The 57671-nt window shown below is 38.9% G+C and carries 48 protein-coding genes (1 of these 48 running past the window's edge); 23 read left to right on the top strand and 25 right to left on the bottom strand.

Features of this window, described 5'->3' with window-relative positions:
- Nucleotides 1-53 precede the first annotated feature (53 nt).
- Entirely contained in the window at nt 54-1121 is a 1068-nt protein-coding gene (locus GARC_RS01295; RefSeq protein ID WP_161603921.1) for a TIR domain-containing protein, read from the top strand.
- A gap of 120 nt (nt 1122-1241) precedes the next feature.
- On the opposite strand, the gene GARC_RS26155 is transcribed toward GARC_RS01295, so the two are convergent.
- The gene (locus GARC_RS26155; protein ID WP_322786535.1) at nt 1242-1472 is read right to left on the bottom strand and encodes a type I restriction enzyme endonuclease domain-containing protein; all 231 of its coding nucleotides are present in this window, start codon (nt 1470-1472) and stop codon (nt 1242-1244) included.
- Nucleotides 1473-1599: 127 nt separating this feature from the next.
- On the opposite strand from GARC_RS26155, the gene GARC_RS26160 reads away from it, so the two are divergent.
- Nucleotides 1600-1836, top strand: a complete 237-nt coding sequence (locus GARC_RS26160; protein ID WP_007615913.1) for an Hsp20/alpha crystallin family protein — start codon at nt 1600-1602, stop codon at nt 1834-1836.
- A 704-nt stretch (nt 1837-2540) separates the two neighbouring features.
- Entirely contained in the window at nt 2541-3773 is a 1233-nt protein-coding gene (locus GARC_RS01305; RefSeq protein ID WP_007615915.1) for a patatin-like phospholipase family protein, read from the top strand.
- A 188-nt stretch (nt 3774-3961) separates the two neighbouring features.
- Here GARC_RS01305 and GARC_RS01310 read toward each other — a convergent pair whose 3' ends face one another.
- From GARC_RS01310 to GARC_RS01350, 9 genes are all read right to left on the bottom strand, one after another.
- On the bottom strand, nt 3962-5086 hold the full coding sequence (locus GARC_RS01310) for an ABC transporter permease (protein WP_007615917.1): 1125 nt from the start codon (nt 5084-5086) through the stop codon (nt 3962-3964).
- 3 nt (nt 5087-5089) lie between these two features.
- Complete coding sequence (rbbA, locus tag GARC_RS01315; protein WP_007615919.1) at nt 5090-7849, bottom strand: ribosome-associated ATPase/putative transporter RbbA; 2760 nt, start codon at nt 7847-7849, stop codon at nt 5090-5092.
- A 50-nt stretch (nt 7850-7899) separates the two neighbouring features.
- On the bottom strand, nt 7900-8904 hold the full coding sequence (locus GARC_RS01320) for an HlyD family secretion protein (RefSeq protein WP_007615921.1): 1005 nt from the start codon (nt 8902-8904) through the stop codon (nt 7900-7902).
- Nucleotides 8905-8953: 49 nt separating this feature from the next.
- Nucleotides 8954-10462 carry an efflux transporter outer membrane subunit gene (locus GARC_RS01325; protein ID WP_007615923.1) on the bottom strand — a complete coding sequence of 503 codons (1509 nt, stop codon included), beginning with the start codon at nt 10460-10462 and terminating at the stop codon, nt 8954-8956.
- Between the two features lie 374 nt (nt 10463-10836).
- Nucleotides 10837-11289: an acyloxyacyl hydrolase gene (locus tag GARC_RS01330; protein WP_226989039.1), complete on the bottom strand. Its 453-nt coding sequence runs from the start codon at nt 11287-11289 to the stop codon at nt 10837-10839.
- A 74-nt stretch (nt 11290-11363) separates the two neighbouring features.
- Nucleotides 11364-12671 carry a glucose-1-phosphate adenylyltransferase gene (gene glgC / locus GARC_RS01335; RefSeq protein ID WP_007615927.1) on the bottom strand — a complete coding sequence of 436 codons (1308 nt, stop codon included), beginning with the start codon at nt 12669-12671 and terminating at the stop codon, nt 11364-11366.
- A 676-nt stretch (nt 12672-13347) separates the two neighbouring features.
- Nucleotides 13348-13962 carry a response regulator transcription factor gene (locus tag GARC_RS01340; RefSeq protein ID WP_007615929.1) on the bottom strand — a complete coding sequence of 205 codons (615 nt, stop codon included), beginning with the start codon at nt 13960-13962 and terminating at the stop codon, nt 13348-13350.
- On the bottom strand, nt 13955-16357 hold the full coding sequence (locus GARC_RS01345; RefSeq protein ID WP_007615937.1) for a PAS domain S-box protein: 2403 nt from the start codon (nt 16355-16357) through the stop codon (nt 13955-13957). Before GARC_RS01345 ends, GARC_RS01340 begins: the two co-directional genes overlap by 8 nt.
- 408 nt (nt 16358-16765) lie before the next feature.
- The gene (locus tag GARC_RS01350) at nt 16766-17731 is read right to left on the bottom strand and encodes a calcium/sodium antiporter (protein WP_007615944.1); all 966 of its coding nucleotides are present in this window, start codon (nt 17729-17731) and stop codon (nt 16766-16768) included.
- Nucleotides 17732-17897: 166 nt separating this feature from the next.
- On the opposite strand from GARC_RS01350, the gene GARC_RS01355 reads away from it, so the two are divergent.
- Both GARC_RS01355 and GARC_RS01360 read left to right on the top strand, forming a co-directional pair.
- Nucleotides 17898-18977, top strand: coding sequence for a mechanosensitive ion channel family protein (locus tag GARC_RS01355; RefSeq protein WP_007615953.1), 1080 nt, complete (start codon nt 17898-17900; stop codon nt 18975-18977).
- Between the two features lie 184 nt (nt 18978-19161).
- A complete protein-coding gene (locus tag GARC_RS01360; RefSeq protein ID WP_039988398.1) occupies nt 19162-20244 on the top strand; it encodes a zinc-binding metallopeptidase family protein in 1083 nt (360 codons plus the stop codon).
- Nucleotides 20245-20290: 46 nt separating this feature from the next.
- Here GARC_RS01360 and GARC_RS01365 read toward each other — a convergent pair whose 3' ends face one another.
- Together GARC_RS01365 and GARC_RS01370 are read right to left on the bottom strand one after the other, a co-directional pair.
- The gene (locus GARC_RS01365; protein ID WP_007615967.1) at nt 20291-21211 is read right to left on the bottom strand and encodes an alpha-E domain-containing protein; all 921 of its coding nucleotides are present in this window, start codon (nt 21209-21211) and stop codon (nt 20291-20293) included.
- A gap of 2 nt (nt 21212-21213) precedes the next feature.
- Nucleotides 21214-22668 (bottom strand): circularly permuted type 2 ATP-grasp protein, encoded by a 1455-nt coding sequence (locus GARC_RS01370; RefSeq protein ID WP_007615968.1) that lies wholly within the window; start codon nt 22666-22668, stop codon nt 21214-21216.
- A 280-nt stretch (nt 22669-22948) separates the two neighbouring features.
- On the opposite strand from GARC_RS01370, the gene GARC_RS01375 reads away from it, so the two are divergent.
- Nucleotides 22949-23791, top strand: coding sequence for a transglutaminase family protein (locus GARC_RS01375; protein WP_039988373.1), 843 nt, complete (start codon nt 22949-22951; stop codon nt 23789-23791).
- A 12-nt stretch (nt 23792-23803) separates the two neighbouring features.
- Here the strand turns inward: GARC_RS01375 and nhaD are convergent, their stop codons facing one another.
- The 9 genes from nhaD to GARC_RS01420 form a co-directional block, all read right to left on the bottom strand.
- Nucleotides 23804-25195, bottom strand: a complete 1392-nt coding sequence (gene nhaD / locus GARC_RS01380) for a sodium:proton antiporter NhaD (protein ID WP_007615970.1) — start codon at nt 25193-25195, stop codon at nt 23804-23806.
- Between the two features lie 93 nt (nt 25196-25288).
- Nucleotides 25289-25975: a hypothetical protein gene (locus tag GARC_RS26910; RefSeq protein WP_007615971.1), complete on the bottom strand. Its 687-nt coding sequence runs from the start codon at nt 25973-25975 to the stop codon at nt 25289-25291.
- Between the two features lie 46 nt (nt 25976-26021).
- Nucleotides 26022-26612 carry a sigma-70 family RNA polymerase sigma factor gene (locus GARC_RS01390; RefSeq protein ID WP_007615973.1) on the bottom strand — a complete coding sequence of 197 codons (591 nt, stop codon included), beginning with the start codon at nt 26610-26612 and terminating at the stop codon, nt 26022-26024.
- A 12-nt stretch (nt 26613-26624) separates the two neighbouring features.
- Entirely contained in the window at nt 26625-27476 is an 852-nt protein-coding gene (locus GARC_RS01395; RefSeq protein ID WP_007615975.1) for a mechanosensitive ion channel family protein, read from the bottom strand.
- Between the two features lie 42 nt (nt 27477-27518).
- Nucleotides 27519-27755 (bottom strand): hypothetical protein, encoded by a 237-nt coding sequence (locus GARC_RS01400; protein WP_007615980.1) that lies wholly within the window; start codon nt 27753-27755, stop codon nt 27519-27521.
- A gap of 457 nt (nt 27756-28212) precedes the next feature.
- Nucleotides 28213-29040, bottom strand: coding sequence for a mechanosensitive ion channel domain-containing protein (locus GARC_RS01405; RefSeq protein WP_039988376.1), 828 nt, complete (start codon nt 29038-29040; stop codon nt 28213-28215).
- A gap of 78 nt (nt 29041-29118) precedes the next feature.
- Nucleotides 29119-30444, bottom strand: a complete 1326-nt coding sequence (locus GARC_RS01410) for a magnesium transporter (RefSeq protein ID WP_007615984.1) — start codon at nt 30442-30444, stop codon at nt 29119-29121.
- 26 nt (nt 30445-30470) lie between these two features.
- Nucleotides 30471-31295 (bottom strand): magnesium transporter MgtE N-terminal domain-containing protein, encoded by an 825-nt coding sequence (locus GARC_RS01415; protein ID WP_007615987.1) that lies wholly within the window; start codon nt 31293-31295, stop codon nt 30471-30473.
- 11 nt (nt 31296-31306) lie between these two features.
- Nucleotides 31307-32188 carry a mechanosensitive ion channel family protein gene (locus GARC_RS01420; RefSeq protein WP_007615998.1) on the bottom strand — a complete coding sequence of 294 codons (882 nt, stop codon included), beginning with the start codon at nt 32186-32188 and terminating at the stop codon, nt 31307-31309.
- A gap of 254 nt (nt 32189-32442) precedes the next feature.
- Here GARC_RS01420 and GARC_RS01425 point away from each other — a divergent pair, with 254 nt between their 5' ends.
- The 3 genes from GARC_RS01425 to rimK all read left to right on the top strand — a co-directional run bounded on the left by GARC_RS01425 (nt 32443) and on the right by rimK (nt 36402).
- Nucleotides 32443-33483, top strand: a complete 1041-nt coding sequence (locus tag GARC_RS01425) for a DUF21 domain-containing protein (RefSeq protein ID WP_007616000.1) — start codon at nt 32443-32445, stop codon at nt 33481-33483.
- Between the two features lie 92 nt (nt 33484-33575).
- A complete protein-coding gene (locus GARC_RS01430; protein WP_007616002.1) occupies nt 33576-35291 on the top strand; it encodes a SulP family inorganic anion transporter in 1716 nt (571 codons plus the stop codon).
- Nucleotides 35292-35496: 205 nt separating this feature from the next.
- Nucleotides 35497-36402: a 30S ribosomal protein S6--L-glutamate ligase gene (gene rimK / locus GARC_RS01435; protein ID WP_007616004.1), complete on the top strand. Its 906-nt coding sequence runs from the start codon at nt 35497-35499 to the stop codon at nt 36400-36402.
- Between the two features lie 158 nt (nt 36403-36560).
- Here the strand turns inward: rimK and GARC_RS01440 are convergent, their stop codons facing one another.
- The 3 genes from GARC_RS01440 to GARC_RS01450 form a co-directional block, all read right to left on the bottom strand.
- Nucleotides 36561-36833, bottom strand: coding sequence for a hypothetical protein (locus tag GARC_RS01440; RefSeq protein ID WP_007616006.1), 273 nt, complete (start codon nt 36831-36833; stop codon nt 36561-36563).
- 26 nt (nt 36834-36859) lie between these two features.
- The gene (locus GARC_RS01445) at nt 36860-37384 is read right to left on the bottom strand and encodes a GNAT family N-acetyltransferase (protein WP_007616007.1); all 525 of its coding nucleotides are present in this window, start codon (nt 37382-37384) and stop codon (nt 36860-36862) included.
- A gap of 146 nt (nt 37385-37530) precedes the next feature.
- On the bottom strand, nt 37531-38934 hold the full coding sequence (locus GARC_RS01450; RefSeq protein ID WP_007616008.1) for an MBL fold metallo-hydrolase RNA specificity domain-containing protein: 1404 nt from the start codon (nt 38932-38934) through the stop codon (nt 37531-37533).
- Nucleotides 38935-39189: 255 nt separating this feature from the next.
- Between GARC_RS01450 and GARC_RS01455 the strand changes: the two genes are divergently transcribed.
- Both GARC_RS01455 and GARC_RS01460 read left to right on the top strand, forming a co-directional pair.
- On the top strand, nt 39190-40293 hold the full coding sequence (locus GARC_RS01455) for a 6-phosphofructokinase (RefSeq protein WP_007616009.1): 1104 nt from the start codon (nt 39190-39192) through the stop codon (nt 40291-40293).
- Nucleotides 40294-40463: 170 nt separating this feature from the next.
- Nucleotides 40464-41843, top strand: coding sequence for a CorA family divalent cation transporter (locus tag GARC_RS01460; RefSeq protein ID WP_226989044.1), 1380 nt, complete (start codon nt 40464-40466; stop codon nt 41841-41843).
- A 123-nt stretch (nt 41844-41966) separates the two neighbouring features.
- On the opposite strand, the gene nhaA is transcribed toward GARC_RS01460, so the two are convergent.
- Nucleotides 41967-43355, bottom strand: a complete 1389-nt coding sequence (gene nhaA, locus GARC_RS01465) for a Na+/H+ antiporter NhaA (protein WP_007616011.1) — start codon at nt 43353-43355, stop codon at nt 41967-41969.
- Nucleotides 43356-43739: 384 nt separating this feature from the next.
- Here nhaA and GARC_RS01470 point away from each other — a divergent pair, with 384 nt between their 5' ends.
- The 12 genes from GARC_RS01470 to GARC_RS01525 form a co-directional block, all read left to right on the top strand.
- Entirely contained in the window at nt 43740-44489 is a 750-nt protein-coding gene (locus GARC_RS01470) for a PRC-barrel domain-containing protein (protein ID WP_007616014.1), read from the top strand.
- A 129-nt stretch (nt 44490-44618) separates the two neighbouring features.
- Entirely contained in the window at nt 44619-46013 is a 1395-nt protein-coding gene (locus GARC_RS01475; RefSeq protein ID WP_007616018.1) for a class II fumarate hydratase, read from the top strand.
- Between the two features lies 1 nt (nt 46014).
- Complete coding sequence (locus GARC_RS01480; RefSeq protein ID WP_007616026.1) at nt 46015-46218, top strand: hypothetical protein; 204 nt, start codon at nt 46015-46017, stop codon at nt 46216-46218.
- 96 nt (nt 46219-46314) lie between these two features.
- A complete protein-coding gene (locus GARC_RS01485; RefSeq protein WP_226989045.1) occupies nt 46315-47301 on the top strand; it encodes a sodium:calcium antiporter in 987 nt (328 codons plus the stop codon).
- A gap of 182 nt (nt 47302-47483) precedes the next feature.
- Nucleotides 47484-48158, top strand: coding sequence for a response regulator transcription factor (locus tag GARC_RS01490; protein WP_007616029.1), 675 nt, complete (start codon nt 47484-47486; stop codon nt 48156-48158).
- On the top strand, nt 48158-49579 hold the full coding sequence (locus GARC_RS01495; RefSeq protein ID WP_007616030.1) for a sensor histidine kinase: 1422 nt from the start codon (nt 48158-48160) through the stop codon (nt 49577-49579). The genes GARC_RS01490 and GARC_RS01495 overlap by 1 nt, the downstream gene beginning before the upstream one ends.
- Nucleotides 49576-51795: a DUF5916 domain-containing protein gene (locus tag GARC_RS01500; protein ID WP_226989040.1), complete on the top strand. Its 2220-nt coding sequence runs from the start codon at nt 49576-49578 to the stop codon at nt 51793-51795. The genes GARC_RS01495 and GARC_RS01500 overlap by 4 nt, the downstream gene beginning before the upstream one ends.
- A 141-nt stretch (nt 51796-51936) precedes the next feature.
- Complete coding sequence (locus tag GARC_RS01505; RefSeq protein ID WP_007616032.1) at nt 51937-53547, top strand: ShlB/FhaC/HecB family protein; 1611 nt, start codon at nt 51937-51939, stop codon at nt 53545-53547.
- Nucleotides 53548-53558: 11 nt separating this feature from the next.
- Entirely contained in the window at nt 53559-55247 is a 1689-nt protein-coding gene (locus GARC_RS01510; RefSeq protein WP_007616033.1) for a phosphoethanolamine transferase, read from the top strand.
- On the top strand, nt 55247-55612 hold the full coding sequence (locus GARC_RS01515; RefSeq protein WP_007616035.1) for a diacylglycerol kinase: 366 nt from the start codon (nt 55247-55249) through the stop codon (nt 55610-55612). Before GARC_RS01510 ends, GARC_RS01515 begins: the two co-directional genes overlap by 1 nt.
- A 57-nt stretch (nt 55613-55669) precedes the next feature.
- Nucleotides 55670-56428: a COG4705 family protein gene (locus GARC_RS01520; RefSeq protein WP_007616037.1), complete on the top strand. Its 759-nt coding sequence runs from the start codon at nt 55670-55672 to the stop codon at nt 56426-56428.
- A 186-nt stretch (nt 56429-56614) separates the two neighbouring features.
- Nucleotides 56615-57671 carry the 5' portion of an LTA synthase family protein gene (locus GARC_RS01525; RefSeq protein WP_007616039.1) on the top strand. 908 nt of this gene lie beyond the right edge of the window, so 1057 of the gene's 1965 nt are visible here — the first part of the coding sequence; it begins with the start codon at nt 56615-56617; its stop codon lies beyond the right edge, outside the window.

The raw sequence follows: 57671 nt of genomic DNA on the forward strand, positions 1-57671 counted from the left end.
TTTTGATTTCTACTTAATTAATTTACTTTTTTTGTAAAATTTACATGGGATTGTTGACTAATGACAAAAAGAAAGCGTTTGTACTTATGCCATTTTCTAATGAATTGACTGACGTCTATAAGCACTTGATTTGTGAAGGTTTGAATGATTATTATGAAGTCTCTAGAGCTGACGATATAAAGAGTCAGAACAACATTCTAAAAGATATTGTAGTTGCGATATCCACCAGTGATTTAATAGTTGCAGATCTAACGGATTCTAATCCTAATGTTTATTATGAGTTAGGAATCGCTCATGCATTGCAAAAAGACGTTGTCTTACTTATTCAAGATATTGAAGAATTGCCTTTTGATTTACGCTCATATCGAGTTATTCCATATTCTTTACATTTTGCAAAAATGAATAATGCAAAAAAAGAATTATTAGAAATTGCAAAAGGAGCTTTCAAAGATTCCATACCATTTGGGAATCCAGTAAAAGATTTCTCGTTTCAGGTTTCGAAATCTACTACCGTTTCAATTAGTGAGGCTTTAAATATTGATTCTGACATTGAATCATATGGTCTATGGGATCATCAAATTGAAATGGAAGAAAAGTTTAAAACCCTAATGGAAATATTGGATAACGTTTCTGAAATATTATTAGGAGAGGTTGTACCAGAGATTTCAGAAACTACCAAATTGATCTTAAGCAGCGCTGATTTACCAACTAAAGATAGAAGAAACTTTATAGTTAAATTGGCAAAATGCTTAGATAAATTTTCTTTTGAGCTTTCAAAAGATAATGAGCGTTATAGAACTGTAATAAATGACTTAGGCACTAACATTGAGTTCGTGCTTGTTAATGGTACTTCAAGAACTTTAGAACCAAAAAAAGAAATAACTAAATTTATTTCTGAAATTGATGCTGTAGAGAAAGGTGCTAGCGAAGGGAGAAAGGGTTTTTCATCATTTTTACAATCAATAAAAGATGTTCCCAATATGACTAGTGCCTTGACTAGTGCAAATCGTAATATGCAAAAAGAGGTTGAAAGTTTTATTGATAATATCGACCAAACTATATCAATGTCTGTTAGAGCTAGAACAATAGGCCGAGATCTTCTTTCTAAAATTACTGCTTAAAATCTAGTAAAATAATACTTATTTAATCAATTATTGGCACCCACCATGTTTTTTTCTTCCCTAACATACATTGTAGGAATTCCATGATGTGTTCGATTATATGGGGAATCTGGTGTGTGATTATCCAAGTCTTGGACTGGAACGATCCAGTTCAATCGCGCTACAGGTCTTTGGCCATAAATCATCGTCATATGATTCAGGCAAGCCATCTGGGACTTCTTCTATCATATTTTTAACTCTGGCTTTGGTACGTTGCTTTTTACGCCAATCTAAAACCAGTATTTCCTGCATTTTTTCAGTTACCTCTTTGGCTATTTCTTTAACTTGATTTCGTTCTTTTATTTGATAAATTTACTCATGGCTGGCCTTTTTACAGCCAAGTTTTGGCAGTATTGAGTCAACTGAATTCCCCCTAAATCCTAAAGTCGATATTACGGAAGACGACAAGTCATACAATATATCTGCTGAACTACCGGGCTTGGATCTTGAAAATATTAGCTTAGATTTATCTGATGGTGTTTTGACGCTAAGCGGTGAGAAAAAAACTGAAAAAGAAGAGGATAAAGAAGAGGATAAAGAAGGTAATTATCATCTAAAAGAGCGCAGTTATGGCTTTTTAAAACGCTGTTTTTCACTGCCTCCTAGCGTCGAAGAAGACAAAATTAAGGCTTATTTTAAAAAAAGGGGTATTGAGTGTTTCTATGCCAAAATCTGAGGAAGCTCAGAAACTTCAACGGAAAATATCAATAAGAGAGTAACAGATATTATGCAGTTTACTTTGTTGCGAAAAACTAAAAGCGCCCATACCAATGGCGCTTTTTTTGGCTGTATACCCCTGCCCCTATAGCTGCTTTAAACCATCAGTTCTTAAAGAAATACAATATTGTGAATCTCCACAACTATCTAAGTGTAATTACCAATATCGGATAATTATCAGGTCTTTTATAATTTAGTAATTATGGACCCAACTGAAGGCATGTTTGACTCAGTCACATGTGTTACTTGTTAATCTTAAAGTTAAATTCAAAGTAAAATTTGTGGCGTACCTCGGAGCAACGTATAAATATTAAAGCAATTGGTGTTAATACAAAATCTATGGAGATCAGTAGGTAAACGAAAAAAATAGAGTTGATACACACTATAATTGCGCAGAAGGAAATTTTGATTGTTTTGCTAAGGCTTACGATTACCAAAGTGATCAAATAGACGGCCTTTGGCGCAGTGATTTCCTGAGTCAAAGTAATAAAAGGATCCATTAAACGCTCCAAAATCCAACTAGCTCCAAATATTCGCACTTTAGTTTCGCTAGCATTTTATGAGCATAAGCGCCCTAACCTGCTATTGGCTGACCAGCAACGCTTTATGACATTACTATTAGTAGCTAACACATCCTCAAGACAAAATAGGCAATTAGAATAAATGACGAATTTACCCTTAAAAACATATGGTTACCTTGTTTTGTTGTTGGTTTTACTGTGTTCTTGCGCATCGCCTATACGAAATATGAGTCATCAAGAACTGTTAGATAGTAAAGATGATTTTGTCGCTCGGTATCAAGACGATTTGGTGCTTATTTCTACAAAAAGTGCAGCGCGGCTTCGCCAAGAATATGTCAATTCCACTGCTGATAAAGAACAAAGTTACGATATTTTGGTTTTATCTGGTGGCGGTGAAATGGGCGCTTTTGGTGCTGGTTTTTTACATGGTTGGGGAAAAGTAGAACAAGGGGAATACCAGCGCCCCGATTTTGATAGTGTTACAGGGATCAGTACCGGTGCGCTTATTGCGCCATTTGCGTTTGTGGGATCTAAAAAGGCATACAACGACATTGTCGATATATATCAACAACCTAACAAAAATATGGTGATTAAACGCATGTTTTTAGCGTTTTTGGCTGGAAATGATCCCTATTACGATGCAACAAAATTACACCAAACTATTCGCGATAGTATTACTGCAAATTATGTAAAAGAAATCGCCGAAAACGCCAAACAGAATAAGCTACTCATAGTTGGCGCAACCAATTTAGATTTTGGTGTAATGCGTGCTTGGGATCTTGGCTCACTCGCAATCAACTACTCTGAAAATAAAGCGAAAGATGCAATTACAACTCGACTCATAGCATCGTCTGCTATACCAGGTGCTTTCCCGCCAGTTAATATTAATAAATATCTCTATGTTGATGGTGCGGCATCAATGCAGATGCTTAGCGGGATTGATGATATTTCGTGGTTATATAATGAGGATACTCCTTTTCCTTACATACAAGGCAACAAACCGGTAAAAATCAGGATATGGGTCATTATTAACAATAAACTTGTTATGGATCCTGAGATCACAAAACTTACTTGGTCTGAAATTACAAAAAGAAGTATTGTTTCACTGATGCACAGCTCAATTTTACAAACCATTCAAGGTGTTGATTTATTTGCACGTATGGCAAACACCCGCAAAGATTTAGATGTCCAAATGCACTTTGTGGCCATACCTCAAAATTTTAACATACCGATTACTGAAAATTTATTTGATCCCGATACCATGCACAGTTTAATTGAATTAGGCAAAAAGATGGGCGCAAACCCCAACAGTTGGCAGAAAAAAACGCCTCGTCCGGGCGCTTCTATCATTGATGTAAAAAATGCTCTTGATTAGTAACATCGGCCTTTTATAACGTTGAAGATACTTGGTCATTAGCCAAAAAATAAAGTTTTCAAGTACTCTGTTAATCAGGTATTTATCGACTCTTAGTGATCGTACTAACTGCTAAAATATATATCCATTTCCTTATAAATTAGAATTTTTCACGTTTCATAGGTCCTCTATTTAATAAGTGAAAAAATCTATTTTTCAGTCGCTATGCTTTTACGAAACAACGCCAAACTGGCAATAAAGAAAACCGATCCTAGACCCGTGATAGCCAGAAGTTGTGGCCAGACAATACTAATATCTGCTCCCCGAAAAACAACTGCCTGAGCAAAAGCCATATAATGGCGAGAAGGTAAAAACCAGGTTACCGGCTGAATTATCTCAGGTTGACTTTCGATGGGTGTTAAACCGCCAGAAAGCAGCATCATTGGTATGATCACCATCATCAGTAGTAGTGCAAATTGCGCCATAGTACGGGCGATAGTTCCAAGAAAAATTCCGATTGCTGCGGCAGTGAATAGATAAATAGTCGTGCCGCTGAGCAACAACAGTCTAGAACCTGTTATCGGAACATCGAGAAGGCTTTCAACAACAAACCACATGGATATAGAGAACGCCACAAGAATGATTAAGCCATTTGCCCATACTTTGGACAGAGCAATCTGAAACGATGTCAGTGGCATTACTAACAAGTGTTCAATTGTGCCGTGTTCCCGCTCTCGTAATAACGCCGCACCAGTTAGTATTATAGTTAGCATAGTGATCTGATTGAGCAGCGCATTAATCGCACCAAACCACATACCTGTCCCGTTAGGATTAAAAGCCCGCCTCACAACTAGTGTTACTGGATATGATGCTGTGGCATCTGAGCGATTTACAAAGTGATTTACTTCTTTGTTAACTATGCTTTGAATGTAGCTGTTACCAAGACTTGCCTGAGTGACCGCAGTCGCGTCGATATCAATTTGCAGACTAGGCTGGCGGCTCTGGCGCACGTCCTGTTCAAATTTTGGTGGAATGGTAATCACGAACATAAAACGATCTTGATCCATAGCGTCGTCAACTTCAGCAGCTGAAATCAGTTCAGGCTCTTTAAAATATGGAGGATAAAGTGCGTTTGCGATAGACCGTGAAAGTGCTGAGTGATCTTCATCGACTATAGCAATTGAAGCATTATTGACTGATTCACTAATGGCAGTGGCTTGTAAAAACACATCAACGCTAAACGAATAAACGATCAAGCCTACAACAAATAAATCGCTAAGAACGGTGCGCAGTTCCTTAGTTCCAAGCCAGAAGATGTTAATCCAAGTTTTCATTGGTTACGCCTCCTGTTTCTTTAAAAACATCGCGGCAAAAATCACAAAACATGGCCCAAATATCGCCAGAACAACTAAGTCTTGGGTTAAATCAGTAAAGCTTAACCCTTTAGTAAAAGCAGCAACACTAAGGTGCATGTAATAGGTTGCAGGCCAAACCGAACCGATAAAGTGCCCTGCCCCTTCTAATGTTGAAGTGGGTTGAATGATCCCTGAAAATTGTACCGATGGCATTACCGATAAAACTGCAGTGGCAAAAATAGCGGCAACCTGAGATTTTGTGATTGACGACACCAGCAGTCCAAAAGCGGTAGAGGCACAAACGTAAAAGAAAGCACCCAGACTTAGGCCTAGTAAACTACCCTTTAACGGCACCTGTAATAAAAATACTACCATCAGTGTCAGAATGACAAAATTAGCCATACCGATGCCAATATAGGGGATTTGTTTTCCAATTAAGAACTCTAAGCGATTGGTTGGGGTAACGTAGAAATTGGTGATGGTGCCTATTTCTTTTTCTCGTGAAATGCTCACTGCCATCAGGATCGCCGGAAACAATAACAGCAGCATAGCCGGAGTCTTAGGACCTATAGAATTGATAGTTTCAAAGGATGGGTTATAGCGATAACGTGATACCAAGTTCACCTTATATGTTGCACTTGCATCTATACCTAAGGAAGTTGCCATATGCGTGAGATACTGCACGTGGGCTCCCATTACGTAACCTTCAATGGTACTCGCCCGGGTAGTATTAGCACCGTCTATCCATGCAGAAATACTAGGGGTTTGCCCTTTTTTCAAGTCCCTACCAAAGCCCGGCGGGATCTCTATGGCTAAAGTTATATTGTTCGATTTAAGTCGCCGCTCAAGTTCATCCGTACTATGTAGTTCAGCTTGTTCGATAAAATAACGTGAACCTTGAAAATTACTCACGTACTGACGGCTTTGTGGTGTTTGGTCCATGTCAAGAACGGCAAAAGTCAGGTCTTCTACATCCAGTGATATGCCATAAGCGATCACAATCAACAATATTGCACTGCCGAGAAAAGCAAACGCCAAACGTACTGGATCACGTATAACTTGTATTGTTTCAAGATAGCTATATGCAAGCAGTCTATTGAGACTAAAACCTCTCAGTTTGACGTCTTTTGTTTTATCCTTTAAGCCTCCTGAGCTATCAGTTTCAGTCACTAATGGTTTATCTAACTGTATTTCAGGAGTGTCCACCTCACCGATTGCATCTTCGAGATAGCTGATAAATGCTTCTTCTAACGAAGCTGCTCCTTTCGCCTCAACTAAATGTTGAGGTTCATCGTAAATAAGTACTTTGCCGGCATGCATTAAAGAAATACGGTCGCAACGTAATGCCTCGTTCATGAAGTGGGTTGAAATAAAGATTGTTACCTTGTCTCGACGGGATAACTCAACCAGCAGCCCCCAAAACTCATCCCTAGCTATTGGATCGACGCCTGAAGTGGGCTCATCAAGGATCAAAATTTCTGGCTCATGAATAACAGCAACCGCAAGAGAAAGCCGTTGACGCATGCCTAGTGGCAAGGATGATGCGTGTGATTCCATGTAGTTGTGTAGACCAAAACGCTTAACCAGGGCTTCGATGCGCTCAGTTGTTTTTGATGCAGTTAAATGAAACAACCTAGCATGTAGCATAAGGTTCTGCTTCACTGTTAACTCACCATAAAGGGAAAAACCTTGCGACATAAAACCAACACGTTTACGTGTTTCTAAATCGCTGGCGTCCACAGGTTTACCGAAAAGGAAGGCTTCACCCTCGGATACGGGCAAAAGGCCGGTTAACATCTTCATGGTGGTTGTTTTTCCACAACCATTTGAGCCGAGAAACCCAAAAATCTCCCCTGCTTGGATTTCAAAGCTTACATCGTTGACAGCAGTGAAATCGCCGAAACGTCGGGTTAACCCTTTGGCAATAATAGCTGGCGCACCTTCAGTTTTTTCGTATGGAGGTATAATCAGTTCTGAATTGTTAGCGGTTTTTTCTTTGGGTAATAAACGTATAAACGCTGCTTCCAGATTTTCAGAGTCGGTTCTGGTTTTAAGTTCTTGCGGGGTACCAGTATCTAAAACATGACCATCATCCATAGCAACTAGCCAGTCAAAACCTTCAGCCTCATCCATATAAGCTGTGGATACAATGACACTCATAGAAGTACGCTCGTTACGAATGGTCGCAATCAACTCCCAAAACTGCCGTCTTGATAGCGGATCGACCCCAGTTGTAGGCTCATCCAGAATAAGTAAGTCGGGATCATGAATAAGCGAACAGCACAGTCCTAATTTTTGTTTCATGCCTCCTGATAACTTGCCAGCAGGTCTCGAAAGAAAGGTATAAAGACCTGTTGCTTGGGTTAGTCTAGCTATACGCGTTTTACGCTCTGTATGGCTTAGACCAAACAGCTTTCCAAAAAAATCGAGATTTTCTTTAACACTGAGTTCGCTGTATAGGTTTTTGCCAAGTCCCTGAGGCATATAAGCAATACGTGGCCCTATGCTGTTACGGTGGTTGGTCAATGCCATATCACCACCGAGCACTTCAAGGTTGCCTTGTTGTAGTTTCCGGGCTCCTGAAATAAGTCCCAGCAGTGTAGATTTACCCACACCATCAGGTCCAAGCAACCCCACCATCAGACCCGCTGGAATATCCAGCGTGATATTGTCCAGTGCAAGGGTCTTTTTATAGTTATGCGTAACGCCCTGAACGCGAGCAATAGGGTGTTGTTCTGCCATATGTCGGACCTTATTTAATACAATACATTTTAGTTGTTACTGACATTGGGCTAATTGGCATCTGGTGGTAAGTTTTGCAAAAAGTCTGGCCAGGGAGAAGCTGGTTCTGACCCTTGTGTTGAGCGGCGAATATAAGCGACACCACGCACCCCAGTTTTTACTTGTTCAATATGATCCAGCACAAGCTTTTGGGGAATGCGAACTTTAACGCGGAACATCAGCTTATCTCGTTCACTTTGGGTTTCTACTTGTTTGGGCGTGAACTGGGATTCTGGAGAAACAAAGCTGACTACAGCAGGGATAGTAAAGTCTATAATATCGAGTTTGATACGCGCTTCAGCGCCAATAGCGACGCGATGTGCTTGAGATGAAGGTAGAAACACTTCCATGTAAACTTCTCCAAGATCGAGTAATGTTAATACTTTACCGCCATTTCCAACTACTTCACTAGGTTGTCCCAATCTATAAAGTACTCGGCCCATTATTGGTGCTTTTAAAGTTGAATCGTCAATGATTGTCTGTATTTGCTTGACTGCAGCATGGGCAACTTGAACGGATTCCTGTTGTGTGTTCAGATGGGCTTTTGCAGCTGCAACGGTAGCTACAGCTGTATTGTGAGCACTTTGTCGTTGATCGGCGACTCGTTGCGCCATTGCGCCTGTTTTAACAAGTGGTAAAGCTCGTTGCAGTTCTTGCTCAGCTAACTTTAATACACTTTGTTGTTGCTCCAATAGTGCCCTTCCTTCGTAAACAATTGCTTGAGTCTGAGCTAGCTGGGCTTGGCTTTTGGCCAGTTCAGTTTGGAGTTCGTCAGTATCCATCTGGGCAAGTATTTGTCCTGTCTCGACTAGATCTCCCTCTTGGGCTAATACTGCTTTTATGCGGCCCGCATATTTAGTCGTTACGTCAACCTGATCAGCTTCGATTCTGCCATTACCGTAAACAATATCTGTAGGGATAGACTCTTGTTGATTTTGCCACCACTGCCAGCCGATCGCCCCTGCTGCCAAGATAATCACGGATATGACTATCAACTTGATCGTTGTTTTATTCATGCTTGGTTCCCATAATAATGACTGTTTAAATGTTTCATAAGTAATAGCTTCAAAGGAGTTCTGGCTCTAGTGGTGTCCAACCACCGCCCAGCGCTTTAAAAAGCCTGATTACGTTAGCAGTAACTTGTCCATCACTAGAGGCCAACTGGTCTTGTAAATTAAGCAGACTGCGTTGAGAGTCCAGCACCCTTATAAAATCTGTCTCGCCAGCCTTATATTGATCCTCGGCAATTGTTAGTGCTCTACGAGCCGACTGTTCACCGTCAATTAACGCTTGGCGGCGAACCATTTCTTGACCATAGGCAATGATGCTGTTTTCAACGTCCTGCAAAGCACGTAACACTGCGGCTCGATAAGCAATAAACGCTTGTTCTTGCTGTGTGTTAGAAATAGCAATATTGTTTTGTATGCGTCCGCTATCAAATAGATTCCATTGCAACGAGGGTCCAATGCCGAATATGCGACTGGCTGACGTTAAAAAATCCCCAGAGCTAAGAGATTCAAGACCCACAGAGCCATATAAGGTAAAGCTAGGATAAAGATCCGCTGTCGCCACTCCAATTTTTGCTGTCGCGGCGGCTAATATACGCTCAGCTCTGCGTATATCTGGTCGGCGGCGTAACACCTCAGCGGGAACACCGACTGCAACTTGAGCTGGTGCGAGAGGAATAGCGTGGTGTTCAACGAGCTCATCATTCAAAGCGCCTGGCGGTAGCCCTAATAGTACCGCAAGGCGATTTTTAGCTTGGGCTAAGGCAATCTCTAATAAAGGTATGCCTGAACGTGTGGTTTCTAGATTGGCTAGGGCTTGTTCAAGATCCAACCTAGAAGTCTCCCCCACTTCAACGCTGGAACGCACCAACTCCACTATATTGGCTTGTGAATCTCTACTTTCCTGAGCTACTGATAACCGGGATTGTTGGGTACATACTTCTAAATAATTTAAGGCAACTTCGGCCAACAAGGTGACTAGAACGTCACGATAATTTTCTTCGCTTGCTTCTAAATTAGCTTGCGCGCCTTCTATTTGACGCTGAGTTCGGCCAAATAAATCGATTTCCCAACCAGCATCGAATCCCCCATTGTAGATAGTGCTTGTGGCGCCTGCGTAACTTGTGCCTTTATAAAAACCATTTTCACTCACGCGGTTGCGAGTTACGGAACCACTAGCATTTACAGTTGGAAATCGATTTGCATCACTGATGCCTCGCCGTGCACGGGCTTCACGCACCTTTGCCTCGGCATCTTGTAGACTAAGACTACCTGTTATAGCGCGGTCAATCAGACTAGTTAATAGTGGGTCTTTAAGTGTTGTCCACCATTGATTTAATGCCTCTGGATCTAATGGATTTGAGTTTATCTGGCTACCTATATCACCGTTCCACTGAATAGGAGGGGTAAGCTGAGGCGCAACATAATCTGGTCCCACTGCGCTACAGCCAACATTTAATAAGCTACTAAGCACTACAATAAGTGGCCCATTAAGGCGCAGTAAACGAACAACATTTATATTGTGAATTGGAAAAGCTGGAAAAATTTGAAAAAAAGTTAAGGGCATTGATTATCACTCCGGTCATGAATCAATTGTACTGGATGCATTGGTAAGCTGATATTAGGGTTGCCCGCCAAACAGTTGTGGCTACCCCTTAGTATTATTTATCCCTAATTCAGGTTACATAGATTAAATTTGATATAAGCTGTTACCCCCCACTTTTTATGTAAATAAGCGCTATTAACAGCATATTAAAAATTCGAATGTTGAGTGTGAACACAATGGAGTTAATCGTTATTCTAGAGAGTAACCTTTGGGTTATTTATTGATGGGATACATTGACACAGGAATAGTAAAAGGTGCCAAAAAGCCATATTCAACATAAAGCTAATGTATACATGACTTTCTTGGTTTTATTGGAAAGCGATAACCCAATGCATCTAAAGGGTTATTGCTAGGCTAAATTCCACTGTCTCAGTACCGGGGTTGGATTTATAAATACTAGAATTGGATAAGTGCGCCAAACCAATGCCTAATCGAACACTGTCACTAATTCGATAACTAAACTCAAATCCTGAACGAAATTCAACACTACCGCCAAGTTTGATGCCATTACCAGAATCAAATAGACCAACAGCGAAGGTAGGATTGAATAACCACTCATCATTAAGAACAAAAAAGTAACGAACCCCCATGTAAACATATTGATCGTGTTCACGGGTAATGCTGTAACCAACAATAGGTCTAAGTCTTTTCCAAAAAGCAGAATGGCGATATTCAACCCCAAAACCGGCATATTTTGAACTGTCAAAAACATCAGCCGTTCCCAAAGCTATAGCAATTTCTGGCTCTTGCTCAACCATCAAATTAGTAGCATTTGCACTTCTGGTCATGAGACAAAACATAACTATTAGCACTGGTGCCCAAAATACTTGGAGAGTCCTATTTACCATTGTTACGCACACTCTCAAGCAATCATTCTTATCTGTGACTTGTTATCTTTGCGCTCTGCGTCCATATTTAATTTCGCCAACATACCTTTTGTAACCAAAACAATTCCACGCTTACTAATGCGAAATCCTCTGGCGATATCAAGCTGTCTATCCATACCTATATTCATTCCATCAGGAATTTTACACCCAGCGTCTATAATGGCTCGCTTGATACGAACATTGCGACCGATATCCACTTTGGGAAGGATCACTGATTGTTCAACTTTGCTGTACGAGCGCACATGAACATCTGAAAAAAGTAACGACTCTTTAATTTCTGCACCCGAAATAATACACCCACCTGAAATGCTTGAGTCAATTGCGTAGCCACGACGATCATCATCGTTAAATACAAATTTAGCGGGAGGTGATTGTTTCTGATAAGTCCATATAGGCCAATCTTGATCATATAAGTTCAACTCCGGGCTGATACTAATCAAGTCGATATTGGCTTGCCAATAAGCATCTAGAGTGCCTACATCTCGCCAATAAGGGGCTGTTTTTGGATCTTCTGATTTAAATCGAAAAGCCTGTACTTGATGAGTTTTGATAGCTGCGGGGATAATATCGTGGCCAAAATCGTGTTGAGACTCAATATTCTTAGCATCTTTAAGTAAGCATTCAATCAAAAATTCAGTGCTAAATATATAGTTCCCCATCGACGCTAAGGTGCTGCCGGGTTTATCTTTAAGTGCGCAGGGATCGTTAGGTTTCTCATGAAAGTCAATAATTCTATTCTGTTCATTAACAGACATTACACCAAAAGTACCAGCAGCTTCTTCAATAGGCATTTCTATACATGAGATGGTCATATCTGCGCCACTTTCGGCATGTTGAACCAGCATATCTCCGTAATCCATTTTATAAATGTGATCGCCTGCCAATACCACAACATATTTTGGGGCATGTTCGCGAATGAATTCTATGTTTTGATATAACGCATCAGCTGTGCCTTCATACCAGTTGGATGAATATTGTTGAGACGCGGGTAATAGCTCAACAAACTCCCCTAACTCTCTATTTAAATGGCCCCATCCCTGAGACAGATGTTGAATTAGAGAGAAGGCTTTGTATTGGGTCATAACCCCTATCTTGCGTAATCCAGAGTTAACACAATTAGATAAAGGGAAATCAATTACCTTGAATTTTCCACCAAAATGAACAGCTGGTTTGGCTTGGTTTTGTGTCAGTTCACATAGTCGACTACCTTTACCGCCAGCTAAAATTAAGGCAAGTGTATCTCGAGTTAAATTACTTACATAACGACTATTTGAAGAAACCATTTGCCATTCCTTTTGTAGATTTTGTACACAATTTTTAACTTAAATACTGATATTTTAGCTACAGATTACCGTGTTGATTGGTAAAACCTGTATATCTCTTTTTGTTCACATCAATTAAGTCAAGATGAGTAGTTAGGATACATTTTATACCGGTATATGGTTATTAGTAATTCTTCTTAAATGAATGTGGGAAGCACGTAGTGGAGCGTTTTTTTTGAACAAGATAAACGTAAAATGGTGCGCACTGGATCATCAAAAATCTACGCCATGGAAATAATTGTTACAGGCTCCACTTTCTTTAGATTACTTAGAAAAAAAACTGTTTTTCAATGATTTTTAGAGGGGCAAAAAATCATGAGTTGCGGAGACCCACTAGTCAGCCTACTTAAATATGTGGATTTCCCTAATATGAGAGACGTGATTTTCTGGTTAACCTAATAGTGTGTTAATCAATTGAGAATATAGGTTTCTCAAAAGACAATTCCTCAACCTATTAGAGTCCATCAACCCCAACCTTCGATGGGCTCTTTTTTTTGCCTTGATACATAAAACTTTCTGTTGCCAACTAGTATCATTATTGCAATATTTATTAATATTGGTACCCCTCAAAAAGCCATGAGCTTAACGAGTCATAATTGATTTGATCTCTCATTGAATTGCTATACCTCAGAAAGAATCAGGCTAATTGCTCATACATAATTTTGATGCGAACTAATTGCGCAAGTGTTCTTGCTTCTAGTTTCTCCATGACATGAGAACGATGTACTTCAACAGTGCGCTCACTGATACCAAGATCTGCCGCGATAACTTTATTCATTGATCCATCAGTAACTCGTTCAAATACTTCACGTTCTCGAGTTGATAAAGAATCGACCTTACTCTTCTCTTTATGTTCATTACTTTTAGTAGCATGTTGTTTTTCATCTAGTACCAGCGCTTCGTTTATACGATCAAGTAAAACCTGTTCATTAAATGGTTTACGAATAAAGTCTATTGCCCCCAATCTCATAGCTTCTACGGCCATGGGTATATCACCATGGCCAGTAATAAAAATTATAGGCATTGTACAATTGAGTTGTTTAAGTTTACGTTGGACTTCTAACCCACTCATTTTCGGCATGCGTATGTCTAAAACTAGACATCCTGTCATTTTTTCGTTGTATGCATCTAAAAACGCATTACCTGACTTGAAACTCTGGGACTGTTGACCAATTGATTCAAACAGCATAGATAACCCATCACGGATCCCCTCATCGTCATCAATTATATAAACTGTCTGTTTGTTATTCATTAGAGTGCCTTTTTTCGTGTATTGGTAATGTGAAGTAAAAAATGGAACCTACTGGTTTATTTTCAGTAAAGTGAATGTGCCCACCATGCTCTTCCACTATAGTTTTTGAAATGGATAGTCCGATGCCGGTGCCATTTGTTTTTGTTGAAGAAAACGGCTTAAATAATTTTTCGATTATGCTTTTATCTAATCCACCGCCCGTGTCTACGACCGATATTTCAATTTGATTCTCTACACATAGTTTTGTTTTAAGTTCTATAACGGCGCCATTTTTGCAATCTACTGCTTGCATCGCCTCCATTCCATTACGCAGTAAATTTAGGATAACTTGTTGTATTTGTACTCGGTCAACAAATACATTTGTTTGTTCAGTACAAGTTATGACCTTTATGCCAATTTCACGTAATCTGGCTTCTGACTCTGCCAATTTCGTAACTTCGTTAATTAAAATATTACAATCAATAACGTACTTAGGCCTGTCTCCCTGTCTAGTCATGGCCTGAATACTTTGAATAACGGCACCCGCACGACAAGACTGTTGACTTAACTTTTCAAATAATTCAGGGAGCTTTTCAAATTTACCATTGGCACAGAAGTTTTTAGCCGTTTGCGAAAACAGTGAAATAGCGGTCAATGGTTGATTGATTTCATGTGCAATAGAAGCTGCCATTTCACCAAGCGCAGTAAGTCTATCAGCATGGGCTAATTGTTCGATATGCAATCGTGCTTTGTCTTCTAATGCTCGTTGTTGAGTAATATCTCTAATTAACCCAACAAACATTTGGTTTTCATGGCTGTGAATTTCACTGATAGATATGTGAATAGGAAAGGTTGTCCCATCTTTGCATTTAGCCTCAAGTTCACGACCAGTACCGATGTTATGTATTTTGTTGGTATCTAAAAATTCGCCTAAATACTGGTCATAAAGCTCACTATATTGATGAGGTATTAGGTTTTTCATATTTTTGTTTTTTACTTCATCAAAAGTATAACCAAACATATCTTGTGCGGCGCAGTTAAAGCTCTTAATAAGTCCGTTTTGATCGATAGAAATGACGGCTTCAACCACTGAGTTTACAATTGTGTCAGAAAAAGCATGGCTATGCATAAGATCGACTTTAGCTTGTTTTATAGAGGTGATATCAGTAATAAAACCCTCGATAATGACATCCTCATTTAGAGATGAACTTACTGGCTCCCCCCTTTCCCATATTGTACGGATATCATTATTTTTGGTCGCAATACGATATTCAAGTTCAAAAAGACTCTGTGTTTTAACTGCCTGGTTAACCGTTTGGCAAACCCGTTCATAGTCCTCAGGGTGAATTATATTTCCCCATAATATGCTATGTTGCTCAAATTGTACTTTCGAGTATCCAGTCAAAACCTCACAACCTGCGCTGACAAATGCCATCGGCCAATTAGGTTTATTAAATGCCTGATACGCCATCCCAGGAAGATTTTTTAACAGTTGTTCTGTTTGTTTACGGCCGTCTTTTATTAGTTTTGTTTTGTAGTGTGCAGACATCGCGGTATAAACGGCTAATGCAATAAACAGACTTAATAAAACACCAAGTAGAATTAAAACTTTTATCAATTTAAAGTGAGTTAGAGAAAGAAACTCATTTTTGGGTGCCAAATTAATCTGCCATACTTGGCCCTGTAGTTCAAAGTATGCTTGTTTAAACCATTCGTTAACTGTCAGTGCATGATTGGTTTCGTATGAGTAGATTTGTTGTTCATCGATGAACAACCTAAATTGATGTTCTTTAAGTAAGTACGCTGGTAAAACAGCCTTAATATATGAATCAAAAAGAAGGGCACTGCCAATAAAACCTTCCAATATTTTGCCGGTTTGAGTTGTTTTATATACTGGAACGTAAATTCCTATCCCTAGACTCCCATGAATAGAATCTAGCGGAATGGTTATCACTGCACTGTCATTTTTTTTAGCTTCCATGACAGCAAATAATGCTGGGGGATTTAATGCCAAATCAAAATCTATCGCTGTTTCGTTACCTGCCACGGGCATTATTTTACGCACATGAAATGACCGATCAATCCAGCCTATGGCTTGGTATCCCTGTTGCGTATCATACAAAGTCTGGCTGATCACATTCCAATCAAATTCAGACATATCACGTGAAATGTTAGACAATTCAGCAAATTTTGTCAGTGACGTCATCCGCTTACGCATGTCTTCTTCAAGTAATATTTGGATCCCATTTGCTGTACTTTGTGTGACTCGGTCAATATAAGATCGCTCTTGGGACTCAATATACAGAACAACAAATGCGATTAAGCAAGCCGCAAATACCCCCGCTATAATTGAGTACCACAAGATAGCCAGCTCTGATGAAAAAGACATGCGCCATTTGTTATTTACCAATTTCATATTCCAATCTGACTAATGTTTCCTAAATCAACCAATATAGATTGCCAGCGTTTTGCTAATAACTATATTAAACACATAGGACGGCTCCCTCATCCTGTTTGGCTAAACAAGAACCCGTTTATTGGCTGTTGCTTTGAACAGGTTCGCAACTACAGCCAGTGAAAAACCGTAAAAAAATTACCTAAGGAGCTTCCGAGTCTTTTGGGAAAATCACTACAATAAAACTATAGAGTGTAAACACTTGGCTGGGGATAAAATTGATATGAGTCAAAAATTGAAACGACATACTGAATAAACCATCCATGGCCTATCTAGGTTTATACAAAATTGACTATGGAGACGTTTTCGGTAAACACCCAATTTGTATTGGTATTATCACCTTAGCTGTCTTTTCATTTAGCAAGGCTTCTAAAACTGTGTTGAAACCAAATAAAAGTTATAGCTTAAAAAACATATAACCAGAGCTAAACCTTCGAAGCGACTAATTTTTCCCGCTCCTGTTCTTCCAAGGCAAAAAATTAATAACGCAATTGTTACGCCTAACATTAACAATGTATCTCTGTACAAAAAGGTAGCATCAAGCTGAACTGGTTGAATTATTCCAGCAATTCCAACTACCGCCAGGCTGTTAAAAAGGTTTGAGCCTACTATGTTACCTATAGCTAATTCATGTTCGTTTTTCCTAACTGCAATAATGGAAGAGATTAATTCCGGCAGTGAGGTGCCAATTCCAACTATTGTTAGTCCGATAATCACATCACTGACATTAAAATACTGCGCGACTTCTACCGCTCCCCATACCAAAACTCTAGAACTAATAATTAATATAATTAACCCAACAACCAACCATAGTAGATGCGACTTGAGTTGAGATTGGCTATTTGTAAGTTCATTAGCTACTTGTTCACCTAGCTTATCTTTTGGTTGTTTAAGGGCTTGCCAGCCACTCCATGAGATCAATAACACAAACAAACCTAGCAATGCGAAGGCATCGTCATGTGATAGTTCAAGATCAAGCAACTGCCAAACGATAAAAAAGGTCACCCCAAGTAAAATGGGTAATTCCTTTCTGACAATTTCTGATTTAACCATTATTGGACTGAGTAAAGCCGTAGTGCCAACTACTAGTGTGATGTTGGTAATATTTGAGCCGAATGCATTGCCCAATGCAAGTCCTCCATTTCCTTGCATAGCAGCAAAAACTGAGACGATAATTTCAGGTGCGGATGTACCAAATCCAATAATAAACATGCCAACAAATAGCGGTGAAATACCATAATAACCAGCGGTAAAGGCAGCGCCGTGGATAAAACGTTCAGCACTCCAGATTAGGACAGGTAATCCTACTAAAATAGCTAGTGTGGCCCAAACCATATGTTACTCCTGTGTGATTGTTTGTCATATAGTAGAAGATTTGTAGGTGCTTCGCTTGTTAATTAAGACACTAATTGTGAGTACAATATTGCCATTAATCAGCAAAAGGAATAATACAATTTCCCTGATATAATCAAGTATCATTTCCAATTTACAGACTATTTTTATGTTTGAGCAATTTCAGACTTATATCACACCACTGCTAGATTCGGTTGGCAAAACTCCAATTATGCAAGCGTCTATTGTTATATTGGTCTCCTTCCTCATTGCTTCCATCTTTAAATATATCGTTATTTTGGGTTTAAAAAGCATATTGACACGTTCACAAGTGAAGCTAGGGAATGATTTTTTGGACTTGTTACATGCACCTATTTACTACAGTGTTTTATTATTAGGTCTGTCTAGCGCCTTGTTAATTCTGAAACCAGATCCCATGTATATTTTCGTATTGTCATCAATAATTAAATCTGTTGCTATGATAATTTGGACAGTGTTTTTGTTAAGGGCCAATAAAGAACTGTTAAAAAGTCTGGCACTCCACCCTACCCGATTTAATACCTTTAATTACAAAACATTGCCGCTGTTTCAAAATATTCTGAATATTTTGATTATCGTTTTTGCTGTTTATCTAATCTTTTCCGTTTGGGATGTGGATATGACAGCTTGGCTAGCGTCAGCTGGCATAGTAGGTATAGCCGTAGGATTTGCAGCAAAAGATTCACTGGCAAATTTATTTTCTGGGGTATTTATAATGGCAGATGCCCCTTATAAAGTGGGAGACTATGTTATTTTAGACTCGGGAGAACGAGGTGAGATCACTCACATTGGTATACGTAGCACCCGAATGTTCACTCGAGAACATATTGAAATAACCATTCCCAATTCGGTCATGGGAAATTCTAAAATCATTAATGAGTCTGGAGGACCAGACGAAAGGTCGCGTTGCAGAGTGCCTATTGGCGTTGCTTATGATACCGATATTGATTTAGTACGCACCGTTTTAATGTCGATTGCCACCCAACAAGAAATGGTATGTGTGGTTCCCGAACCAAGAGTTAGGTTTCGTCGATTTAGCGGTTCTGCTCTTGATTTTGAATTATTAGTTTGGATTGATAAACCGGCGTTAAAAGGCCGCCTCATCGATAGTTTAAATAGTGAAATACTTAAAAAATTCAGAGAAAACAACATTGAAATCCCCTATTCAAAACAAGATTTGTATATAAAAGAGATGCCTTCTAATAGATAAATAAATAAATCAAAAGCAGCTCAAAATACTGGTGTTATTCATAACAATGTTAGCTATTATGCATGCCCATTACAGAGCTACTTTTGTTGTCAACAAGGCAACTTATAACTGTTAGTTGTTCCTCCAAATTCACTATGATTTGGAAGGCTTTTTTGCTTTTGTTGTTATTTTGTCGAGGATTTTTTTGAGAACATTTAGCTGCCAATGCGGCAACAACCTTCATTTTGCCAATACGCACTGCGTAAAGTGTGGATTAAAAGTAGGATTCCTGCCCGATGAACGGCAATTAAGTGCTTTGACAAATACCGCAAGTGGCGAGTTTTTAGCATCGAATAACGGTAAATTATATAAACCCTGTAAAAACTATAAGGTACACGACGTTTGCAACTGGATGGTCGAACAAAAAGACACTAACGAACTTTGTGTTTCTTGTCGGTTAACGCAAACAACTCCAAATTTAGACGAACCAGAGAATATTAAATTATGGTATTTGTTAGAACAAGCTAAACGCCGCTTCTTGTATTCTGCGATGAATCTAAACCTTCCCATTACCAATAAAGTAGAAGATCCCACAAATGGCCTAGGGTTTGATTTTTTGCAAAACCAAACGGTAGACAGTTATGGCAACGAATTATTTATTAAAAACTATGTTACGACTGGCCATAGTAACGGACTGATCACCTTAAATATTAATGAAGCCAAAGACGCTTCACGTATTGATATGCGTGAGAAGATGAATGAAAAATATAGGACTCTCATTGGTCACTTTAGACATGAATCTGGCCATTATTATTGGGATCGGTTAATTCTCAATTCTGATAGATTAGGGGAGTTTAGGGAAATATTTGGTGATGAACGTCTTGATTACCAAACCGCTATGGCAAACTATTACGCCAATGGTCCTGCACAAATTTGGCAAGAGGTGTGGATCAGTGCTTATGCTTCTATGCATCCATGGGAAGATTGGGCTGAAACTTGGGCTCATTATTTACATATGGTCGACACACTAGAAACAGCAAACGATTTTAGTCTGAGTATTTCTCACAAAAATATTATGACCCCTTATTTAAAGGGTGACGAACGATCAGAATTGGCTGTTGAGACTAGCTTTACGCAATTATTTGATGACTGGTGTGCTCTTACGCAGGTATTAAACGCATTAAACCGCAGTATGGGTATGGATGACGCCTACCCCTTTGTTATTTCGCTTTCTGCCTTGAAGAAACTAAGGTTTGTGCATCATACAATTTTGGATCATCTTAACTAACATTTGCGACTAGTGTGTAACTAAGGCACACACTAGTCACCATTTATTAGAAATAACTATCTTCGATTTGTTTGTCTATTTCAATAAGACCCAACTGCATATCATCGATAAATTCATGTAACTTTTCTTGTTTTAAAGTTGCAGGATTTGCATTGAGTAAATAGTTTTTAACGCGACTGGTTTTCTCCACTGTATCTTTACTGTTGGGTAACTCAGTTACCGCTCGTTCTATTTGTTCAATAGCATGCACAAGGGAACGAGGAAAGCGTGGATTAGTCAGCAAAAACGTTAATACGTCTTCACGATTAATGCGTACTCTTACTTCTCTACGATACATTTGATAAGCGGTCATCGACTTAAGCACGCCCATCCATTGGATATTACTAAATGCTGGTAACTCACTGTCAATTTCAGAAAGCAAAGTTGCAGATCTCACATCAATAATACGAGTAGACATGTCGGCGCGCTCTAGATTTCGTCCAAGTCGAACAAATGCGTAGGCTTCATCGTGAGACATAGTGCCTGCCAATAATCCAGTAATGGTTTGGTTGGCCAAAATTATTTTATTCAAATAGGCATAACGTGATCGACGTGTAAAAGCATCTTTTTGGTTTTCAGTTACAAACAAATACAGGGCATTTATTTGTTCCCAGGCTTCTCTAGGAATTATTTCTTTAATAGTACGAGCGTTTTCTCTTGCCGACTTTAAAGACGTGAGAATAGCGCCTGGATTGTTTTTATCAACCACCATAAAGTTAATGACACTTTTTTCATCTACGTCTTTATAGGTTTCATAGAACTTATCCCTAAAAGACAAAATATCAACAATTGGCTCCCAGCCAAGTTTGACTTTAGAGGGTAAATCCAATAATAAATGAGAATTAACGTTGATTAACCGAGCTGTGTTCTCCGCACGTTCAAGATACCTAGCTAGCCAATATAAATTGTTTGCTACTCTTGATAACATAATTATTCTCCCTCCATATCTACAATCCAGGTGTCTTTGCTACCACCGCCTTGTGATGAGTTCACAACCATCGAGCCTCTCTCAAGTGCCACGCGAGTTAGTCCGCCCATAGTTACCTTGATGTCTTTACCGGATAAAATGAAGGGTCTTAAGTCTAAATGTCGAGGTTCGACACGCGTGTCGACCATAGTTGGAGCCGTCGATAGTGTTAACATAGGTTGCGCCACGTAGTTACGAGGATCTGCAATTATTAGCTTTCTAAATTTATCGTGCTCTTCTGTTGTTGCGTGTGGGCCGATTAACATGCCATAACCGCCTGATTCATTGGCAGGTTTTACAACCATATCGGCAATGTTTTCTAGCACATATTCCCGTTCGGCTTTGTCGTTACATTTATAAGTGGGAACGTTGGCTAATATCGCTTCTTCTTTGAGGTAGTATTCTATTATTTTGGGCACATATGCATAGACCACCTTATCGTCAGCAACACCGGAACCTGGTGCGTTTGCCAAACCTACATTGCCAGCTTTCCAAGCCCTAATTAGACCGGGTACGCCTAATAACGAATCGGGTGCGAACACTTCAGGATCAATAAACCAATCGTCTATACGTCTATAAATTACATCGACTCTTGCTAGTCCATTGATGGTTCGCATATAAACACAATCATCATCTTCAACCACCAAATCTGGGCCTTCTACTAACTCAGCACCCATTTGTTGGGCAAGGTATGCATGTTCAAAATAGGCTGAATTGTATATCCCCGGAGTCAGAACCACTATTTCAGGCTCTTCAATTTTACGAGGAGACATTTCTGCAAGCATGTCATATAACTCAGAGGGGTAATCATCCACCGGTAATATGTTGTATTTTTGAAACATTTCTGGGAAAACACGCTTCATCACTTGACGATTTTCAAGCATGTAAGATACGCCTGAAGGGACCCTTAGATTATCTTCAAGAACGTATACTTTACCTTGATTATCTCGCACTAAGTCAGAGCCACAAATATTAGCCCACACACCATTGGCGGGGCTAAATCCACGACACTCTTGAAGAAAATTCTTAGATTTTTTTAACATGCTTGCTGGAAACACGCCGTCTTTTATGATGTTTTGATCGTTATAAAGGTCGTCAATAAACATATTGAGTGCTTTTATACGTTGTTTTAAACCTTTTTCTATACCAGACCATTCTTTTGCATTGATTAATCTAGGCACAATGTCAAACGGCCAGGCTCTATCAATCGAACCTTCCTCTTGGTGATATACCCTAAAAGTGACACCCATTGTATGAATAGCAGAATCCGATGCTGCTTTTAACTCATTAATGTCTTTGTCGGAAAGAGCTCGCAGATATTCACATAAATGTTTTGCGTGTTCCCGTGGCTTACCAGCTTTTTCAACCAGTTCGTCATATAAGTTTGTAACTTTGTAGCTACCCCATCTTATAGCCATATTGGTCCTTCCTGTTTGCAGATTTTTAGTAGATGTCTACCGCGAAATAATGTAAACATGGATGCGGTAATTCAAGTCTTATTCTTATCTATAGACTACGTAGTTATAAATATGGTCACAATAATTAAAATATTTAGCGATTACTGACAGGGATGGCTAAATTAATAAACAATGCAAAGATGTGACTATCCAACACTGTAATGTGTCTATATAACAACTTTGTATCAAGCAGTTATTCATTTAACTATGCCAACTATGTCACTTAACTATAGAGAACCACATGAATTTTAAGATAATCCATGAGACGACTTATTCATTTAGCGACGAGGTTTTTCTAGAGCCCCATTATTTAAGATTTCGCCCTAAACAAACTGCTTTTATTGATGTTACAAATTTTTCAATTGCCCTAAAGCCTGAACCAGAAGGACATAGAGTGATCGAAGATGAAGAACATAATGTCATAGATTTTTGTTGGTTTGAGAAACTAACTAACCATTTTACGATCCATGCAGAAACTAGTTTGCATACCAAAGAATACAATCCATTTGATTTTATTGTTCACCCTGACTCCTTTAATAGTATGCCTTTTACTTATTCCGAGCAGCAGTCTCAAATACTCCACGCTTCTTTACAAACAAGCCTGCTAGATCAAGAATTAGTCGATTATGCCAACTCGATACTTGCAACATCACATTTTAATACTGTGACGTTCATTACCAATCTTACGATACAAATACACAAAGATTTTGTCGTAGAATATCGAGAAGACGGCCCTCCCCTTTCCCCATGCAGTACTTTTGAAATTAAAAAGGGATCGTGCCGTGACTTGTCATGGATGCAGATTAATCTGTTACGGGATCTGGGCATTGCGGCACGATTTGTTAGCGGGTACTTTTATTTTGAAACCGAAAAACCAATCTATGAATTACATGCTTGGGTAGAAGTGTTTATACCTGGTACAGGTTGGTTAGGTTTTGATCCTAGCCATGGGATTTTGACGGGTAATACCCACTTCCCTGTGGCTTCTAGTGCTATTCCTGAAAATACCATGCCTGTTTCTGGTGGCATACGTGGCAGTGCCACCTCAAAACTGGTCACTCAGTTAATAATCGAAAAACAATAACCTGAACTCAGGTTAACCATTAACCAAAAAATGCACTCCTATACTACCGGCATAACCAAGCATGATTACCGGAGTCCATTTTAGGTGGCTAAAAAATGTGTATTGGCCTCTTGCCTGCCCCATTAATGCGACACCTGCTGCCGAGCCGATTGACAACATGCTGCCACCAACACCCGCTGTTAGTGTTACTAATAGCCATTGGAGTTCGCTCATCTCTGGTTGCATAGACAAGACGGCAAACATTACCGGTATGTTATCAACTATGGCAGATAATACGCCCACTAGGATGTTGGCATTAGTTGCCCCTAACTCACCATAGATAAATGTCGAAGTCAGGCTTAGGTAGCCAATAAACCCTAAACCACCGACAGCCAAGACTACACCGTAGAAGAAAAACAAAGTGTCCCATTCGGCCTTGGCAATTTTGTCGAATATGTCAAAGCTATCGTCGTCTTGATTACTTGTTGGATCATCAGACTTATCAATGTGCGCGCGCCCTTTTTTACGAAGGAAATAGGCAAAAAATTTGACATAAGCTAAGCCAGTCATCATGCCAAATACCGGTGGTAAGTGCAGAAAGTTTTGAAAACTGATGGCGGTTAAAATAGTCAATAGGAAAAGCCCAACAATCACTAAGCCCCCTTCTTTTATAGGTTGCGGCTTGCCACTTATTGGATCAGGCATTCCATTAGGGACGGCAAACTGCATAAAAACAGCAGGTATAAGATAGTTGGCTACAGCGGGTAAAAATAATGAGAAAAAATCAGTAAATTCCAAAATACCTTTTTGCCAAACCATCAATGTAGTGATGTCTCCAAAGGGGCTAAAAGCTCCACCTGCGTTAGCAGCAACAACAATATTAACACAGCCAATGGCAACAAATTTCCCTTGGGTTTTGCCCACTGATAACACCACTGCACACATAATAAGTGCAGTGGTAAGGTTGTCTGCAACGGCTGAAATAAAAAAGGCTAGTATTCCAGTGAGCCAAAACATGCCTTTATAACTGAGTCCTTTGTTGACTAACCAGTCCCGCAATGCATCAAATACGTCCCGCTCTAACATGGCGTTTATGTAGGTCATTGCCACTAGCAAGAAAAAAAACAGCTCAGAATATTCGAGAAAATTATGGCGAATGCCCGCTTCAACAGAGTGAGTGTCACCAACACCTTGATAGAAAAATGCTATTAACACCCATATCAACCCAGCTGCCAGTAACACTGGTTTGGATTTTCGTAGATGTAGGCGTTCTTCAAGTATGACTAGGGTATAAGCAATGACAAAGATAGCTATGGCACAAAAGCCAACCCAATGCTGGGTTAGATCATAATGTTGAGTGGCCTCAACCGTCGCAAAAACTGCGGCGCTGGGTAATAGAGTGACTAGAAAAACAAAGCATTTCATTATTATATTCCTAATTAAACGTTACTTGCGCTATTGCTCCCTTATCAAAATTCCTTACTAATGATGTTAACTATTATGAGCATCAACAAATTTTTAATGTTTTCCTTTAGGTATTAACAGTTTTTCTGAGTTTAGGCTATTAAAGATAATCCCCGCTATGGCCGAAGACTCGGCTTTAGGGTTAGTAATACCATCTTCAGCTCTGTAGTTTTCTTTGGTGCTTTTTTCCATGGTCCATATCATTTTATCGTTTGAATTAAGGAACAGGCTGCTTTCTGTAGATACCACATAAGCCTCATTAAAATAGGCTGGCTCACGAACGCTTTTCCAAGTCACAAGATAATAGTTGTGGTAACTAGGGTAATTTATTCTCTGAACATTTCTTACCAAAGAATTTCCTCCGGGGACATAGGTCGATATATTACTCACTGATTTAGTGCGAACAATAAGTATGCCGTCAAAGCCCTTTTCACTGAATATCTTTTCCATGTTTTTATGTTCGTATTTTACGCCTGGAGTCAAAAACTTCAAACTAGGTACAGCTTCCACTCCTGAGTTCTCGCTGATTTTTTTTGCTATTTTTTCCTCGAATTCTTTCCTGCTAGATAGGTTTTTAAAGACCCCAATAACTACAATTTTTTTTAATGGACCTCCGCTGTATTCGAGATCACTCCATGTCGCTACACTTTTAGTAGTGCTGCAGGAAGAAATGGCGAAGAGCATAAAAATGATGCTGCAAATGAAAGCGCTGACTCTGTAGTTTTTTTTAGATTTATTCATGTTATTAGCTGCCATATATTATTAAGTTGTACGACCAAAGAGTCATTTAATGTGATGACGAATACTTGCTTGTATTATTGGACATTTTTTCAATTGCCCGTTTATAACGCATTTTTACTGTACTTAAATTCTGACCAACGATTTCAGCAATTTCACTAAATTTTAAATCACTGACTATGCGGAAAACCACAATTGAGCGTTCTTCAATACTCAGTTTGCTTAGGAAAACATTCATCTGCTCATTTTCATCAAATGACTTGGCGTCTAGTTTGTCGTCGGCAACAAGATTACCCTCTTCCATAGATGCCAGCAAAAGTTGCTTTTTTCGAAGTCGATTTAATGATTGGTTATGGGCAATTCTATAGATCCAAGTCTTAAAACTAGAGCGTCCTTCAAAGCGCTGAATACTGTTAAACACATTTAGCATAGTGTCACTCACCGCTTCTTCCGCCTCCTCAATTGAACCTAGGTATCTGAAACAAACTTGTATAAGTTTGCCGTGATATCGATGAAAAATCACTTCGTATGCCGTTGTTACATAAGGAAGCTGGATACGAGCAATACGTACCAGTTCTCCATCATCCAGTTTCGACAACCTCTGTGTTACAAGACTTGCCTGATGTCTTGTATTTTCCATGATAGGGTCTCTCTAAGACTCCTCCCATCTTTCAGCCAACTTAGTCATAGTATATTTTTGGGTAAGTAAATCTTGATTTGGGATACTCAATTGTAGGCCTTCTTTATTTTCAATAATGGTATTCACTGTACTGACCTGAACAACATTTCCGAGAAAACCATCAAATTCGATTTCATCACCTGGTAATAGCTGTTCTCTAGCATAAATGCCTGACACTATGCTGTTAGCTATGGCTTTAGTTCCTAATCCTAAGGCCAAGGCTAGGGCAATACCCATGCTTGCTATTAATACTGTGAAAATAGTGTTTAACAGTTCAGTTTCTAACTGCAGTTGACCAACAACCAACGAAAAGGTAATAAATAACACCAATATTTGCAGTATACGTGCTGCAGCATCACCGTACTCAATACCCATGTTTTCAAAAGACGCTGCGACTTGTGTTTTGCCTGCTCTTGCTATAAATAACCCGATTAAAGCAATTACCACTGCGCCAACCAGTTTAGGTAGATACAACACAAACTCATCTAAGATGGACGAAAGCCTATCCAACCCTAGTGTGTCTGCCCCCACAACAAAAATCATTAAAATAAGAAATAGATAAAGGGCCTGTCCTACAATAAATGATGGAGTGGCTTTAAAACCTAAGGTTTTAAAGCCCTTCTCAATGCCAAGCATGTCGCAAAGAGTATTAAACCCGAGTTTCTCAATAACCTTGGCAAACCATTTTGTAATCACTTTAGATACAATAAGTCCAATAAAAATAATTATTATAGTCGCGATCAGATTAGGCAAAAATCCGGCAATTTCTGTCCAAAACCGGGAAAATGCATTGCTAAACGATTGTGTCCAAATGTCGATGTTCATGTCAGTACTCCATTTTTAAGTGATGTGTAATATCAATTTTTGTTATTTTTGTGACTTTTTTTGCTGTTGATGTAAGTTCATTCTACGCCTCGCGGAATATGCGGACGCACCAAAACCTAACAAAACAACCCAACACCAACCAACAAAAAGGCCCGCAACATCCTTGAATGCAGTAACATTAGAGGATTTTTTAAGTACCCGCTCTAAGGCTTTATTCTCATCAGTGACAGGGGTACTTTCGCTCAACAGCTTTTTTAATTGTGTTTCATCAGGACTCATGGATGCTCTCCACCTAAAGATAAAAAAGGGCTAATCACAGTGATTAGCCCTAGCGTTTGATAACTTGATATTCCACTCGGCGCTAACGGTATGACAGGACCTGATTAGCTTTGCATCATGAAAGTACTTAATTGCATCAATAATTGTTTTTTTCATGTTTCCTCAAATGTCTATAAACAGGTTTAAAGGCGTTCACTTGTATAGACTAACCAAAGTAGTGAGAAGTCACATTTATAAAAAACTAATTTAATACACTTGTTTGTGACTATTTGTTGTTCCATCAGGTCTAACTAGTTAACTCAATTTATATTAGGTTGATTAAAGTTTTAGCGCACTGGAAACAAGGCAAAACAGTTTACCCCTTCTGAAAAATGCCGCTGTTTTTTAATAAAGCGATTTATCGTTGAATTAAACAGGCTTATTAATCCAGTGCGCTTTTTTATAGTCAGTGTGAATATTAAGCCTTAGCACCCTGCTTATTAAGCTCCTTGTACCAAAGTGTCATGAAGTCCTTCGTCAATTTATGTTCAATCTCAAGGGCTTTTTCAATCGGACAAAACAAAGTGAAACTAGCTTTGAATTCTCCTAGTTCAGTGGTACCAAAGTGGATTTCTGGCTCTGGACCAGAGACCTGTGCATCTAATTTTCTTTCAATGATTGAATTATAGCGCCCTGCAATTTCACTAAAACCCTCACAATAATGTTTAGCTTTGTTGGTTAGTGTTTCGTATATAGAGTACGGGTTAAGGCTTTCTTTACGGACAATCAAAAAATGATGGGTGACATAACGTTTGCTAAAGTTTAAGTTTTTTATAGGGCTTGTGATCAGCTTATTATTAGGGATATAAACTGTCTTCCTTGAAAACTGGTAAGTATGAATATCAATTTCATGTATCGTAGTTTTGATCCAGTCTGTTTCAGCCACTTCGCCGAAATATTCACCCACTTGGATCCAATCACCTATCTTAAATGGCCTTGTAGTGACGAGATAGAAAAAGCCGATTACACATTGAATAAACTCCCTAGTTGCAATCACAATAGCTACAGCAAAAGCGGCAATCGACAATGCGAAATTCTGAATTTCAGCGGCCCATGTAAATAGCAATAAAAACATCATAATAAAATTAATAAAGTGTTTGATGTTATGTGACGTGTTTCTAACGTCCTTGGCTTTTTTAATTGAGCGATCCGACGCCAATTTATCAACGAGCGCTTTCAAGCCAAATGCGATGCTGATAACTATTAAAGAAACAAAAACAGGATGAAGCATTATATTAGTGAACATAGATCCCTAATGAGTGTGAGTGTAGGTTAATTCGAATAACAATCAGTGAAACAGTTGAATCAATTAAATTATCATCATTTAGCCTCTTGGCAACATATCTGAGAGTAATAACGCTATTCCCAAAAAAGACATAAATCCCGCGATGTCTGTAATAGTTGTTAACACAATGGATGACGATTGCGCTGGATCCATCCCGAACTTTTTAAGCGCTATAGGCACCACCGCGCCTGCACTACCTGCAATTAATAAAGATGAGATCATCGCCAAACCAATGACCATTGCAAGCCCTAGTGATTGACTCCAAAAAAATACGGCAATGGAGCAAGTAACCGCAATTGCCACTCCGTTAAGAAGTCCTGTGGTCATTTCTTTAATGAGGACTTTGCGCCATTGTTTGGTGGTTATCTCCCTTAATGTTAGCCCTCGCATAGTAACGGCAAGTGCTTGTGCACCCGCATTACCTGATTGGCCTGCTGCAACAGGCAGTAAAATAGCAAGAGCAGTAATTTCTGAGATCAAACCTTCAAAAGCGCCCACTACAGCCGCAGCGGCAAAGGCAGTCAGTAAATTAATTTGTAACCAAGGCATACGTTTTTTAAAGGCAAACCAACTACTCGATAATGCTCGCTCATCTTTGCTCACACCCACCATAGTTTGCATATCTGACGCTAGATCTTCTTTGGTTGTTTGATACACGTCAAAAAATCTAATAAATCCCAATATTTGCTGATGAGCATCCAAAACGGGGATTGCTTGGCAACGATATCCTTCAAACTTCTCAATCACCAGATCTTTGTTATCCAAAGCATTGAGTGTGGTTTTAAGCGGTTTTGCCAATGATAAAAGCGTCGTGTTAGGGCTGGCTTTTAACAGATCGGCCAAATCCACTTCACCAATTAGTATTTGTTCGTTATCTTGCACATACAATACATCTTGCCCCGTAAACGTTCTTTGTTTCAGGGCATTTATTGCTTGGGTGGCTTTTAAATCCTGATAAAAGACATTGACTTGCCTAGTCATTAATCGAGCGGCACTGTCATCTGGATAAGTTAACAATTCTTTTAGTTCTTCTACTAAATTGCTAGATAAAAGCGTAAATATCTCGTCACGCTGTTCATCTGATTGCCTGCTAATTAAAGCCGCGGCAAGATGGCTATCCATTTGACTCAACAAGTTAACCGAATACTCTCGACTAAAACCAGCGAAAATAATATCAGCGGCGCCAGCAGGAATGTATCTCCAGAGACCCAGAACTGTTAAGACAGGTTGTTGCTGCAATATTTCTGATACGTCTTGAGCATCAAATGTTTCTAAATATCGAGCACTTTTAAGTGGATAATTAAGCAAGAACTCATGGCTTAACTGGTTAGTCGCTTCTTCAACCGTCTTTGGTGCTGATAACATAGAGGTTCTCCTTAAAGGGTCTAAAGTCAGTGTTTAAGGGGTTTAGTATCAATAAATAATTCAGATATTGAACGAAGTACGTCGCTATAGGTGCTTACCACTTCCCCGGTTAACGAGCGTTTATTACTTGTAGTTTCTTTATGGCGGGCAATAGCGGCCCGTAAATCATAATGGCGTAGAATACCGATAAACTCTTGTTTACGGTTAACCACAGCTATTGAATCGGTTTTTTGCCATATATCCATAACTATCACTGTACTGACGTCTGATAATCCATTTACAGTACTGACACTACTACAAGTTAAGGCAGAAATAAGGTCTGAAGCAGGCGCTCGTAGCAAGTCAAAAATAGAAATTTTACTTACTAGTTGTCGTTTTCGATTAACGATTAAGACTTGGTGATCCTCAAAATAAGTTTGTTTTCTAACCCTCAGCATTGCCTCTTCTACTGTCATTTGACTATCTATTACTAAAACGTTGGTTTCAATCAAGGTCCCAACGGTATTTTCAGGGTAACTAATCAACAACTTACACAGTGCCTGTCTGCTTTTTGGTAATAGTTCAATTAATGACCTTCGGGCTTCAACATTTATATAGCGTAATATTGCAGCAATGTCCGCCATTTCGAGTAATTCAAAAAGTTCGCTATTAAAGTCTGTTGACGACTTTGTTATTATATTTGCAGATGCTCTTGGCAACATTGCATAAATAACCTTACTGGCTACCGATATTGGTACTTTTTGTAATAAGGCCGCGGCACTGGCAGAACCCATAATGTCTAACTTGCGTGCCGCAGCAACAGGCTCTTCTTTAAAGAATTGAATAGTCAGTTTTAAATTGTTATTTGCCATTAAAATTCGCCTTATTCTGACAGCTTAGTTGGCTTAGTTGCTTCAGATGCCGCTGGGATGCGCTCAACAATAACGCTAATGCCTTGTTTTTCTTCCATACAAACACGAGCAGGAATAAGCACTCGCCCCTGTTCTGTTTCAATTAGTAACATAGTGGCAGTGATATCAACTAAGGTGCCTTCAGTACCTGCTATTTTCAGGTATTCGTTGATACGAAAATGATTCTTGGCCTGTTTGGCTGCAATAATATTGGCTACAAATGAGTTACTACCCATCCCAAAGGCAAGTGCCATACCAAAGAGTAAAACGCCTACTACAACAATAATAAAGGTGGTGATAAATTGAATATTTATCCCTAGTTGTTCAACACTAACGACTATAGAAACAAAAAAAATCGAGAATTTAGCAATGCTGCCAAGGGATGAAGGTTGCTTAAATGAAGAGTTTTCAGCGGCACTTTCAACCATCACAGCAACAAAATTACCCAATAGATACCCAGCTAAAACAATGAACACTGCAGCCAACATCTGGGGAATATAGCCTAGAAGTGCATTTAACCAAGAAGAGAAAAAATCCAGCCCGAGACTAGAAGTGGCTGCTGCAATAAAAAACAACATTACTACCCAAAAAACAGTCTTGCTAATCACTAACGCATGGGACAATTTAATTTCAGTAACCTTAGTAGATGTCACTTCACGCGCAGCTTTTTGCCACATTCTGCTTATAAACCTAACTGTGGTAAGCGTTAGTTTGCTGCAAACCCAAGCAATAACCCAGCCTAATAAAATAAGAAACAATGCGCTAATGAGCTGAGGTACATGCGTAACCAAATAGTTATTGAGTTGCTCATAACTAGTAGATAACGCCGATTGCCAATTGTTTTGAGATGCCATTTTCGATTTCCTTCCGATCTATACTTTTAGATACATTGTATTGACACATAATAGGTAAAATTAGTCACTTTATGGCTAACATTTTTTAGACAAACTGCAATTAAACAAACCAGACTAGATAGCTTGGGTGATATTTTGCAGGAAATATGTGACTAATATAGAAGTGCATTAGTCTACATTTTATACTCGTTATAGAATTATCAGCCTACATATCAAGCTTTTATCCGATTCACATTATTTTTAGAGATATTCCAATGACTTACGACATACTAATTTGGATCGGAATTGCGTTATGCGTAACTCAATCAGCTATTTTTTCTGGATTAAATCTAGCATTTTTCAGTTTAAGTAGATTACAACTAGAAGTGGAAGCTAAACAAGGCAATAAGAGTGCTATCGTTATTTTATCCATGCGTGAGGACTCCAATTTTTTACTGTCAACCGTGCTTTGGGGTAATGTTTCAATCAATGTATTATTAACGATTTTGTCTGGTTCGGTGCTCACAGGCATTTCCGCTTTTTTATTTTCAACTTTCGTTATTACATTTTTAGGTGAAATATTCCCACAGGCCTATTTTTCAAGAAACGCTCTACAAGTCGCTTCAAAATTAACGCCGGTGATCAAGTTTTATCAAATTCTGTTGTTCCCAGTTGCCAAGCTAAGCGCTTTAATATTGGATGGTTGGTTGGGTAAAGAAGGCATTACATACCTGCGAGAAAAGCAGTTGGCGGCCATTATAAAAGCACATATTGATTCCGATGATACTGATATGGAACAAGTTCAAGGACGAGGAGCTCTTAACTTTTTGCAAGTTGAAAACATTACAGTAGTTGAAGAAGGTGAACTTCTTGATCCTGATAGCATTATTACCATGCCAAGCAAATTAGACTTCCCAATATTACCGACTTATGGCAGCGCTGAGTTTGGTAAGTTTGTTAAACAAGTTGATCACTCTGGACACAAATGGGTATTGATTCAAAGTGAAAAAAACGAACCGCTTTTAATGCTCGATGCAGACGGCTTTGTACGTTCGACAACTAATGAAAATGAAATCACAGACCCCTACTCTTTTTGTCATAGACCCATAGTTATTACTGATCCAACTTGCTCACTGGGCGAAGCTATGCAAAAACTAAAGTCTGTACATGATTCAGAGCCAACTTCAGATGCTGTATTGCACACTGATGTTATTGTCGTTTGGACTGATATGCCTCATCGTGTCATTACTGGAGCAGATATACTCGGCCGGCTATTAAAAGGGATAGGACAGGAAAAACATGTCTCGCAAAGTTAGGTATGTTCTAACCAAAAAATGACTAGGTCCAAATGAGTTGTATAGAGAACCAATAGCGACATTTAGAAAATATTAGAAAGAAGGAATTAACAGTGTTGTCACGTTTGTACACTTTCATGCCAGGGTTAAACACCCTGTTTAACTATGAAAGTAAATGGTTTGCTGATGATGTTAAAGCTGCATTGTCAGTTGCAGCAGTCGCATTACCAGTTGCCATAGCTTATGCCCAACTCACTGGTGTTAATGCTGCTGTAGGTTTATATTCCTGCGTGCTGCCGATGATGGTATATGCTCTATTTGGCACCTCCAAACAATTGATTGTTGGTCCCGATGCTGCGACCTGTGCAGTTATTGCTGCTGTAGTAACACCTTTAGCAGCAGGTGATAGTTTTAAACATTGGCAGTTAGTTATCACCATGACGGTTATGACCGGTTTTTGGTGCATAATTGCCAGTCGATTTAAGCTTGGCGTATTAGCAGACTTTTTATCTAAACCTATCTTGATGGGCCTTTTAAATGGTGTCGCGATCACTATTATTGTGGGGCAGTTTTCCAAAGTTTTTGGCTTTACTTTCGATGATAAATACTTATTAGAACGTTTGGGAGGTGTTCCCAGTTATTTATCCCAAGCCCATATTCCAACTGTACTCATGGCAATACTCACAGTTGCCATCTATTTTGCTATGAAACGTCTAAAACCCACTTGGCCCGCTTCGATGTTCGCCATAACTTTTGGATCGGCATTAGTTTGGCTTTTTAATTTAGAGCAGTTTGACGTAAAAACCATTGGGATTGTCGACGGTGGATTACCTTTATTTCAAACACCTAATTTTAATGTAGGCATTATTCGCGAGCTAGTGATGCCTGCACTTAACTTGGCGATAGTGAGTTTTGTAAGCATGATGCTAACCGCTCGCAGTTTTGCTGCAAAAAATGGCTATGACATTGATGCAGATAAAGAGTTTATGGCCCTGGGCATGGCTAACTTCGCTTCTGCTTTATCACAAGGTTTTGCGGTGAGTGGCGCAGACTCTCGTACTGCAGTGAATGATGCTAACGGAGGTAAAACACAATTAGTCTCCATTATTGCGGCTTTAATTATCGCCATAATCGCTATTTTTCTAACCGCACCTCTTGAATTTATTCCTAGTGCTGCATTGGGTGTAGTGTTGATTATTGCATCTGTGCATCTTTTAGATCTAAAAGCCGTTTGGTTATTAAGATTAAAAGACAGGCAAGCATTTTATTTAACCTTGAGTACATTATTTGCAGTGTTGTTTATTGGAGTAATTCCCGGTATTACCCTTGCGGTATTACTTGGGTTATTTCAATTTATCCGCACAGTAATGCGTCCTACCGACCATATACTCGGCGTTGATGTTAACGGTGTGGTTAGAAGTCTGGATAGTAGTGATAAAGCAAAACCGATAGATGGGATTTTTATTTATCGGTTTAATTCACCTTTAACTTATTTTAATTCTAGTTTTTTTAAGCGTCGCTTATTAGAGCAATATGCCCGACAAAAAGATGACATTCAGTGCGTAATTATTGATGCGGTGCCATGCTTCACCCATTTAGATTTAAGTGTTATGGCAATGTTAGATGATTTAAATACTATATTTAGAAAGCGCGGAGTACGTCTTGAACTTGCTGGTAGAAAACGACAGTTACTTGGGTGGTTTGCTAAAGCAGATATTAAATCTGGTAACGATGGCATTTATGTTCATTCTGACTTGTATTTAGCGTTGAGGATAAACCAAAGTAAGCAAAAAGCAGATGAAGTAATTCAAGGTAAAAAAACAGGGTGATTTAGTAATTTAATATAAAAGTCAGCCATAGAAAAATAAAATGCATGGGCTCATTTTAATCATTTACTACTATTAAAATGATTAACAGCGCTTAATAGCTGTGCAACAAACCATAAGAAATAAACATAAACTTTTGTTTTTAATTGTGACCTATTCTGCAATTAGATCGTCTTAATTAAAGAATTTAATCTAAAAGGTATTCAAAATGAAAATAGCGATCCTATCTAGAAATAAAAAATTATATTCCACTAGCCGTCTAAAGGAGGCGGGTGAAGCCCGAGGTCATGAAGTCGATATTATTGATACCTTGCACTGCTACATGGATATAACCAGTAATAGACCTGTTGTTAGATATAAAGGTAATGAACTTCCACAATATGATGCGGTTATTCCACGTATAGGTGCATCTATTTCATTCTATGGTACGGCCGTTGTTAGGCAGTTTGAAATGACAGGCAGCTTTTGTGTCAATGAGTCGGTTGCAATTAGTCGCTCAAGAGATAAATTGCGCTCAACCCAGTTATTATCTCGTAAAGGTATTGGTTTACCGCGCACCGGTTTTGCTAATCGTCCTGATAACATCAAGGATTTAATCAAAAACGTAGGTGGTGCGCCTTGTGTTATCAAGTTACTTGAAGGAACTCAAGGTATAGGTGTGGTGCTTGCCGAAACTTCTAAAACTGCAGAAGCTATTGTTGAAGCCTTTATGGGCTTAAATGCGGATATTTTAATTCAGGAATTTATCAAAGAAGCAGGCGGTGCAGATATTCGTTGTTTTGTAGTAGGTGATCGTGTGGTTGCCGCTATGAAGCGTCAAGGTGCAGAAGGCGAATTTAGATCCAACTTACACAGAGGTGGCTCAGCGGTATTAGTTAAACTTACACCAGCAGAACGCAAGACTGCCGTTGCGGCTGCCAATATTATGGGGCTAAATGTTTGTGGTGTTGATTTATTACGTGCCGAACGTGGCCCTGTAGTTATGGAAGTGAATTCTTCGCCGGGTCTTGAAGGTATTGAAGCGGCAACCAAAAAGGATGTTGCGGATATGGTTATTGATTTTATCGAAAAAAATGCCAAGCCTAATAAAAACCGAACCCAAGGTAAGGGTTAGTCATCACAGCTTGTCTACAAAAAACATAAAGCCTATTAATAACTAATTTTATTATAACGAGCCGACCACTTAGCCTAGAATCATATACAGATCCTAAGCTAAGTGGTCAATTCATAGAACAAATTATTGATTGAACCATCGTCTTGCAATAGAAAATTCTAAAGTGTTTTGCGAATACGTTGAAAACTTTTTTTTATTTCTTCACCCAATAGTTTTGCTGCCGCAGATACATCTCCTGAAGCCCCTTTGGCTTCTTTGCCTACCTGCCCTGCTTTAGATTTGAAATGCTCCCACTGCTTATCAACTTTATGCCATTCGTCTTTAGCATCGGCTTTAAGTAAGTGTGTTTTTAGCACAATTTCATCTCTTTCCTGTTTGACTTGTTCAAACATTTTTTCGTATTTCTTTTTTTGCATTTTCCGTAATTTCATTTTTCATAGTCTTACCTCAATGTATATTAAAGTGCTAACGAGTAAATCACTTGGTGAGCATCTTCGATGTCTCTTTTTACCTGCATTCCCAACTCTTTTGACAATTTATGCATATGTGGATTATCTGCCAGCTCTACAGAATATAATGTTTTTACGCCATGACTTTTGGCGTAACTTGTTAGTTGATTTATTAGCAACTTACCCAATCCTTTGTGTTGCCATTTATCTGCTATGGTTAAAGCCATTTCATGAATATCTGGATTTTCACTTAATACATAGCGACACACACCAATTTCTATTTCCTTGCCATCTACCTGTTCAGTCGCAATAAAGGCCATTGAATTCTTACCATCTATATCACATAAGCTTTTTAGCACTTTGTCTGACACATTTTTGATAGCACCGAAAAAACGATAATGTTTAGTTTCTGGTGATAGGTGATCAATAAAATCATGTTCAAGCTGCGAATCTTGCATTTTAATTGGTCGAATGGTTATCGACTTTCCATCCAACTCGCATTCTTTAGACATTCCAACTTCTATTGTTTCCATTAGATAAAACCTCTTATACATTTGAATTATTTTTGATATATAGACTTATTTTTCTAGCCAAGCTAAGCACTATAATCAGAATGTTATATTTAATGCTTAGCATAAGTTTTTATGATTTCGCGATTTTGACCTGTATCAATATTTTTCTAAAAGGCAATACAATGGCCTGGTTGTGGAATGTCAGTCGCTATACTTTTTTCTTTCCACAATCTTTGTGACAACGCTTCCAGCGCCTCTGGATCACCGTGTACCAAAGCCACTCTTGCTGAATCATTAAAGTTAGATACCCACTCAATTAATTCCTGTTGCCCTGCATGGGCTGAAAATCCTCCTAAGGTTTCGATTTGGGCTTTTACTGCATAAGATTCATTAAATATTTTAATATTCTTTTTACCATCAACTAACAAACGGCCTAGGGTACCGGTAGCTTGATAACCACAAAAAATAATAGTGTTGCGAGAGTCCCATATTCGTTGTTTAAAATGATGGCGAATACGACCTCCAGTACACATGCCGCTGCCAGCAATAATGATTGCGCCTTTGGTTATATTGTTTATAGCGATGGAATTTTCTGGAGTGACAGCCAAAAATAGACGGGGAATAAAATCCTTAATAATAGAATGAGCTTTTGGTGTAGCTTGCTCAATCTCAAGACTGTCCAGGGACTTAAACCAGCGGTCATACACTTTAGTTACCTCTATAGCCATAGGGCTGTCGAGTATGACTTGCCAATTGTCTAACAACCCTTCCCTATGCAACTGGCCTAAATAAAACAGTAATTCTTGAGTTCGACCCACAGCAAACGCAGGGATCATAATATTTCCTCCACGTTTTTGTGTATCACTTAAAATCTCTTTCAATTGAGCAACTGTATCTTCCATTGGCCGGTGATTACGATCGCCATAAGTGCCTTCCATTAAAACCAAATCAGCTTTGGTAAGCACGCTTGGATCATTCATTAAAACGGCACTTTTGTTACCCAAATCCCCAGAGAATACGACTTTTTTGTTCTTGCCCTTATCGCTAAATGTCAATTCAACAATGGCAGATCCTAAAATATGTCCAGCATCATGAAATTTCACTTTTGCATCTGCGGATAAAGAAAACTCAATTTCATAATTGTGAGATTGGCACAAAGACAATGTTGTTATTACGTCTTCTTCTGTGTATTGGGGCTCTAATAAAGGTTTTCCTTTACGGGCTAGATAGCGGTTTTCACGCTCTAAATCCCCCAAATAGATATTGACTGAATCGAGTAACATCACGTGTAATAAATCTGCTGTTGCGTCAGCACAGTGGATGGGGCCGTTATAACCGTCATGTACTAGTTTGGGTAACATACCACTGTGATCTAAGTGAGCATGAGATAGGATGACGGCATCGATTGTTTTTGGGTTAAACATAAATGTTTCTTGTTGCTCCTTATCCAATCGGCTTCCTCCCTGGTGCATTCCACAATCGAATAATATGCGGCCAAATGCGGGCGCCTCGAACATATGACATGATCCTGTGACTTCTTGTGCTGCTCCTAAAAACTTAACTGTAGCCATTATTTATCAACCTCAAATACCAGAATATTTTGATGCTATATCATCATAAAAAAATGTGACGCTAGTTGATCTAAGTCAACACAACACACTTCAGTATTTTTCAGTTTTAAGCGTCTGCGCCAAATAGTGTCTGTGAAATATTTTCATAATGAACAACACTACAAGGCCGATAGAAGGAAGCTTGATCAGTATCAACAGTTAGGAATTTATATAACTTATAGTGTGTAAAATTCTTCAATTATCAAGAGTCGTGCTATGCAAACAAAAACATTACGTATTGGTGTATTAACCGGTGGTGGAGATTGTCCGGGGTTAAACGCGGCGATCCGTGCTGTTTCTAAAAGTTTAATGATCAATTGCTGTGCTGAAATTATCGGCATTCAAGATGGCTTTTTAGGGCTAATAGAAAGGCGAGTAAAACCTCTAAACTACGAAGATTGCAGTGGCATTTTATCTCAAGGCGGAACCATATTAGGTACCCATAATAGTGCCAGCCCGTTCAACTATAAAGGGGTCGACGTATCAGATAAGGTATTGGATTATTACCAAAGTCTAGAGTTAGATGGATTAGTAGTGATAGGCGGTGATGGCACCCTTTCTATTGCTTATGAGATGTCAAAACTGGGTATGAATATAGTCGGTATACCCAAAACCATTGATAATGATTTAATGGGGACTGATCGTACTTTTGGTTTTGATACCGCTATAAGCATAGTAACTGACGCCCTTGATAGATTGCGTACTACTGGACAATCCCACAAAAGAGTTATGATCCTTGAAACAATGGGCAGATATGCGGGTTGGATTGCGCTACATGCGGGTATCGCTGGTGGTGCAGATGTCATTCTTATCCCTGAGTTCGATTATGATATTGATGAAGTAGCCAAAGCCTGTCAATCACGTATGGGTGACCAACACTATTCAATAGTCGTGATTGCAGAAGGCGCTAAGCCAATAGGAGGCCAATTAACTATTCGTGAAACTAAAGATGGCGGCGGTGATCCCATTCGCCTAGGTGGCGTTGCAAATGTTTTAAAATTGCAATTAGAACAAAAGATAGACGCTGAAATCCGTGCCACTACTTTAGGATATATTCAAAGGGGGGGCTCTCCTACTGCATTCGACCGAGTTTTTGCTACTAGTTTGGGTTGTTATGCTGCCTCTTTAGTGGCAAACAAACAGTTTGGCAAAGTTGTAGTATTACAAGACGGTCAACTATGCAGTACTTCCCTTAAAGAAGTCGCACATAAAAGTAGGATAGTAACCAATGAAGACTCTGAATTAGCTAGCGCTTTATCAATGGGTATCTGTTTTGGTAATCCTGACTTGGCGACAAAATTACACAGCTTGAATAAATAACAACCACTAGTTTGTAGGCCCATGGTGCTGGAATTATCTAAAGTCTATTTATAGGAGCCTTAGTGACTTTGTCACTAAGGCTCTATACTGCCAATATTAAAAATATCCCGTTGCTTCCCAGTCATAGAGGTAACCACTTGTTTTACTTAGGAGCTACAAATTTGAGAAAAGTGTTTTATATGCAATTAATTGAACGTTATCTAACTGATGCGGTACTCGGATTTTTTGCTCTACTGTCACTATTTTTGTTTATTGCTCCTTTAGTTTTTGAATTTAATGACTTTACACAAGATATTGTGGCGGCTTTGGAATATGCCATTGTACTGTTGTTTGTGTTGGAATATGTGAGTGGTCTATTGCTCGCTAAGAATAAGGTTGGCTTTGTCGTTGATGGCTGGCGTGTCATTGATATGCTAATTATCATAAGTGCACTGATAGCCTTTATTCCATTTGTGCCTGATGTCCTAAGGCATTCGCCAGTTTTTAGGCTTATTCGGGTAGCGCGCATTGCTTTGTTAGGTGCACGTTCCAGTTTTGCGCTAAAACTCGACAATAACAGTGTTGATTTAAGTACTAATGAAGCAGTAATAGGTTTAAAAGTACTATCACTTGGTACATCTGGCGCACAGTTTGAAGTGATTAGCTGGGAGCAAGGACTTAATCGCCTGCGCAGTGGCGAACCAGACTGGCTTTTCATTTCTGGTTTGGATGAATCGCGACTAGCGTCTATTACCGCAGCGATGGGCGTTCCAATAAGCGCTGTTCAAGGTTTGTTTCAGTCTACGAGTCCTGGCTTCGACACCCTTGAGCATTTTTCCACATTTTTTGTACGTTACCCAATGCCAATGGTTCCGGGGGCGCGACTAACACGTACACCTATATTATTGGTTGGTACGTCAGAAAACGTGGTGGTGTTGAGTCGCGATCATACTGACTTAGACGAAAAGGTACAATTAAGGCTGGCAAGCATCGATACCAAAACACCTAAAATGGTGAGGGCGACTCTGGCGTTGGTCAGTGAAATTATGTCAGCCTATACCCAAGTGGCTGAAAGTATTGAAGTGACTTTGACAAATCTAGAGCTCGCCCAGAGCCGATTGGGAGATGAGGCATTCTTAGCTCGAACATTTAGTCTCAGGGCTGACATTTTAAAGGCTCGGGCTAGCCTGAAACACCTCAAAAGTGTGATCAGAGATTTGTTTAGCGGCAAGGTGATTATAGCCGGTGCAAGTCCCAGTGATCGGGAGCCGTTCCATTTTCTGGCAGACGATGCCAACGATCTGTATGACGATATAGATGACTTACGTGAATCCTTGCAGGGGTTAGTTGACCTACGACTTAATGTGTCATCATTTCAAATGAATCGGGTAATGCGACTGCTTGCTCTTCTCACCGCATTGGCACTGCTCCCTGCCACTGTTGGTGGATTACTCGGCATGAACATAACAGACGCTCCTTGGCCTGGCACATTGGCCCAGATTGCTTTTGGTGTTGGAGTTGGAATGACCCTTAGTTTATATGTTTTTGCCATCAAAGGCTGGTTGCGATAATGGAGAATTCGATAACCAATATCAGCTGTAACAATTCGCAGAAATAACTCAGTATCCTTTGCTAGGGATGGCAATACAATTCTATTAATGTCTCGGTTATCAGTTCCCTTCCATTGTAGGATTTTACGTTGTAGCAGCGGTCGATAGCGCCAATTCTTTTCTAGATATAAATAACAAAATTGCAGTCCCGACAATTGCAGCGATGAGTGACCCAAGTAAAATTCCCATTTTGGCTTGTGCAATCAATGCTGGATGTCCTTCGAATGCCAATGCTGAAATAAACAGTGACATTGTAAACCCAACACCTGCTAAGAAACCCACTCCAACTATGTGACTAAAGTGCACGCCTTCGGGGAGTCTTGCCAAACCCGTTTTTAAAGCAAGCCAAGCAAAAATACTGATCCCTATCCCTTTACCTAAAACTAAACCGAACAAAATCGCCAAGGTAACCACTGTATCCTTAAATTCAGGGATGTCGGTAGGCAACAACAAGCCAGCGTTTAAAAAAGCAAACAAAGGTAAAATGATCAGACTAACGGGGTTTCTTAGGGCATTGCCCCAACGTATTATTGGTGTAGTGGTACTTTTTGCAATTTCTTCGGCTTCAATCGCAAGTGCATGCTGCTCTCCACTCTCAAGAATGGTGGCGTTCGGTTTGTCCACTTTCCTAAAGGTCTTAACAACATATTGCATTTTGTGGAGGAACCACCTTTTATTGGCATAGGGATGTGTTGGCACCATCAAGGCAGCCAAAATACCTGCTGTTGTTGCATGAATACCAGATTGAAGAATAAACCACCATAATACTACCCCACCAATTAAATATAATGAGGGCACTCGTATTCCAAGCAAGTTCATCAAGAACATAGTCGCTAAAGTTAGTCCAGACCATAAAAGCGAGCTCACCACAATTTGTTCGGTATAAAAAAGACCTATAACCGCTACTGCGCCCATGTCATCAACGATAGCCAAACCAGTAAGTATAATGGCTGCAGCTTTTGGTGCTCTAGTGCCTAATAATGTTAAAATGGCGATAGCAAATGCGGTATCCGTTGCCATAGGTACACCCCATCCCTGAAAAGCATCTGTTCCGCCAATCCAAATAATCATCAGATAAATGAGTGCCGGTAGTAACATCCCCCCGATCGCCATGGCGATCACTAAGGTTGCATCTTTTAAGTCTTTTAGTGCCCCGACTAAACACTCGTATTTAATTTCCAGCCCCAAAATAAAGAAAAATAACACCATCAACCCATCGTTGATCCAATAGTGTATCGAGTGACTGATTTCCCAGTCACCGAGTGAAACAGCGAGCACCAGTTTATTCAAAACATCATATTGGTGTTGCCAACCAGTATTGACCATGACTATGGCCAGCAAAGCGGAAATGAGAAGGGCTATTCCAGCCATGGCTTGACTACTGAAAAACACTTTTACAGGAGAAAATAATTTAAGAAAGCGTCGCTCTAAAGGAGCATGTTCACGATTTGCTTCTCTTATTTTAGATTTCATTACAATTCCATTCCTTACTGGTTTTAATTGTGCTTTGGCAACAAAACATGACTATTACCTGTAATTGTTTATTTAGCTATTTATTCCAAAGTATAAACCCCTCAATAATGATTAGTGTACAAATTATTATTGCTGGGAGTGATATATGAGATGATGTAGAAGACAGCTGTTATGTCAATTTATATAGCTGTTTCATCATAGTAACACTAAATGTATGTTAAAGTTAGCGGTCCATAAATAAATAGTATACAAACTATATTGGATTTTATAACTATTAGAACAGTATAAAATTTACGGTTGAATCGCGAATAATTATTACAAGTACCTATGCAAAATGTTTGTTAGAACTGCGTGTAAATCCAATTCATCAAAAAGGAGAACTTTATGTTAGTCAGTTTAAAAGAATTAAGTGGTAGCACCATCAAAGCAACTGACGGAGACCTTGGTCAGGTAAAAGATGTGTATTTTGACGAAAGATCTAGGGTCATTCGATTTTTGGTAATTGATACTCATCCTTGGTTGCCTCTTAGCGAAAAGGTATTGATTAGCCCAATTGCACTGCGTGAATTTAATAATAATGACGATATATTGAGTGTGTCGTTTAAAAAAGATGCGGTTAAGCATTGTCCGAAAATTGAAGAGCATGAAACAGTTTCACGAGAGTTTGAAAAAGCTTATCACGATTATTTCGGCTACGGTTATTATTGGACAGGTGAAGGTGCTTGGGGTGAATACGCTTACCCTACCGCGCTGTTTAACCCAAAAATACTGAGTGTTGACAAAGTTAAAGATGACAATGTCCAACAAACAAATCACCTTCGTTCAGCTAATGAAATTGAACACTACGGTGTTGATGCTTTGGATGGTAAAAAGGGTTACATCAAAGATTTTATTTGGGATACCTACAACTGGTCTTTACGTTATCTTGTTATTGATACCCGTGATTGGTTGCCTGGCGGTAAAAAAGTGCTCATCTCACCAGATCAGTTTGATACATTAAACTGGGGGAGTAAAACAGTTACCTGTAATATTAATTTGGCGCAGATAAAAGCATGTCCTGAATATTGCCCAGATAAATTGAATGACGATAAATACCTTGAAAAAATTAGGGAACAACGTCAGATCAATAAATAGGTTACGAAATAAGGCTGTTTGTTTCCTGAACAAAGTAGTTAATCATAATCAAACTCTATTCGTCACCTCGCCAAAGGTATTTATTGGCTGGTGGAATTAATTCTACGGTTAAAGGAGCAAGGCTAATCAATGCAAACAACAAATAATCCTAACGCGAGTAAAGTAGAGCATAAGAGCAAGATATTGTATGGTGCAGAAACGGCTAAAGCGCTGGCCAATTTTACTATTAGTGATAGTAAAATGCCTCGTGCTTTTCTTTGGGCACTTGGCTCTATAAAAAGTGCAACTGCCCTTGCCAATATGGAGCTAGGCTTACTTGATGAAGAAAAAGCAATGGCTATTCAAGGTGCGGCTCAAAGCGTAGCTAATGGCTTCTACGACGATCAATTTCCAATTGATGTGTTTCAAACTGGCTCTGGGACCAGCACTAACATGAACGCCAATGAAGTTATAGCTTCCTTAGTCAAGTTGCAAACTAAGGGGCAAATATCTGTGCTCCCTTTGGATGACGTGAATCTAGGACAAAGCTCTAATGACGTTATACCCTCGTGTATTCATTTAAGTGCAGCTATGCTAATCGAAAAAGAACTGCTGCCTTCCCTATTGCACTTAGTTAACACTTTAGACGGAAAAGCAAAGGAGCATCACAATACCATCAAAACCGGTAGAACCCATCTCATGGACGCTATGCCGCTTAGTTTTGCTCAAGAGATAGGCGCATGGCGTGAGCAGATTAACTACATTCATACTCAGCTCCAAAACAGTTTGCCAAGCTTGTGTAAACTCGCTATTGGAGGCACTGCAGTAGGCACCGGGATCAACACACATCCAGAATTTGGAGCCGTTGTGAGCCGGCTATTATCAGAAAATAGCGGCTTGGTATTTACTCCGGCTGACAACTACTTTCGTGCAATTAGCGCCCAAGATACAGCTGTTAACGTCAGTGGGAATCTCAAAACCGCCGCGGTTAGCTTGAGTAAGATTAGCAACGATATTCGTTGGCTCAGTAGTGGACCGTTAAATGGTTTAAATGAAATACACTTATCCGAACTTCAAAAAGGTAGCAGTATCATGCCCGGCAAGGTCAACCCGGTGATCCCTGAAGCTGTATTAATGGCATGTACCCAAGTGATTGGTAATGACACTACTATTACCTTGGCTGGCCAATCGGGCAATTTTCAATTGAATACTATGCTGCCATTAATCGGCCATACCCTAATTCAAAGTATCCAATTACTGAGTACCTGTTGCACTGCACTTGCCGATAAAGTCATCAAAGATATGCAAGTGAATCATGCAAAACTTGAGCAGAACGTAGCACGCAACCCCATGTTAGCAACGGCGTTGACGAGTTTAATTGGTTACGATAAAAGCGCAGAAATTGCCAAAAAAGCCTATGCAGAGAATAGAACAGTACTAGATGTCGCCAAAGAGTTGACCAATTTAAGTGAAGCTGAACTTATCGCAAGGTTAGATCCCAAAACAATGATAGGTAAATCAAACACCAAAACTGATAGGAGCTAACATGACAAGTAATAAACCACAAAACATCGCAACTTTTGCAGCCTTAAAAACGTCCATAGCTAACGGCGAAGAGGCGTCACTAAAAGAATTATTAGCCAATTTATCTATGCAAGAGATTGAGAAAAGCTATCTCATTGACTTGGCTAAATTAAGTAACAACCCTAGTATCATAAAGTTACTTGAAGATATTCCCTTAGATAAATAGGTTAGATAAACATGGTCAATTTGGCATCGGTTATCATAGGATCCTTTATGAAAATGGACTGCTGTGCTAGCTGAACTCGCCTATATTCTCTTTATCATGGCTATAGCGACAACTATAGTATGGAAGGCATGCAACTACCTTGAGGACGCATGCCACGATTTAGCACTCTGTTATGGGCTTCCAGACTCAGTCAAAGGCTCTACAGTGATGGCAATCAGTTCGAGCTTTCCCGAATTGGTCACTATTATTCTAGCCGCAGGCATTCATGGAGACTTTGAACTGGGTTTGGCTACTATTATTGGTTCAGCAGTGTTCAATATCTTAGTCATTCCTGGAACATCCGTACTCTTCCGACCAGGCTCACTTCACGCAGGACGCGACGTAATCTATCGAGAAGCGCAGTTTTACCTGATCAGTGTGCTGATCGTGATGGTAACACTATCATTTGCGGTTATTTATCAACCGTCGACAGAAGAACCAATGAGTGGAACATTGAGTATTTCAATGATGATCCTTCCGCTACTATTTTACGTGTTGTACATCTACATCCAATATCAAGAAGTGCATGATCACAAACCAGAAAAAAATAAACCTGATGCCACAGCACTAAAGAGCTGGGGCAAACTGATTTTTTCTATGGTGCTGGTTACTATGGCAGTAGAAGTGCTGATCCAAATGGTTATCGAACTTGGCGAGATGTTCAGCACTCCGAGTTATTTTTGGGGCGCAACCATATTGGCAGCGGCAACCAGCATTCCGGACCTTTTTGTTAGCGTAAAAGCCGCCAAACGAAAATGCAGTACTGCAAGCCTTACAAATGCCTTCGGCAGTAATATCTTCGACTTGTTGGTTGTGTTACCTGCTGGTGTCATCGTAGCCGGCGCAGTAGGCTTCAACTATCCTCGGATAATGCCTATGATGATGTTCCTACTCTTTGCTACTGTCACTTTTTTGGTGCTGGCACGAAGTGGTTCAGAGCTGACCAATAATAACGGTAAAATTCTGCTACTAATTTATGTGGGATTTATTATTTGGATGGGAATGGAATACATCGGTGTAGCACATCCAATTGAAGTTTATTAAAGGGTTATAGAAAATTAGAATTAACTAAGCCTATTCAACATGCCTAAATAATGAGAGTAAGAAAATAACGGAGTCTTTAATCACTCCCTCCCAAAAGAAATACTATCTTAAGTATAAAATCAGCAAATCTTAAGTTTCATCTGATACATTTATCTTTGTAACTATTATTGTTAGGTCGCCTTTTGAAAATATTGATTATTGAAGATTCAAACTCACTCAGAAGAAGTTTAAAAGTTGGGCTGTCTAATCTGGGCTTCACAGTTGATGATACGGGAGATGGCTCTGAAGGTTTGAGCATGGTTTTATCTGGAGATTATTCTCTTTTGATCCTTGACCTAATGCTTCCATCAGTTGATGGCACCTCAATATTAAAAGCCCTACGTGATGCAAAGAAAGATATCAGAGTATTAATTCTTTCTGCAAGAGATCTGACAGAAGATAAAATTCAAGGATTGCTTAATGGTGCTGACGATTATTTAACCAAACCATTTTCATTCGATGAACTTCACGTAAGACTACTGTGCCTTATGCGCAGAGGCAGTTTAAATATCAATGACAGCAAAATTACTATTGGACAGTTTTCATTAGATCTACATTTAAAACAATTTCACTGTAATGGCATAGATGCTAATTTCACCCCGAATGAATATAAATTGGTGGAATGCCTATTTACTAATCAAGGTAAGGTTATATCCCCAGAAAAGCTAAGTGAATATTTAGCTGGTCAATATGATGCAATTGCTAAAAACTCTATTGAGGCACACTTATCGACCGCACGGAAGAAAGTGCGAGCGGTAGGATATGATTTACCTATTAGAACCAAGCGTGGCTTCGGTTACTTCGTTGAAGGCAATTAATGACTTCTATTAAGCAAAAATTAAGTCGCTACATCTCTCTTTCAGTATCGATATTATTAATATCCATATTCCTTGTAACTGACATCCTAGTGGATACTTGGATAAGCAGTGAATTTGATAGAGCCATGACCAATAAGGCTAGTTTGCTCATTACCTTAATAAGCGAAGACACAGAAGAAATTGAGTTTGAATTTGCTGACGAGTTTATGCCTGAATTTTCAGGAGCGGTTGATCCAGAGTATTTTCAACTTTGGCTGAATGATGACGTTTTTGAACGCTCACAAACCCTCGAACTATTTCACGTAAATACATTACCTAAATTAAATATTCCCTTAAATACATCATCAATCACCAATATTACTTTACCTGATGGGCGCTCTGGCAGAATGTACTTTGCTACATTTAAACCTCAAATTGATAGCGATGTTAGAGAAGATTTTGGTATTTCAAAGAAAGAGTTTTCGAAAACTCAACAACCTATGTCATTAGCTTATGCCATAAGTAACGAAAACCTAAATCAAATACTTTGGTTTGTAGATATCATCTTTTTAATCACCTCGATTACCGCAATTATCGCGGTCAAAATGATAGTGTTTAATGTGGTTGAGCGAGGATTAAGACCGCTTGTTAAACTCAACAATGACCTTAAACAAATTGACCTAAACTCTCAAGTAAGCGCTATTTCCACTGACGATCTCCCTGACGAACTCATATCTATCGCAACTGGCATTAATCATTTTATCAGTGAAAATAAGGTGCTCTACTCACGAGAGAAGAGGATCACATCAGATATTGCTCATGAATTAAAAACCCCTATTGCAGAGTTACTTAGCTTAAGCGAAGTTGCTATTAAGTTTCCGAATGAAAAACAAATATCAGATACCTATAAAGATGAGGTGCTTGGCATTGCCGAACGTCTAAAAAACATTGTGAATGGCATTCTATTACTACAAAAAAGTACTCAGGGGGTCGAATTAAAAAAGAATGATATTGATTTAGAAAACCTTCTTCAACAAATCATAGATCGAGAAAATAAATCAGCTAGAGACATAAGGTTAACTTATGACGTGCAATCAAAGCATATTCAAGTAAGTGAAATAGCCATTGAGACAGTGCTGTCAAATTTAATTAGCAATGCAGTGTATTACAGCCCAGAAAATACGCCGATATTCATATCGGTTGTCCTTGCAATGCATAATAAGGTGAAGATAATAATATCTAATACAAGTACCCATCATTATTCTGCGGCTGATTTAGAGCATTTTTTTGAGCCGCTATGGCAAAAAGACAACTCAAGAACCTCATCACAAAGGTATGGATTGGGCTTAGCTATAGTGAAGTCTTATTGTGACAACATTGGTGCTTCTATATCAATAGATATGGAGCCTCAGGAAAAAATCGTCTTTACTATACAATTGTGATCCAGAATAGATTTGTAATTTACATTTTTTTCCATTTCATTTTTGTTTTCAATGTATATGCACTAGACCTGACGATTGATGGCGTTCTAGATGAAAAAGAGTGGCATTTAGCTACAACCATAACAGATAATTATCAAGTCATTCCCCAAACTCTTGCACTACAAAATAGTAACTTTTCTTATCAGATAATTACGACAAAAACTGGGTTGTTTATTGGATTAAAGGCCAATACTGTATCTGCTTTACGAGTTCGTACTCAAGAGAATGATAGCGTTTTTTCTAATGACCACTTTCAGTTAATGTTAGATATGAAAAATAATGCGCAACAGAGTTATGTATTTGCCATAAATCATCAAGGATACTATTTTGATGGCATTTATGATGTAGATAAAGAACTGGATTTAGATTGGAATACCCAGTGGGAATATAAAGTAAAATCTTACGACAATAGTTGGGTTGCCGAAGTGTTTATCCCATGGCAAGCCATGTCATTTGGTATTGAAGTCCAAAACCAATTTGGGCTATATGTGAGCCACTTTGACGAGAATACCAATGCCACTTATGCGTCAGTGCCAGCTAATCAACAAATGAATAGCTTTTTTCAACTATTCTCAAAATATTCAACCACTATTGTTACCGAGTCGAGTTTTGACTTGTTTCCTTATGTGTCATTTAATCGAGATGTTTTGCAAGACAGTAATAACGGCTCTATTGGCGCGGAAGTGTTCTGGCGACCTACCAAAGGACAACGATTAAGTGCCACTGTTAACCCCGATTTTGGACAAGTCGAATCAGATGAATTAGTTGTAAATTTTTCAGCCGTTGAAAATTTCTTTTCGGAAAAACGCCCTTTTTTAAATGATAATCAAAGCTTATTCAACGTTACTGGACCTGAAACATTGACCTTGGTGCATTCTCCTAGAATTGGTGGCAATGCCTTTTATGATGAAGAATATGATAGTGAGCTTAATTCCGCCTTAAAATACACGGTAGACTTTGATAATTATGATTTTGGCATTATGTCTGCTTTTGAAAACACTACCTCAAGAGGTGATGGTCGTGACTTTTTGGCCATGCGCGGACAATACTCTTTTGGTGCTAGTAAATTGGGTATATCAATCAACCATGTGAATACGCCTACTATAGACAGGCAATCCACCGTATTATCAACCGATTTACATTTCTCTATCTCTGAAAACTCATCTTTAAACCTAGGGATAATTAAAACCAACATTGAAGAGGAAAACAGCTATGAAGAAGATATCGGTTGGTGGCTAAGGGGCAGTAGCGATATCTCTGAGCAACACACTCATGAATTTAGTTTGTTTTCTTATGGAGACAATTTACAACTTAATGATATTGGATTTGTAAAAAGGGTTAACCGAAAACAATTTGAATATGAGTATCAATACCAAATTCCTGATTTAGAGTCGACTTTCATTAGAGAAATAGTCTTTGCCTTTGAAACAGAATTTAAAACAAACTTCCAAGATGAAAAACTCCCCCATGTATTTGGGGCTGGTGTTGAACTGCTAATTGAAGATGAATTTGAATATCAGTTTTCTTTAGAAATGATCTCATCTGGATTTGATGACCTAATTACACGTGGTAATCATTCTTTATGGTTACCTTCGTCACAAAATTTGGAATTTGAAGTCGCGTCTCCTGAATATTTATGGGGCCAATACGAATTTGCACTTACAGTGGGTACTGAAGGATTTGATGATTATTTTTATGATATGCAAGGCAGTTTGGCACAACAATTTAGTGAAAACTTGCATATAAGCCTAGCAGTTTCTCAATATAACAGTGATAGTTGGTTGGATTGGAATGAAGGCAATACGATTAGTGAATTTAACTTTACTGAGCAAAGTGTTGAACTGAGTATGGATTATCAAGTTGATGATAATCAAGAACTGCGCATTAAGTTCGAAGCCGTTATAGGTAAAGCAACAAGTCTCAATAGTTTTGTTGTTCTCCAGGATGGTTCAGCACAACCTTTAACCAATAGTGATGACTTTTCCTTTGCTGAAAACGCATTTCAATTGCGTTACAAATATTCCCTTTCTAAGCTAACCGCATTTTACCTGAGTTACGGTTTTGGTGGTGAGTACGAAGATGAGTTGGCCAAATTTGGAAAACGCAACCTTTACAAACGAGCTATTCACGCCAAAAATGCCCACAATCTATTCGCAAAAGTCAGGCTGCATTTTTAATGCAATTCAACTAACAAATCTAGTTATTCCACTCTTAAATAAAATGAATATTCAGTTTAATCTAGGGTAATTATCAGTTTACCCTAAGCTGTTCTTAAGTTTCCTTACTTAATATAACAACACTTATTTCTAGGTGTTGTTATGAAATTAATCCCTAAGTTTTTTCTCACTATCAGTTTCATTGTTATCGCGGTATTTCCGAGGGTAACACTCAGCGAAGAAAATAAATGTGATCAATCACAAAACGTCAAACTTGTCACCAATGACATCTTTGACCTTACGGATAAAGACACCATTTTTTTACATCATTGGGCAAATTTCCTTCATATCAAAACCAAACAAAAAACACTCTTAAATGAGTCTGCTTTTTTCCTAGATAAATGCGAAGTTAACGATGAGGATTTAAAGGAATTAGAGCGTCATCTACGCAGTGAGAAATACATTCGGGATGCATCGGTAACCTATAACGAAGATCATGAAGTAGAGGTTCAGACTTGGGATAATTGGTCATTATTGCCTACCCTTGAATTCGGTAGAAAAGGTGGGGAAAATAAGTTTGCTATTGGGATCCAAGACAGAAATTTACTGGGGTTGGGTATTGATGCTGAGGTTGAGTATTTTAGCAACGATCAGCGTAGTGGTTATAAACTCAAAACACAATTCCCGCTTTATTTTAAAAACAACATCAACGCCAAGATTCGGCTAACCAGTAATGATGATGGCACTTCAGAAGCAATATTTTTACAAAAAAAGTTCGTCAGCTTTGACACTAACAATGCATTTGAAATTGGATTCAATAATTTTAATCAAATAGACACCCAATATAATAATGGCATGGTGTCTAATCAATATATTCATCATAAGAACTTTTCAACCATAAATTGGCAATGGTTGCACCAAGATTCAAGCACAGATACTTTACGTTTTGGTCTGGGTTACTCTCAGGATAAACACCGCTTTTCAGAATTGCCAGAACAAACCTTAACCAGCCCGTTGCCTAGTACAGTTTTACCCTCAAACCGAGCTTTTAACTATCCATTTTTATCTGTTGAGTATCTTCAGAAAGACTATCGGAAACTGACAAACCTTAACCTTATTAACCATATTGAAGACTTTAACTTTGGGTGGAATGCAACTGCAAGTATTGGTTCAGACTTAACAAATAGTGAAGATTCGCCATCATTAATTTGGCAGTCACATTTATCCAAAGGTTTTGACCTGTTTGATAATGCGATATGGCTGTTTGAAGCTTCTTTCGAGGGGGAGGTATATGACAATAGTAATGTCGAAAACAGACTGCTTCTAAATATTAATACCGAATACTTCCATAAGTTTAATGGTAGATGGGGAGCTTATTTTAAGAATGCCAACCAATTCAGTAAGAACCAGTTTTTAGACTCCCCTATTGTTTTAGGCGGTGAGTCGGGAGTTAGGGGGTACCCGTTACAATATCAACACGGTAAACATAGTACGCAATTTACTCTTGAAGCTCGTTATTACCCGCATATTAATATTTACAAACTCCTCGAACTAGGTGGCGCAGCATTTTTAGATACTGGTCGAGTGTTTGGCCAATCAGAACTTTCTCAAAACTCCTCCCCCTGGATGACATCTGTAGGTTTAGGCGCTCGCTTTTTCTCAACCCATTCTAGCGAAGCCCGAGTCATCCATGTGGACATCATCAAGCCTCTTTCTTCTGCGCCCAACGTTAATAGCGTTGAATTTCGCATTACCACCAAACACTCATTTTAGGGCCACAATCAGTGAAAAATTTACTTAGGTATTTTAAGAACTTAACAATAACAACAAACCAATTGGTGTTTTTTACCTGTTGTTATGTTGCTTTGATATTGAACTTACCTTTTTTAGTCAAAACAACCAATGTGATTACCTCTCTTGATAACTACAATGGACTTTTTTTACTTTCATTACCTATATTTCTATTGTCTATCACTATTACCTTGCAGAGTATTCTTGCTTTTAGGTGGATCACTAAACCTATTCTAATTATTACAGTGATTTGCTCATCTTTAATATTTTACGGCACCATTTCTTATGGATTAGTGTTTGATTACGGCATGGTTCAAAATACGGTTGAAACTGACACTGCCGAAGCACTGTCCTACGTAAACCTTCACGCCATATTGTTTTTTATTCTATTTGGTATTGTCCCATCGGTATTAATATATGCGGTTCAACTCAGCTATAAACCCTTTTTAAATGAGCTGTTAACTCGTTTGAAATTAATTGCAATGAGCCTTTGTGTGGTGTTTCTTATAGGCGGCTTATTTTATTCCAATTATGCGTCTGTTGGTAGAAACAACAAAGCGCTAATCGGTTATATCACCCCTTATAAAATGCTAGATGCGTCATACAAATTTGTACGAAATCACTATTTCACTTCACCTTTGAAATTTAAGGTCCTGGATACATCTCCGACAATTGTACGTGATAGTAATAGAAAACATGTCACTGTTATGGTGCTCGGAGAAACAGCTCGTGCTGAGAGCTTTTCCCTTAATGGATATAACAAACCAACTAATCAGTACACTGAAAAACAAGGCGTGGTGTCTTTTACTAATATGCACTCATGCGGAACAGCAACAGCTGTTTCTGTACCCTGTATGTTTTCAAGGTTAAGCAAACAAAATTATGATAAACGTATTGCGACCTCGCAACAAAACGCAGTTGATTTGATCCATTTAGCGGGCGCCGATGTGTTGTGGATTAGTAATAATAATGGCAGCTGTAAGGGAGTATGTACACGAGTAATCACGCAACAAATAGATACTAATAAATTAAACCCTCTATGTGATGGCGAGTACTGTTATGACGAAGCATTATTGGCTCCACTGCGTACAAAGCTTGATCATTTGACCCACGAAAACACTCTGATTGTTCTACATATGATTGGCTCACATGGGCCTACATATTTTAAGCGATATCCAATAGAAAAAAGACTTTTCACACCCGATTGCCAACGTAGTGACATTCAAAATTGTTCACAACAACAACTTATAAATACTTATGACAACACCATTGCCTATACCGATTTTGTTCTGTCACAAGTCATTAGTGGATTAAGTGAATTGGCGGAACAAGAGGATGTTGAAACATCTCTGCTTTATATTTCAGATCACGGGGAATCACTCGGTGAAAATGGTATTTATTTACATGGACTGCCCTATTCGTTTGCGCCTGAAGAACAAACTCGCGTTCCGATGATTTATTGGAATGACCCAATGCAAACAGATTTCAATCTAAACTGCCTAAATACTTCGGCAAAAGCACATATTACCCATGATAATATTTTTGATACCTTACTCAGTATTATGTCGGTTCGCAGCACCGCTTATAGGATCGGAAGTGACCCCTTTATTCAATGTAAATCCCAAAGTGCCATTGCACGCACCACAGTACCCAATAGATTAGATACGGAGATAGTAAACTAGTGTTTGACAACATCAATAAGCCGAAAGGCATACAAAGAATTTATTTGGCCAGCTTAAATTCAGCAAGAGCTTTTAAGTGGTTATACAAAAATGAATCTGCTTTTAAACAAGAAATTTTACTGCTACTACTCGCTATACCAATATCGTTTTTATTCAACATTAGTTTCAAAGAGCAACTCATATTAATTGTTGCGATAGTATTCATTATTTTTACAGAAGTTATAAATACTGCAATAGAGGCAGTAGTAGACAGAGTTGGATTAGATATTCACCCGTTATCTGGTTTGGCAAAAGATTTAGGCTCTGCAGCCGTGTTTATTAGCCTAATAGTTGCAGCCAGTATTTGGCTAATTGTCTTACTTTGATTGACAAAGCCAGCTTTCTTTAGGTTTAGCAAAGATGTTATGAAATTAAGGTAGAAAATGAATTCTGAAATGAAACACGTTTTGATTAAAGTACCCCAAGTGACTCTTGGGTTTTGGATAATTAAAATTCTTGCCACTACTCTTGGAGAAACAGCTGGTGACGCCGTTTCTATGTCAATGGATCTTGGATATTTGATTGGCACAATTATATTTATGACCTTTTTTATTCTGGCTGTTGTCTTGCAAATTAAAGCGAAAAAATTTAGTCCATATATTTATTGGATTGCAATCATCGCATCAACAACTGTCGGCACTACACTAGCGGATTTTGCTGACCGATCATTGGGAATCGGTTATCTCGGAGGGTCAACACTCTTAGCCATACTTTTAGTGAGCACATTATTTGTTTGGAATAATTCACTTGGCAGCATTAGCGTTTCATCAGTTCACACACCAAAAGCCGAGGCATTTTATTGGCTCACCATAATGTTTTCACAAACTTTAGGGACAGCACTAGGAGACTGGACAGCGGACTCAGCAGGTTTAGGGTATGTAGGCGCAGCTTATATTTTTAGTGGAGGCTTAGCATTAGTAGTGGCTTGCTATTTTTTCACTAAAGTTTCTCGTACTATTTTATTCTGGCTAGCTTTTGTACTTACTCGTCCGCTAGGGGCTGTAATCGGTGATTTTTTAGATAAACCAATTGCACAAGGCGGTTTGGAATTTAGTCGCTACACAGCTTCAGGAGTGCTTCTGTTTGTGATCGTTGTTTTAGTTGTGTTACTGTCGAAGCGTCCGGCTTTAAAGCAACATTAATATGTTGATTTTAAAACACTTTTTACAGTGCTTTGTGCTCAAAGTTAACAAGATGAAGTTAAACTTAAAAAAGGATAATTTGTATCGATATTTTATTTTTCTAGCTTAAATTCAGTTTAAATTAAGCAATTCTTAAGTTTCATCTTGTAAGTTAAGATCCGTGTTGTATTAGAGATATTAATAACGATGTTCACAGCTGTACTTTATCTATTTCGTCCTTTTATATTATTTTCCTTTCTGCTCATTTTAACTCTGTTTTTATCAAGAGTGGGATTGGCCTTTTGGCAACTTGATCGTTTCGACGACATACAAAGCGTAGCGACGCTTATATTCAATGGACTAAGAATTGATTTAAGTACACTGGGTTACCTATTAGTTTTACCTGCAATGTTACACCCGTGGTTTATGTTGTCTAAACACAACAAGGTATGGTTAACGACATTAAAAATTGTATTCTTCTTTGGGTTTATGGCAGTAGTATTCTTTGAACTTGCCACGCCTGCATTTATCATGGAATACGGTTTTCGCCCCAATAGATTATTTATTGAATATTTGGATTATCCTAATGAAGTAATGAAGATGTTGTGTAACGGCCATTTACTGACATTAGGTTTGGTATTTATAAGTCTTATCGTTCTCGGCAGTATATGTTGGCCGCTTCTAAATAAGATTGTTGGCTTGCAAAAAACTGCAAATCGCCCTGCCCTTATTGCTTCAGCTTTGTCCTCTGTTGTTATGTTACTCGTCCTTTTTTTATGCGCCAGAGGCACAATAGGACATCGCCCAATCAACCCATCACTGGTATATTTTTCTACAGATCCTTTAGTTAATTCTTTAACCTTAAATTCGCTTTATAGTGTGGCTCATGCCTATAAACAATTTGGTAATGAAAAAAATGCAGCCAAGCTCTATGGCAATATGGATAACAAAAAAGTCATTTCTCTTGTTCGCCAAGAAACAGGGTTGGCAGAGCAGTCATTTAAAGATAAAACACAGCCCTCTTTGTCATCTCGCGATCCAGTCTATAAAGGGAAACCTAAAAACCTGGTGATTATCCTAGAAGAAAGTCTAGGTGCTCAATTTGTATCCACCTTAGGAGGGCTGCCACTTACCCCTCAAATTGACAAATTAAATAGTGAAGGTTGGGCATTTAAACAATTATATGCAACTGGTACTCGCTCTGTCAGAGGCATCGAAGCCGTCATCACCGGATTTACGCCGACTCCAGCAAGAGCCGTGGTTA

This window comes from Paraglaciecola arctica BSs20135, from assembly GCF_000314995.1.
Classification (GTDB): domain Bacteria; phylum Pseudomonadota; class Gammaproteobacteria; order Enterobacterales; family Alteromonadaceae; genus Paraglaciecola; species Paraglaciecola arctica.

Excerpts from the sequence above, each read along its gene's own strand:
- GARC_RS01415 (WP_007615987.1), bottom strand. The coding sequence starts at position 31,295 with ATGGCAAATAACAATTTAAAACTGACTATTCAATTCTTTAAAGAAGAG.
- GARC_RS01325 (WP_007615923.1), bottom strand. The coding sequence starts at position 10,462 with ATGCCCTTAACTTTTTTTCAAATTTTTCCAGCTTTTCCAATTCACAAT.
- GARC_RS01445 (WP_007616007.1), bottom strand. The coding sequence starts at position 37,384 with ATGGAAACAATAGAAGTTGGAATGTCTAAAGAATGCGAGTTGGATGGA.
- GARC_RS01425 (WP_007616000.1), top strand. The coding sequence starts at position 32,443 with ATGACTTACGACATACTAATTTGGATCGGAATTGCGTTATGCGTAACT.
- GARC_RS01355 (WP_007615953.1), top strand. The coding sequence starts at position 17,898 with ATGTTTGAGCAATTTCAGACTTATATCACACCACTGCTAGATTCGGTT.
- GARC_RS01485 (WP_226989045.1), top strand. The coding sequence starts at position 46,315 with ATGGCTATAGCGACAACTATAGTATGGAAGGCATGCAACTACCTTGAG.
- glgC (WP_007615927.1), bottom strand. The coding sequence starts at position 12,671 with ATGGTTTCTTCAAATAGTCGTTATGTAAGTAATTTAACTCGAGATACA.
- GARC_RS01390 (WP_007615973.1), bottom strand. The coding sequence starts at position 26,612 with ATGGAAAATACAAGACATCAGGCAAGTCTTGTAACACAGAGGTTGTCG.
- GARC_RS01310 (WP_007615917.1), bottom strand. The coding sequence starts at position 5,086 with ATGAAAACTTGGATTAACATCTTCTGGCTTGGAACTAAGGAACTGCGC.
- GARC_RS01480 (WP_007616026.1), top strand. The coding sequence starts at position 46,015 with ATGACAAGTAATAAACCACAAAACATCGCAACTTTTGCAGCCTTAAAA.
- GARC_RS01505 (WP_007616032.1), top strand. The coding sequence starts at position 51,937 with ATGAAATTAATCCCTAAGTTTTTTCTCACTATCAGTTTCATTGTTATC.
- GARC_RS26910 (WP_007615971.1), bottom strand. The coding sequence starts at position 25,975 with ATGAATAAATCTAAAAAAAACTACAGAGTCAGCGCTTTCATTTGCAGC.
- GARC_RS01470 (WP_007616014.1), top strand. The coding sequence starts at position 43,740 with ATGTTAGTCAGTTTAAAAGAATTAAGTGGTAGCACCATCAAAGCAACT.
- rimK (WP_007616004.1), top strand. The coding sequence starts at position 35,497 with ATGAAAATAGCGATCCTATCTAGAAATAAAAAATTATATTCCACTAGC.
- GARC_RS01450 (WP_007616008.1), bottom strand. The coding sequence starts at position 38,934 with ATGGCTACAGTTAAGTTTTTAGGAGCAGCACAAGAAGTCACAGGATCA.
- GARC_RS01350 (WP_007615944.1), bottom strand. The coding sequence starts at position 17,731 with ATGGTTTGGGCCACACTAGCTATTTTAGTAGGATTACCTGTCCTAATC.
- GARC_RS01305 (WP_007615915.1), top strand. The coding sequence starts at position 2,541 with ATGACGAATTTACCCTTAAAAACATATGGTTACCTTGTTTTGTTGTTG.
- GARC_RS01370 (WP_007615968.1), bottom strand. The coding sequence starts at position 22,668 with ATGGCTATAAGATGGGGTAGCTACAAAGTTACAAACTTATATGACGAA.
- GARC_RS01475 (WP_007616018.1), top strand. The coding sequence starts at position 44,619 with ATGCAAACAACAAATAATCCTAACGCGAGTAAAGTAGAGCATAAGAGC.
- GARC_RS01520 (WP_007616037.1), top strand. The coding sequence starts at position 55,670 with ATGAATTCTGAAATGAAACACGTTTTGATTAAAGTACCCCAAGTGACT.
- GARC_RS01495 (WP_007616030.1), top strand. The coding sequence starts at position 48,158 with ATGACTTCTATTAAGCAAAAATTAAGTCGCTACATCTCTCTTTCAGTA.
- GARC_RS01330 (WP_226989039.1), bottom strand. The coding sequence starts at position 11,289 with ATGACCAGAAGTGCAAATGCTACTAATTTGATGGTTGAGCAAGAGCCA.
- GARC_RS01440 (WP_007616006.1), bottom strand. The coding sequence starts at position 36,833 with ATGAAATTACGGAAAATGCAAAAAAAGAAATACGAAAAAATGTTTGAA.
- GARC_RS01375 (WP_039988373.1), top strand. The coding sequence starts at position 22,949 with ATGAATTTTAAGATAATCCATGAGACGACTTATTCATTTAGCGACGAG.
- GARC_RS01345 (WP_007615937.1), bottom strand. The coding sequence starts at position 16,357 with ATGAAATTGGTAAATAACAAATGGCGCATGTCTTTTTCATCAGAGCTG.
- GARC_RS01455 (WP_007616009.1), top strand. The coding sequence starts at position 39,190 with ATGCAAACAAAAACATTACGTATTGGTGTATTAACCGGTGGTGGAGAT.
- nhaA (WP_007616011.1), bottom strand. The coding sequence starts at position 43,355 with ATGAAATCTAAAATAAGAGAAGCAAATCGTGAACATGCTCCTTTAGAG.
- nhaD (WP_007615970.1), bottom strand. The coding sequence starts at position 25,195 with ATGAAATGCTTTGTTTTTCTAGTCACTCTATTACCCAGCGCCGCAGTT.
- GARC_RS01395 (WP_007615975.1), bottom strand. The coding sequence starts at position 27,476 with ATGAACATCGACATTTGGACACAATCGTTTAGCAATGCATTTTCCCGG.
- GARC_RS01320 (WP_007615921.1), bottom strand. The coding sequence starts at position 8,904 with ATGAATAAAACAACGATCAAGTTGATAGTCATATCCGTGATTATCTTG.
- GARC_RS01400 (WP_007615980.1), bottom strand. The coding sequence starts at position 27,755 with ATGAGTCCTGATGAAACACAATTAAAAAAGCTGTTGAGCGAAAGTACC.
- GARC_RS01405 (WP_039988376.1), bottom strand. The coding sequence starts at position 29,040 with ATGTTCACTAATATAATGCTTCATCCTGTTTTTGTTTCTTTAATAGTT.
- GARC_RS01365 (WP_007615967.1), bottom strand. The coding sequence starts at position 21,211 with ATGTTATCAAGAGTAGCAAACAATTTATATTGGCTAGCTAGGTATCTT.
- GARC_RS01420 (WP_007615998.1), bottom strand. The coding sequence starts at position 32,188 with ATGGCATCTCAAAACAATTGGCAATCGGCGTTATCTACTAGTTATGAG.
- rbbA (WP_007615919.1), bottom strand. The coding sequence starts at position 7,849 with ATGGCAGAACAACACCCTATTGCTCGCGTTCAGGGCGTTACGCATAAC.
- GARC_RS01410 (WP_007615984.1), bottom strand. The coding sequence starts at position 30,444 with ATGTTATCAGCACCAAAGACGGTTGAAGAAGCGACTAACCAGTTAAGC.
- GARC_RS01340 (WP_007615929.1), bottom strand. The coding sequence starts at position 13,962 with ATGAATAACAAACAGACAGTTTATATAATTGATGACGATGAGGGGATC.